Origin of the sequence: Bradyrhizobium monzae, from assembly GCF_021458635.1 — a bacterium.
Taxonomy (GTDB): domain Bacteria; phylum Pseudomonadota; class Alphaproteobacteria; order Rhizobiales; family Xanthobacteraceae; genus Bradyrhizobium.
Map to the genome: position 1 here is coordinate 1 of NZ_JAIRDQ010000008.1, position 55833 is coordinate 55833.

General features: G+C 64.1%; 56 protein-coding genes, 1 tRNA gene and 2 pseudogenes (1 of these 59 only partly in view). 35 read left to right on the plus strand and 24 right to left on the minus strand.

The annotated features are described in order from the left end of the window. Window positions 1-303 precede the first annotated feature (303 nt). From K3F49_RS26110 to K3F49_RS26120, 3 genes are read right to left on the minus strand one after another with little or no spacing between them, the layout of a single operon-like run. Window positions 304-561, minus strand: a complete 258-nt coding sequence (locus tag K3F49_RS26110) for a hypothetical protein (RefSeq protein ID WP_234683802.1) — start codon at window positions 559-561, stop codon at window positions 304-306. A 40-nt stretch (window positions 562-601) separates the two neighbouring features. After that, window positions 602-1987, minus strand: a complete 1386-nt coding sequence (chrA, locus tag K3F49_RS26115) for a chromate efflux transporter (protein ID WP_234683803.1) — start codon at window positions 1985-1987, stop codon at window positions 602-604. Next, complete coding sequence (locus K3F49_RS26120) at window positions 1987-2805, minus strand: chromate resistance protein ChrB domain-containing protein (protein ID WP_234683804.1); 819 nt, start codon at window positions 2803-2805, stop codon at window positions 1987-1989. Before K3F49_RS26120 ends, chrA begins: the two co-directional genes overlap by 1 nt. A 246-nt stretch (window positions 2806-3051) precedes the next feature. Here K3F49_RS26120 and K3F49_RS26125 point away from each other — a divergent pair, with 246 nt between their 5' ends. Together K3F49_RS26125 and K3F49_RS26130 are read left to right on the plus strand one after the other, a co-directional pair. Next, window positions 3052-3876 carry an N-acyl homoserine lactonase family protein gene (locus tag K3F49_RS26125; protein WP_234683805.1) on the plus strand — a complete coding sequence of 275 codons (825 nt, stop codon included), beginning with the start codon at window positions 3052-3054 and terminating at the stop codon, window positions 3874-3876. 2 nt (window positions 3877-3878) lie between these two features. Next, window positions 3879-4055 (plus strand): annotated as a pseudogene (locus tag K3F49_RS26130) (EamA family transporter); the annotation flags it as partial. On the opposite strand, the gene K3F49_RS26135 reads toward K3F49_RS26130, so the two are convergent. Next, entirely contained in the window at window positions 4052-4243 is a 192-nt protein-coding gene (locus K3F49_RS26135; protein ID WP_234683807.1) for a hypothetical protein, read from the minus strand. The pseudogene K3F49_RS26130 and the gene K3F49_RS26135 overlap by 4 nt on opposite strands. Window positions 4244-4274: 31 nt before the next feature. After that, window positions 4275-5432, minus strand: a complete 1158-nt coding sequence (locus tag K3F49_RS26140) for an MFS transporter (protein ID WP_234684093.1) — start codon at window positions 5430-5432, stop codon at window positions 4275-4277. Window positions 5433-5587: 155 nt separating this feature from the next. Between K3F49_RS26140 and K3F49_RS26145 the strand changes: the two genes are divergently transcribed. Then, entirely contained in the window at window positions 5588-6847 is a 1260-nt protein-coding gene (locus K3F49_RS26145) for an adenylate/guanylate cyclase domain-containing protein (protein WP_234683808.1), read from the plus strand. Here the strand turns inward: K3F49_RS26145 and K3F49_RS26150 are convergent. After that, a complete protein-coding gene (locus K3F49_RS26150) occupies window positions 6844-8088 on the minus strand; it encodes an MFS transporter (RefSeq protein ID WP_234683809.1) in 1245 nt (414 codons plus the stop codon). The two genes, K3F49_RS26145 and K3F49_RS26150, sit on opposite strands and share 4 nt — an antisense overlap. Before the next feature lie 171 nt (window positions 8089-8259). Here K3F49_RS26150 and K3F49_RS26155 point away from each other — a divergent pair, with 171 nt between their 5' ends. Next, the gene (locus tag K3F49_RS26155) at window positions 8260-9624 is read left to right on the plus strand and encodes an Nramp family divalent metal transporter (RefSeq protein ID WP_234683810.1); all 1365 of its coding nucleotides are present in this window, start codon (window positions 8260-8262) and stop codon (window positions 9622-9624) included. A 33-nt stretch (window positions 9625-9657) separates the two neighbouring features. Here K3F49_RS26155 and K3F49_RS26160 read toward each other — a convergent pair whose 3' ends face one another. The 5 genes from K3F49_RS26160 to hemB form a co-directional block, all read right to left on the minus strand. Then, window positions 9658-10056: a PIN domain-containing protein gene (locus K3F49_RS26160; RefSeq protein ID WP_234683811.1), complete on the minus strand. Its 399-nt coding sequence runs from the start codon at window positions 10054-10056 to the stop codon at window positions 9658-9660. Continuing rightward, window positions 10046-10276 carry an AbrB/MazE/SpoVT family DNA-binding domain-containing protein gene (locus tag K3F49_RS26165; RefSeq protein WP_234683812.1) on the minus strand — a complete coding sequence of 77 codons (231 nt, stop codon included), beginning with the start codon at window positions 10274-10276 and terminating at the stop codon, window positions 10046-10048. Before K3F49_RS26165 ends, K3F49_RS26160 begins: the two co-directional genes overlap by 11 nt. A gap of 139 nt (window positions 10277-10415) precedes the next feature. After that, window positions 10416-11192, minus strand: a complete 777-nt coding sequence (locus K3F49_RS26170; protein ID WP_234683813.1) for an arginyltransferase — start codon at window positions 11190-11192, stop codon at window positions 10416-10418. A 129-nt stretch (window positions 11193-11321) separates the two neighbouring features. Then, a complete protein-coding gene (locus K3F49_RS26175; RefSeq protein WP_148773813.1) occupies window positions 11322-11858 on the minus strand; it encodes an RDD family protein in 537 nt (178 codons plus the stop codon). Between the two features lie 197 nt (window positions 11859-12055). Beyond that, window positions 12056-13117: a porphobilinogen synthase gene (hemB, locus tag K3F49_RS26180; protein ID WP_234683814.1), complete on the minus strand. Its 1062-nt coding sequence runs from the start codon at window positions 13115-13117 to the stop codon at window positions 12056-12058. Between the two features lie 152 nt (window positions 13118-13269). Between hemB and K3F49_RS26185 the strand changes: the two genes are divergently transcribed. The 12 genes from K3F49_RS26185 (at window position 13270) to K3F49_RS26240 (ending at window position 23864) form a co-directional block, all read left to right on the plus strand. Then, complete coding sequence (locus K3F49_RS26185) at window positions 13270-13773, plus strand: DUF6163 family protein (protein ID WP_234683815.1); 504 nt, start codon at window positions 13270-13272, stop codon at window positions 13771-13773. Window positions 13774-14298: 525 nt separating this feature from the next. Next, window positions 14299-14817 carry a transcriptional regulator LdtR gene (gene ldtR, locus K3F49_RS26190; RefSeq protein ID WP_027529973.1) on the plus strand — a complete coding sequence of 173 codons (519 nt, stop codon included), beginning with the start codon at window positions 14299-14301 and terminating at the stop codon, window positions 14815-14817. A 197-nt stretch (window positions 14818-15014) separates the two neighbouring features. Continuing rightward, window positions 15015-15248, plus strand: coding sequence for a hypothetical protein (locus K3F49_RS26195; protein WP_234683816.1), 234 nt, complete (start codon window positions 15015-15017; stop codon window positions 15246-15248). Window positions 15249-15285: 37 nt separating this feature from the next. Beyond that, the gene (locus tag K3F49_RS26200) at window positions 15286-15507 is read left to right on the plus strand and encodes a hypothetical protein (RefSeq protein ID WP_234683817.1); all 222 of its coding nucleotides are present in this window, start codon (window positions 15286-15288) and stop codon (window positions 15505-15507) included. Window positions 15508-15768: 261 nt separating this feature from the next. Beyond that, a complete protein-coding gene (gene glyA, locus K3F49_RS26205; protein ID WP_234683818.1) occupies window positions 15769-17067 on the plus strand; it encodes a serine hydroxymethyltransferase in 1299 nt (432 codons plus the stop codon). 15 nt (window positions 17068-17082) lie between these two features. Further along, window positions 17083-17565, plus strand: a complete 483-nt coding sequence (gene nrdR, locus K3F49_RS26210; protein WP_027529969.1) for a transcriptional regulator NrdR — start codon at window positions 17083-17085, stop codon at window positions 17563-17565. Further along, a complete protein-coding gene (gene ribD / locus K3F49_RS26215) occupies window positions 17562-18710 on the plus strand; it encodes a bifunctional diaminohydroxyphosphoribosylaminopyrimidine deaminase/5-amino-6-(5-phosphoribosylamino)uracil reductase RibD (RefSeq protein ID WP_234683819.1) in 1149 nt (382 codons plus the stop codon). The genes nrdR and ribD overlap by 4 nt, the downstream gene beginning before the upstream one ends. 1 nt (window position 18711) lies before the next feature. Further along, the gene (locus tag K3F49_RS26220; protein WP_234683820.1) at window positions 18712-19323 is read left to right on the plus strand and encodes a riboflavin synthase; all 612 of its coding nucleotides are present in this window, start codon (window positions 18712-18714) and stop codon (window positions 19321-19323) included. Between the two features lie 75 nt (window positions 19324-19398). After that, complete coding sequence (ribH, locus tag K3F49_RS26225) at window positions 19399-19890, plus strand: 6,7-dimethyl-8-ribityllumazine synthase (protein ID WP_234683821.1); 492 nt, start codon at window positions 19399-19401, stop codon at window positions 19888-19890. A gap of 3 nt (window positions 19891-19893) precedes the next feature. Further along, entirely contained in the window at window positions 19894-20388 is a 495-nt protein-coding gene (gene nusB / locus K3F49_RS26230; protein ID WP_234683822.1) for a transcription antitermination factor NusB, read from the plus strand. Window positions 20389-20506: 118 nt separating this feature from the next. After that, complete coding sequence (thiL, locus tag K3F49_RS26235; protein ID WP_234683823.1) at window positions 20507-21505, plus strand: thiamine-phosphate kinase; 999 nt, start codon at window positions 20507-20509, stop codon at window positions 21503-21505. A 238-nt stretch (window positions 21506-21743) separates the two neighbouring features. Beyond that, a complete protein-coding gene (locus K3F49_RS26240; RefSeq protein ID WP_234683824.1) occupies window positions 21744-23864 on the plus strand; it encodes a sodium-translocating pyrophosphatase in 2121 nt (706 codons plus the stop codon). Window positions 23865-23948: 84 nt separating this feature from the next. On the opposite strand, the gene K3F49_RS26245 is transcribed toward K3F49_RS26240, so the two are convergent. Together K3F49_RS26245 and K3F49_RS26250 are read right to left on the minus strand one after the other, a co-directional pair. Continuing rightward, window positions 23949-24950 carry a Bug family tripartite tricarboxylate transporter substrate binding protein gene (locus K3F49_RS26245; RefSeq protein ID WP_234683825.1) on the minus strand — a complete coding sequence of 334 codons (1002 nt, stop codon included), beginning with the start codon at window positions 24948-24950 and terminating at the stop codon, window positions 23949-23951. A 133-nt stretch (window positions 24951-25083) separates the two neighbouring features. Then, entirely contained in the window at window positions 25084-25569 is a 486-nt protein-coding gene (locus K3F49_RS26250) for an outer membrane protein assembly factor BamE (protein WP_234683826.1), read from the minus strand. A 98-nt stretch (window positions 25570-25667) separates the two neighbouring features. Here K3F49_RS26250 and K3F49_RS26255 point away from each other — a divergent pair, with 98 nt between their 5' ends. From K3F49_RS26255 to K3F49_RS26295, 8 genes are all read left to right on the plus strand, one after another. After that, window positions 25668-26222 carry a ubiquinol-cytochrome C chaperone family protein gene (locus K3F49_RS26255; protein WP_234683827.1) on the plus strand — a complete coding sequence of 185 codons (555 nt, stop codon included), beginning with the start codon at window positions 25668-25670 and terminating at the stop codon, window positions 26220-26222. Beyond that, window positions 26219-26794 (plus strand): YceD family protein, encoded by a 576-nt coding sequence (locus K3F49_RS26260; RefSeq protein WP_234683828.1) that lies wholly within the window; start codon window positions 26219-26221, stop codon window positions 26792-26794. The genes K3F49_RS26255 and K3F49_RS26260 overlap by 4 nt, the downstream gene beginning before the upstream one ends. Window positions 26795-27085: 291 nt before the next feature. Further along, a complete protein-coding gene (gene plsX, locus K3F49_RS26265; RefSeq protein ID WP_234683829.1) occupies window positions 27086-28147 on the plus strand; it encodes a phosphate acyltransferase PlsX in 1062 nt (353 codons plus the stop codon). Then, window positions 28144-29124: a beta-ketoacyl-ACP synthase III gene (locus K3F49_RS26270; RefSeq protein ID WP_234683830.1), complete on the plus strand. Its 981-nt coding sequence runs from the start codon at window positions 28144-28146 to the stop codon at window positions 29122-29124. The genes plsX and K3F49_RS26270 overlap by 4 nt, the downstream gene beginning before the upstream one ends. Window positions 29125-29258: 134 nt before the next feature. Further along, window positions 29259-29600 (plus strand): integration host factor subunit alpha, encoded by a 342-nt coding sequence (locus K3F49_RS26275; protein ID WP_177243187.1) that lies wholly within the window; start codon window positions 29259-29261, stop codon window positions 29598-29600. 27 nt (window positions 29601-29627) lie between these two features. Further along, entirely contained in the window at window positions 29628-30200 is a 573-nt protein-coding gene (locus K3F49_RS26280) for a MerR family transcriptional regulator (RefSeq protein ID WP_234683831.1), read from the plus strand. A gap of 105 nt (window positions 30201-30305) precedes the next feature. Further along, a tRNA-Pro gene (locus K3F49_RS26285) sits at window positions 30306-30383 on the plus strand. Between the two features lie 1407 nt (window positions 30384-31790). Beyond that, on the plus strand, window positions 31791-32753 hold the full coding sequence (locus tag K3F49_RS26295) for an alpha/beta fold hydrolase (protein WP_234683832.1): 963 nt from the start codon (window positions 31791-31793) through the stop codon (window positions 32751-32753). A 148-nt stretch (window positions 32754-32901) separates the two neighbouring features. Here the strand turns inward: K3F49_RS26295 and K3F49_RS26300 are convergent, their stop codons facing one another. Next, window positions 32902-33483 (minus strand): TetR/AcrR family transcriptional regulator, encoded by a 582-nt coding sequence (locus tag K3F49_RS26300; RefSeq protein WP_234683833.1) that lies wholly within the window; start codon window positions 33481-33483, stop codon window positions 32902-32904. A gap of 163 nt (window positions 33484-33646) precedes the next feature. On the opposite strand from K3F49_RS26300, the gene K3F49_RS26305 reads away from it, so the two are divergent. Beyond that, window positions 33647-34615 (plus strand): alpha/beta fold hydrolase, encoded by a 969-nt coding sequence (locus tag K3F49_RS26305; protein WP_234683834.1) that lies wholly within the window; start codon window positions 33647-33649, stop codon window positions 34613-34615. A gap of 116 nt (window positions 34616-34731) precedes the next feature. Here the strand turns inward: K3F49_RS26305 and K3F49_RS26310 are convergent, their stop codons facing one another. Then, window positions 34732-34971 carry a hypothetical protein gene (locus K3F49_RS26310; RefSeq protein WP_027529950.1) on the minus strand — a complete coding sequence of 80 codons (240 nt, stop codon included), beginning with the start codon at window positions 34969-34971 and terminating at the stop codon, window positions 34732-34734. 299 nt (window positions 34972-35270) lie between these two features. Between K3F49_RS26310 and K3F49_RS39470 the strand changes: the two are divergent. The 3 genes and pseudogenes from K3F49_RS39470 to K3F49_RS26320 all read left to right on the plus strand — a co-directional run. Further along, window positions 35271-35455 (plus strand): annotated as a pseudogene (locus K3F49_RS39470) (dihydrodipicolinate synthase family protein); the annotation flags it as partial. Window positions 35456-35621: 166 nt separating this feature from the next. Beyond that, window positions 35622-36593: an SDR family NAD(P)-dependent oxidoreductase gene (locus K3F49_RS26315; RefSeq protein WP_234683835.1), complete on the plus strand. Its 972-nt coding sequence runs from the start codon at window positions 35622-35624 to the stop codon at window positions 36591-36593. A gap of 276 nt (window positions 36594-36869) precedes the next feature. Continuing rightward, window positions 36870-37985, plus strand: a complete 1116-nt coding sequence (locus tag K3F49_RS26320; protein ID WP_234683836.1) for an alpha/beta hydrolase family protein — start codon at window positions 36870-36872, stop codon at window positions 37983-37985. Between the two features lie 34 nt (window positions 37986-38019). On the opposite strand, the gene K3F49_RS26325 is transcribed toward K3F49_RS26320, so the two are convergent. Beyond that, window positions 38020-38526, minus strand: a complete 507-nt coding sequence (locus tag K3F49_RS26325; protein ID WP_234683837.1) for a MarR family winged helix-turn-helix transcriptional regulator — start codon at window positions 38524-38526, stop codon at window positions 38020-38022. 411 nt (window positions 38527-38937) lie between these two features. Here K3F49_RS26325 and K3F49_RS26330 point away from each other — a divergent pair, with 411 nt between their 5' ends. Further along, window positions 38938-40440: a porin gene (locus K3F49_RS26330; protein ID WP_234683838.1), complete on the plus strand. Its 1503-nt coding sequence runs from the start codon at window positions 38938-38940 to the stop codon at window positions 40438-40440. Window positions 40441-40724: 284 nt separating this feature from the next. Here the strand turns inward: K3F49_RS26330 and K3F49_RS26335 are convergent, their stop codons facing one another. The 3 genes from K3F49_RS26335 to K3F49_RS26345 all read right to left on the minus strand — a co-directional run bounded on the left by K3F49_RS26335 (window position 40725) and on the right by K3F49_RS26345 (window position 42625). Further along, window positions 40725-41213, minus strand: coding sequence for a GcrA family cell cycle regulator (locus K3F49_RS26335; protein ID WP_234683839.1), 489 nt, complete (start codon window positions 41211-41213; stop codon window positions 40725-40727). Between the two features lie 72 nt (window positions 41214-41285). After that, on the minus strand, window positions 41286-41483 hold the full coding sequence (locus tag K3F49_RS26340; RefSeq protein WP_007603456.1) for a hypothetical protein: 198 nt from the start codon (window positions 41481-41483) through the stop codon (window positions 41286-41288). A 200-nt stretch (window positions 41484-41683) separates the two neighbouring features. Next, window positions 41684-42625: an acetamidase/formamidase family protein gene (locus tag K3F49_RS26345; protein WP_234683840.1), complete on the minus strand. Its 942-nt coding sequence runs from the start codon at window positions 42623-42625 to the stop codon at window positions 41684-41686. A gap of 185 nt (window positions 42626-42810) precedes the next feature. Here K3F49_RS26345 and K3F49_RS26350 point away from each other — a divergent pair, with 185 nt between their 5' ends. From K3F49_RS26350 to K3F49_RS26365, 4 genes are read left to right on the plus strand one after another with little or no spacing between them, the layout of a single operon-like run. Continuing rightward, window positions 42811-43578 carry a YdcF family protein gene (locus tag K3F49_RS26350; RefSeq protein WP_234684094.1) on the plus strand — a complete coding sequence of 256 codons (768 nt, stop codon included), beginning with the start codon at window positions 42811-42813 and terminating at the stop codon, window positions 43576-43578. Window positions 43579-43634: 56 nt separating this feature from the next. Next, on the plus strand, window positions 43635-44417 hold the full coding sequence (locus K3F49_RS26355; protein ID WP_234683841.1) for a DUF169 domain-containing protein: 783 nt from the start codon (window positions 43635-43637) through the stop codon (window positions 44415-44417). 9 nt (window positions 44418-44426) lie between these two features. Continuing rightward, on the plus strand, window positions 44427-45605 hold the full coding sequence (locus tag K3F49_RS26360) for a saccharopine dehydrogenase family protein (protein WP_234683842.1): 1179 nt from the start codon (window positions 44427-44429) through the stop codon (window positions 45603-45605). A gap of 29 nt (window positions 45606-45634) precedes the next feature. Beyond that, window positions 45635-46810, plus strand: coding sequence for a saccharopine dehydrogenase family protein (locus K3F49_RS26365; protein ID WP_234683843.1), 1176 nt, complete (start codon window positions 45635-45637; stop codon window positions 46808-46810). Between the two features lie 110 nt (window positions 46811-46920). Here K3F49_RS26365 and K3F49_RS26370 read toward each other — a convergent pair whose 3' ends face one another. Further along, the gene (locus K3F49_RS26370; RefSeq protein WP_234683844.1) at window positions 46921-48117 is read right to left on the minus strand and encodes an FAD-dependent monooxygenase; all 1197 of its coding nucleotides are present in this window, start codon (window positions 48115-48117) and stop codon (window positions 46921-46923) included. A 148-nt stretch (window positions 48118-48265) separates the two neighbouring features. Here K3F49_RS26370 and K3F49_RS26375 point away from each other — a divergent pair, with 148 nt between their 5' ends. Further along, a complete protein-coding gene (locus K3F49_RS26375; RefSeq protein ID WP_234684095.1) occupies window positions 48266-48742 on the plus strand; it encodes a MarR family winged helix-turn-helix transcriptional regulator in 477 nt (158 codons plus the stop codon). On the opposite strand, the gene K3F49_RS26380 is transcribed toward K3F49_RS26375, so the two are convergent. The 3 genes from K3F49_RS26380 to K3F49_RS26390 all read right to left on the minus strand — a co-directional run bounded on the left by K3F49_RS26380 (window position 48711) and on the right by K3F49_RS26390 (window position 52840). After that, window positions 48711-49967, minus strand: coding sequence for an O-antigen ligase family protein (locus tag K3F49_RS26380; protein ID WP_234683845.1), 1257 nt, complete (start codon window positions 49965-49967; stop codon window positions 48711-48713). The two genes, K3F49_RS26375 and K3F49_RS26380, sit on opposite strands and share 32 nt — an antisense overlap. Before the next feature lie 72 nt (window positions 49968-50039). Next, the gene (locus K3F49_RS26385; RefSeq protein ID WP_234683846.1) at window positions 50040-51587 is read right to left on the minus strand and encodes an undecaprenyl-phosphate glucose phosphotransferase; all 1548 of its coding nucleotides are present in this window, start codon (window positions 51585-51587) and stop codon (window positions 50040-50042) included. 119 nt (window positions 51588-51706) lie between these two features. Next, window positions 51707-52840, minus strand: a complete 1134-nt coding sequence (locus K3F49_RS26390) for a glycosyltransferase family 4 protein (RefSeq protein WP_234683847.1) — start codon at window positions 52838-52840, stop codon at window positions 51707-51709. Window positions 52841-53042: 202 nt separating this feature from the next. On the opposite strand from K3F49_RS26390, the gene K3F49_RS26395 reads away from it, so the two are divergent. Continuing rightward, window positions 53043-55286, plus strand: coding sequence for a GumC family protein (locus tag K3F49_RS26395; protein WP_234683848.1), 2244 nt, complete (start codon window positions 53043-53045; stop codon window positions 55284-55286). A 21-nt stretch (window positions 55287-55307) separates the two neighbouring features. On the opposite strand, the gene K3F49_RS26400 is transcribed toward K3F49_RS26395, so the two are convergent. Beyond that, window positions 55308-55833: the final stretch of a GNAT family N-acetyltransferase gene (locus K3F49_RS26400; protein WP_234683849.1), read on the minus strand. The gene runs 656 nt beyond the window's last position; 526 of the gene's 1182 nt are visible here — the last part of the coding sequence; the start codon falls outside the window, past its right edge; the stop codon is at window positions 55308-55310.

Consider the following 55833-nt stretch of genomic DNA (forward strand, 5'->3'; position numbering starts at 1 on the left):
TCACTGTCGATGGGGAGGGATGATGAGAGTTCCAAGGTATTAGCGTCAGCTGTCGAGCAAAGCGTAAGGTTGTGGCAATTAATTCAAGCTATGGCTGCCTGTGGCATTTGCGATCGCAACGGTTGGCGCTAAGGATAGTGTCTAATGTACTTCCTCACTGCCTGTACGATCGTGGTAGCCTTGAGCGCCGCAATATCGCTTCGTCGATCCAGAAATCTATCACAGCCTCCGTGGGCTACCCAGGCCCAGCGGCTCGCAGCCCGGCGTCGGATATTTTGGCCGACAATCTGCGCGGGGATTTGTCTAATGGGGCTGCTTGGGTTTCAACATTTTCAACACGAACAGGAAACCACTGCGACGACCTATCTCATGATGCTTGCTGCTTCTTTCTTCGGCGGTTCGTTTCTTGGCGTCATTGGCGGGATGGATTGAGGTGGCGGCGATCACCGCAAGGCAGAAACGCGCTGGACTATGACAGCTGACAGCGGCCATGTCTTTGGCATCGCCCCCGTTGATGTTTGGATTTGGCCCAAGGTCAACAGGCAAACCCGTCGGTTTCAACGTCGTCTTCCGATAGCAAACCAGGAAGCCAGCAAGTGCCTCAGATCACGCCCACCAGCCGCAGCGCCACGCCGGCGACGCAACTGCCCGCCAGCACCGTCAGCATACCCAGCTTGAACCGGAAGATCGCGGTTGCGGCCGCGATCGACAGCACAAGCGCCGGCACGTCGACGCTCGTCAGCACCGGCCTGTCGAAATCAAGCGGGAAGGCGTGCATCGGCACGGTCTCGCGGAATAGCGTGTGCAGCGCGAACCAGATCGAGAGGTTGAGGATCACGCCGACGACGGCGGCGGTGATCGCACTCAGCGCGCCGGCGAGGCCCGTGTTGCCGCGCAGACGCTCGATGTAGGGCGCGCCGACGAAGATCCAGAGGAAGCAGGGCGTGAAGGTGACCCAGGTCGCCAGCAATCCACCGAGCGTCGCTGCCAGCATGGGCGACAGGCCGCTCGGGTCGCGATAGGCCGCCATGAAGCCCACGAACTGGAGCACCATGATCAGCGGTCCCGGCGTGGTCTCGGCCATGCCGAGGCCGTCGAGCATCTCCTGCGGCTTCAGCCAGTGATAATGTTCGACCGCCTGCTGGGCGACATAGGCCAGCACGGCGTAAGCGCCGCCGAAGGTGACCAGTGCCATCTTCGAGAAGAACAGCGCGATCTGGCTGAACACGCTTGCCTGGCCGAGGACCAACAGCAACACGACCACCGGCACGAGCCAGAGCGCCAGCCACAGCGCGGCGGTGCGGATCGCGCGCGCCGTGTTGGGACGGACATGCTCGGGCACGGCTTCGCCGAGCATGCTGTCGATCACGGCTGAACTACCGCCATGGCCGTGACCGGCAGGCGCGAACTCCGGCCGACCGGCGCGTGCGCCGGCATAGCCGATCAAACCAGCGGCGATGATGATGATCGGAAAGGGGACGGCGAAGAAAAAGATCGCAACGAAAGCGATCGCAGCCAGCGCGATCATGATGCGGTTCTTCAGCGCCCGCTTGCCGACGCGGAAGACGGCCTCGATGACGATGGCGAGCACGGCGGCCTTCAGGCCGAAGAACAGCGCCTCGACGAAACTGACATTGCCGTAGGCCGCATAGATGTAGCTCAGGCCCATGATGGCGATGATGCCGGGCAGGATGAACAGCCCGCCCGCCATCAGCCCGCCGGCGGTGCGATGCATCAGCCAGCCGACATAGGTCGCGAGCTGCTGTGCCTCCGGTCCCGGCAGCAGCATGCAGTAGTTCAGGGCATGCAAAAAGCGGCCCTCCGAGATCCAGTTCTTCTCCTCGACCAGGATGCGGTGCATGACCGCGATCTGGCCCGCGGGCCCGCCAAAGCTTAGGCACGCGACCCGCAGCCAGACGCGAAAAGCTTCACCGAAGCTGATGCCGTGACCGGCATCAGCTCCTGCTTGGGCGTTACGGATATCCATTACGCCTTCACCTTGTTGGTCGGCCAGTTGTGGGTTTCGCCGGTGGCATCGCGGCACCAGCGATAGAAGGCATCGTAGAGCAGCATGCCGGCCTCGAGCTGTGCGAGGTCGTCATCGTACATGCGCGACAGCCCGAGCGAGGCCGCGAGCAGGCCGGGCGCCTCCGGCGCGAGGTCGGGCCGCGCGGTGTCGGCGCCGCGGACCAGCGTCGCGAGCCGGAGCAGAGCCGGCGTGGCAATCCCGAATTCCTCGATCATCACATCGAAGGTGCAGAGCTCGCCGCGGTGGCTCCAGAACACGTTCTCGATGTCGAAGGGAGCTGCGTTGAAGCGCTCGCCGACGGCGACCACTTCGGATGGCGCGACAAACAGAAACACCGCGTTGGGATCGACGAAGCGGCGGATCAGCCAGGGGCAGGCGATGCGGTCGACCTTCGGCCGCGCGCGCGTCACCCAGACGGTGCGTCCCCTGGCGTCGCGTGGTGGCAGCTTGCGCGTGTCGACGAGCGGCAGCTTTGCTTCCTTCCACGCCTCAAAACCGCCATCGAGCGTCTCGGCCTCCACGCCGAGCTGGCGCAGCCAGGCTGCGGTGCCCTGCGCGAGCTTGCCGCCGCGCAGGCAGGAGACGATCGCGGAGCGGCCGGCAAAGCCGCCGCCCCATTCCGCGACGGTCTCGTGGTTGAGCCTGATGGAGCCGGGAATCAACCGCCGGTCGGCGGCAAAGTCTTCCTCGGTGCGTACGTCGATCAGAACAGGGGCGTTGGCCGTGCCGATCAGGCGCGCCAATTTGTCGGATGATATGGTCGTGAACGTTGACATGGTGTTGCGTCCTCGCAAAATCGGGGGACGCGATACTTGGGCATGTCGCCTCGTGGGGAGATCGCTCAAATCCCCATGGCGCCAATTACAGCGACCTGCGCCGGCCTGTCAATCGCCTGATACGCTGGCATCGCGCATTAGAAAGACGGGGCGCGGCGGCCTAAGGTGCGTGGAAGCGGAATTCTGCGGCGGGGGCGGGGTTGATCCTCGGTCGCAGCAAGAAAGGCGCTGCCAGGAGGACCAAGGATGACACGCAAGATCGCGCTCGCTCTCACCATCGCCGCACTGGCGCTGTCCGCCCAGGCTGCGCTCGCACAGAAGCCGGGTGTCGAACGGCTTTACATCATGAATTGCGGAGAGGGCGTCGCCGGCGACATCGGACGCTGGTCACCCGGGGTGAACGAAGGCCAGTCGATGGATTTCGTCGACACCTGCTATCTCATCAAGCACAGCCAGGGCTGGTTCCTGTGGGACACCGGTATCCCCGACGCGGTCGCCGCGATGCCGAACGGTCTTGCGCCGGCCGATCCGAAGGCCGTGACCTGGAAGCGGCCGAAGACGCTTGCAGCCCAGCTCGAGCAGATCGGCGTCAAGCCCGCCGACGTCAAGGCAATGGGCGTCTCGCATACGCATCCCGATCACATCGGCAATGTCGAGATGTTTCCCCAGGCGACGCTGTACGTGCAGAAGGCCGAATATGACTGGCCCGGTGCCAATAACGAACCGCGCTTCAAGCCCTCGCATCCAGCCGAGCTGCTCGCCGGCGACAAGGACGTGTTCGGCGACGGCAGCATCACCGTCCTCTCGACGCCCGGTCACACGCCGGGACATCAGTCGCTGCTGGTGAAATTGCCGAAGACCGGGGCGATCGTACTCTCCGGCGATGCCGCCCACTTCAAGAGCAATTGGGAGAACCGGCGCGTTCCCGTCAACAATGTCAGCAAGGACCAGTCGGTCGCTTCGATGCAGAAGATCGCCGACACGCTGACCAAGGAGAAAGCGCAGCTCTGGATCAACCACGACAAGGCCCAGCGCGACAGCCAGAAGATGTCGCCCGAGTTTTATGACTAGCTTCGCTGGCGCGTGCCACGCCGACCCTGGTCGCCAACACGATGACGGTCAATCCGATCGCGGCAACTTTGCTGGCAGCGCTGCTGATCGGCGAGCCGATCACGCCAAATCTCCTGATCGGGTTGGTTGCCGTGTTCGCCGGCATCTGGATCGCGACCAGCCAGCCGAAGCCGGCCTAGCTTTTCGGCGCGGTGACCGTCGGCGGGCTCGCGTCCGGCGTCTTCTTCGGCTTCAGCGTACCGGCATAGAACGAAAGCAGCCACACCAGCAGCACGGCGAGGAGATAGACGCCCCAGGCCTGCGGCGGCGTCATCGCCCAGCGCAGGAGGCCTTTGAACGTGCGGGGCGGGGTTTTGTCGTCGGTCATGCTGTGCTTGTGCGCGAAAGCGCAGGCACGGTCAATCCGGCCGCGGCGTTGCGCGGATCAGGACCAGCGCGGCCAGTGCCGACAGGCTGAGTGCGGACGAGACCATCAGCACCTTGGCGCCCATGACATCGATCAGCAGGCCGAAAGCCAGCGGCGCTATCGCCTGTGCCATCCGCGCCGGCGCGCCGATGACGCCAAGCCGGTAGCCGAAATCCTTCGGGCCGAAGATCGAGAGCGGCAGCGTTCCGCGCGCGATGGTCAAAATGCCGTTGCCGGAGCCGTGCAGCAGCGCAAAGGCGCTCGCGGCGGGTGCGCCGAAGATGGCGACGACGGCAGCTCCGATCGGATGGGTGAGGCAGGCGAGCCGGGTCGACCACAGCGGATGAAAGCGGGAGAGAACGCTCGCCTCGAGAATACGCGCGATCACCTGGGCCGGGCCGATCAGCGCGCCGGCTGCGATCGCCTCGACATGTGTCGCGCCGGTTGCCTCCAGGATGCGCGGAAAATGCACCGCCATGGCGCCGGTGACGGTCCAGACCGCGGCGAAGACGAAGGCGAGCAGGATCATGGTCCGGTCGAGCGGGACATGCGGCTTCTCCGCCGTTGCCGCGGCCTGCTTGGCGCCCTTGATCGAAGGCAGCATGAAGAAATTGAGGGGCAGGCCGATCAGGATGTTGGCGGCGGCCCAGGCGAAACACGTGTCGCGCCAGCCGAAATGGGACAGTCCCCAGGCGGTCAGGGGCCAGCCGACGGTCGAGGCAAAGCCCGCCATCAGCGTGATGCCGGTGATCGAGCCGCGCGCGTTGGTGCCGTAGATGCGGCCGAGCGCGGCGAAGGCAGCGTCATAGAGCCCCATCGCCATGCCGATGCCGAGCACGAGCCAGGCGAACGCCATCACCGCCACGGATTGCGAGAACCCAAGCAGCACGAGGCCGGCGGCAATGGTCAGGTTCGAGGCCGACAGCACCTGCCGGCCGCCGACGAGATCGATCTGCCGCCCGATGCGCGGCCCCAGCATCGCGGAGATCACCAGCGAGGCCGAGAACGCGCCAAAAATCCAGTTGGTGGAGATGCCGAGGTCGTGCGCCATCGGATCCGCAAGCAGGGCAGGCAAATAATAGCTGGAGGCCCAAGCCAGGGTCTGCGTCGTGCCGAGCGCCAGGATGATCGGAAGCTGCCGCTGGCTCATGTCGCCATATGTCTGGTCGTCGGTGTCATCCCCTGCATTTGCGGCCCGAGGCGCGAGCGCGTCAACAGCGTCCGCGACATATTCGACCTGCTGCTGGTGGGAGCCTTGGTTGTGCACGGCCTTTCGCTCGTCACGAATGCACGCCATAATGGCGCATGCAACTCACCTCCCGCCTTGCGCTGATGAACTGGCTGACCGGTCAGGGCCTCACCGGCCTTCCCGAAAACGCGCTGCTGCGCGGCTTTTGCGAGCGCTGCCGCGCCGAGGGGCTGGAACTCTCGCGCGGGCTTGTCGTCATCGACACGCTGCATCCGATCTACGAGGGCCGCGGCTTTCTCTGGAGCGACCGGGCCAGCAACGAGCGCGAAATGTTCGAATACGGCTCGACCGCCGAAGGCGACGCCGCCAAGCACTGGCGCCGCTCGGTGTTCTTCCACATGCTCGAGCACGGCCACGACGAGATGGTGATCGATCTGGCCGACGCGCCCTCGATGGATTTTTCGCAGATCGGCGAGCTCGCCGAGAAGGGCCACAAGCATTATCTCGCCTTCGTGCATCGCTTCGGCGAGAACGGCGCGCTCGGCCTGATGGATTGCCTCTATTCCTGCTGGACGACGCGGCGCGATGAAGGCTTTGACGAAGCCGAGCTGGAGGCCCTGCGCGATCTCGTGCCGGTGCTGGGGCTTGCGATCAAATCGGCGCAGCAGGTCGACATCGCCCGCACGCTGGGGCGCGTCTATCTCGGGCGCGGCGCTTCCGAGCAGGTGCTGGGCGGACGCATTTCGCGCGGCGTCACCGAACGGATCAACGCCGTGCTCTGGTATTCGGATTTGCGCGGCTCGACCGGGATCAGCGAGAGCATCGGGCCGGACGAGATCATTCCATTCCTCAACGACTACGCCCAGGCCGTGATCGACGCCATCCACGACGCCGGCGGCGACGTGCTGAAGCTGATCGGCGATGGCGTGCTGGCGATGTTCACCGGCGAGGACATGGCGCATGCCCGCCGCGCCGCGCTGCGCGCCGAGCACCTGTTCCGCCAGAACGTCGCGGCGCTCAACGCCCGCCGGGCGGCTGACGGCCGTCCGACCACCTCAGCCTATATCGGCCTGCATGTCGGCGAGGTCTTTTACGGCAATATCGGCAGCGAGGACCGGCTCGACTTCACGGTGGTGGGGCCGACCGTCAACGAGGTCAGCCGCATCGCCTCGATGAGCCGCTCGGTCGATCGTGAACTCTTGGCATCAGCAGAGTTCTACAAGGGCCTGGATGCCGCCGGCCGCCGCTACCTCGTCTCCACCGGCCGCTACGCGCTACGCGGCATCGGCCGCGCACAGGATCTCTACACGCTCGATCCCGAAGTCGACGCGAGCGAGCCGGTGACGGGAAGCTACGAGCGCTATCTGGCCAACTAGCAGCTTGCCACCGCTTCGTCCCCCACCATGGCCGGCTGCCGATCCAGCGCTACCGCAGGCGAGAGCCAAATGACGAGTGCCTGCACGCCGAACACGGCGGCCGCGAGATAGAGGCACGCTTCCGCGCTCCAGAAGCCGCCGACGATGGCGCCCAGCGCCGAGCCGAGCGGGCGGGCGCCGTAGCTCATGATGTTGATCGCGGAGACGCGTCCGAGCAGGCGCGGCGGCGTCACGGACTGGCGCAGCGTCGTGGTCGAGATCACCCACAGGATCGGCCCGACGCCGAGCAGGAAGAAGCTGAGACCCGCGAGCCACGGCGAGGGCACCAGCACCGTCAGCGCCATCACGACCGCGGCGACGAAGCCGGTCACCGGGCCGAGGCCGACCACGGTGCCGAACGCAATGCGCTTCATCACGCGCGTGGCGAACAGCGCGCCGATCACCATGCCGACGCCGTACATCGTCAGCACGGTGCCGACACCGGCGGCGGTCAGGCCGAGATGGCGTACGGCGTAGGGCACGAACACTGCAATCTGCAGGAACCAACCTGTGTTGAAAATGAACTGTGTGATGAACACCGGCCGCAGCAGCGGATGGTGAAACACGAAGGCCGCGCCTTCCCGGATGTCCTGGAACGGATGACGGCGCGGCACAGGCGTACGTGCCGGCTCGTAGATGCCGGAGAGCAGCACGACGGCGATCGCCGAGAGCGCCGCGGCAAAGCCGAACGCCGGGCTCGCGCCCCACCAGCCCACCAGCGCCCCGCCAAGGGCAGGGCCACTTGCAAAGGCGATGGTGCGCGCAAGTTCGATGCGGGCATTCGCAGCCGGCAACAGCTCCGCGCTGACCAGCGAAGGCACCAGGGCCGGCGCGGCCACGCTGTAGACGACGGTGCCGCAGACGGCGGCAAAGCCGAGCAGCGCCAGCAGCGGCAGGTTGAGTGCCCCGAGTGCGAGCAGCAGCACGATGGTTGCCAGCGCCACCGCGCGCAGGGCCTCGGCGCCTGCCATCAGTGAGCGGCGGGAGATGCGGTCGGCAAGCAGGCCGGCCGGAATGGCGAACAGGACGAACGGCAAAGTAAGGGCGGTCTGGAGCAGGCCGGTCTGGCCTTCGGCGACGCCCAGCGTCAGCACCGCGACGATGGGGGCCGCAGCCAAGGCGATCTGCTCGGCCGACTGCGCCGCGAGGTTGGACCAGGCGAGACGATTGAAGGTCTCGGGGAGGCGAGGGGCATTTAACATGGCTCATTTCCTGCAAAGTCGGATTGGCGCCAGTATCGGCCTTCGGCGAGGGCCAAACCCACCCGCTTCCCGATACGCCTGGGCAAAACGGGGGCCGCCGCAGGGAACCGATACGGCCAGATGCAGTTGCAAATGAGTTGCAATAAGATTCGACTCCGGTATTGTGCCAGTATGGATGCCCGATCGCCCGATTTGATCCAGGAACTGACCCGAGAGGCCACCGGTTGGCGCGCCGACGCGCCGACGACCAAGAGCCTGGCCGAGGTGAACGCCACGGTCGCCATCCCAGCAGCGGGGGCGTGGTGGCGGCGCCTGCTGGCCTTTGTCGGCCCCGGCTACATGGTCTCGGTCGGCTACATGGACCCCGGCAATTGGGCGACCGACCTCGCCGGCGGGTCGAGGTTCGGCTACACGCTGCTCTCGGTCATCCTGCTCTCGAACCTGATGGCGATCCTGCTCCAGGCGCTGGCAGCGCGGCTCGGCATCGTTACCGACCGCGATCTCGCGCAGGCCTGCCGTGCGACCTATTCGCCGGCCGTCAACCTCCTGCTCTGGTTGGCTTGCGAAGCAGCGATCATCGCCTGCGATCTCGCCGAGGTGATCGGCACTGCAATCGCGCTGAAATTGCTGTTCGGCATTCCCCTGATCGGCGGTGCGCTGATTGCCGCGCTCGATGCCTTCCTGCTGCTCGTCCTGATGAACCGCGGCTTCCGCTTCCTCGAAGCCTTCGTCATTGCGCTGCTCGTCGTGATCGCAGTTTGCTTCACGGTCCAGCTCGCCGCGGCAGCGCCGCCGGTTGCAGAGATGCTCAGGGGATTCGTGCCGACGACGGAGATATTCACCAATCCCGAGATGCTCTACATCGCGATCGGCATCATCGGCGCGACCGTGATGCCGCATAATCTCTATCTGCACTCCTCGATCGTGCAGACCCGCGCCTATGCGCGCGACGACGAGGGCCGTCGCGAGGCGATCAAATGGGCGACGACGGATTCCACCATCGCGCTGATGCTGGCGCTGTTCATCAACGCTGCGATCCTCGTCGTGGCTGCCGCGACGTTCCACAAGAGCGGCCATTCCGACGTCGCCGAGATCGGCCAGGCCTTTGAGCTGCTCTCGCCGCTGCTTGGCCTCGGCATCGCCTCGACGCTGTTCGCGGTGGCGCTGCTGGCGTCAGGCCTCAACTCGACGGTGACGGCGACGCTCGCTGGCCAGATCGTGATGGAAGGTTTTCTCGACCTGCGCCTGCCGAGCTGGGCGCGCCGCCTGCTGACGCGCGGCATCGCCATCATTCCGGTGATCGTCGTCACCGCGATCTATGGCGAGCGCGGCACCGCGGATCTGCTCGTGTTCAGCCAGGTCGTGCTGTCGATGCAGCTTCCCTTCGCCGTCATCCCGCTGGTCCGCTTCGTGTCGGACCGCCGCAAGATGGGGCAGTTCGCGATACCGGCGTCGGTCGCCGCCGTGGCGTGGATCGTCGCGGGCGTGATCGTGATTTTGAATCTCAAGCTGCTGGTCGATACGCTGTTCGGGTGAGCGATCGACGCATGATCGCCGACTGTTTGCTTCTCAAAGAAAAGGATTGCTGATGCGAAGTCCTTCCTTGAGCACCAAACCATGCTGAAAATCCTCCGACAACAACGTATCGCAACCGGCGTGGAGGGCTGAGGCCGCGATCATTGCGTCGTAGACTGGAATCCCGTAGCGCTCAGCGAGACGTAGGCCCGTGTCATGGACCTCGACAGTTATTGGATCGACGGTTAGCAAGCTGCGCAGCAGGCTCAGGAACGTATTCGTTTCCTTCCAGGACCACTGCATTTTTCGGCGCGACACATTGGCCACTTCGTTGAGCACCTGAACGCTGATGGTGCCACCTTGTGAAAGCGCTTGTTCAACGACATCTGCCTTCGCGGAATCTCCGGACAGGAGATACACGACGACATTGGTGTCGAAGAAGCTACCTTTCATTCGCCTCATTCCGGTCGAACTTGAAATCGGCGGGGAGGCGACCGCGGAAGGCCCGGAGACGCTTCAGCAATTCACTGCGATCGGGTTTGCGTGCGACGCTGAATTGCCTGGCACCAGCGACTTGAATTTCGATCTCGTCGCCTTCCTTCAGTTCGAGAGCGTCGACTACGGCCGCAGGAAGGCGCACGGCGAGGCTATTTCCCCATTTGGCGACCTGCATGCTGCTTCTCCTGTGGATATACATCGTATGATATGTATATCTGGCGAGGCGTCAACAAGCGGCTTCCCTGCGTGTGAATGATCTTGCAGATTGCAAGCACAAGCCACCGCTCGCTGCGCGATGTCGAACCACCGTTTTCTTAATCCTGGGGCTCGGACGCCGCGTCTCCCTGCGCATCGATGCGCAGCCAGCCTGACGGGGCGAGGCGCTGCTGCGGCAGGAAGCGGGCCTTGTAGTCCATCTTCTTGGACCCTTCGATCCAGTAGCCGAGATAGACGTAGGGCAGGCCTTGCCGGCGGGCGCGCGCGATATGGTCGAGGATCATGAAGGTGCCCATCGAGCGGCTGACCTGGCTCGGCTCGAAGAACGAATAGACCATCGACAGACCGTCGCTGAGCACGTCGGTCAACGCGACCGCGATCAACTCCTCGCCACGGCCGGTAATGCCGCTGTCGGGACCGCGCTTGCGATACTCGATGATCCGGGTCTCGACATGGCTGTCCTCGACCATCATCGCGTAGTCGAGCACGGTCATGTCGGCCATGCCGCCATGGCGGTGACGGGCGTCGAGATAGGCGCGGAACACCGAATATTGCTCGGAGGTCGGGACCGCGCTGCGCTGCTCGCCGACGATGTCGGAATTGCGCGCCATCACCTTGCGGAAGTTGCGGGAGGGGCGGAACTCGTTGGCGACCACGCGGACCGAGACGCAGGCCCGGCACTGGTCGCAGGCCGGCCGATAGGCGATCGACTGGCTGCGGCGGAACCCGCCATGGGTCAGGAGGTCGTTGAGGTCGCCGGCGCGCTCACCCACGAGGTGTGTGAACACCTTGCGCTCATGCCGTCCCGGCAGATACGGGCAGGGGGACGGCGCCGTGAGGTAAAATTGTGGGGTATCGCGCGAGTGCTGGGTCAAGGGACGTCGTGGGCCTCCGAAGTCGGTATCAGCATCGCGCTACGAAAGCTCCCGGTCAATCGGTCTGCTTGGCAGATCAGATCAGTCAGTCTAGCGGATCCTGGTTAGCAGGTCCTTGACCACCCGTTCTCAATAGGTCCTTGCCGTCTGGGGCACGGGCGCCCGAACGGAATTGTTGATCACGACCGTTCCCAGCACGAAGTCCTGGAGCAGGCGCCGGCGGCCGTTGAACAGGCCGACCAGCACGACGAACGGCGACAGGAACGAGACCGTCACCCAGAACAACACGGCATGGGTCGCGCCGAGGACAAAGTAGCCGGGCGCGCCGTACCAGGTGCGCAACTCAAGATCCATGACCCGCATCCCGATCGTCGCGGACGAGGGGCCGCCGATGCAGGCGCCATAATAGACGATGGCCCAGACCACGGAGGCGGGCCAGGCCAGCCAGAACAGCGCCCAGCCGATGCCGAGCGTCACCACGCCGAACACGGCGATGAAGATGTAGCCGAGGATGACGGGAACGGAGATCACGACCATGTCGATCAGGAACGCGAACACCCGCCGCGTCGCGACACCGCGGAACAGCTCCGGATGCAGATAGGGATCGTAGGCGTGAGCCGCGCCATCACTGCGCCAGGCGCCTGAACTACCCGAGTCATAAGACATCGTCCGTCCTCCAGGGAAAACTCCCGTGGCAGGACATGGGAACACGCTATTCCCCTGCCAAGGGTGCGCAGGGGTTAACAAGCCGAAATATTCCGGCGATTCGGGGGCGGGGGGTTGGGGCTTGGCGACGCAGCCGTAAGGCGGGCGCCGTCGCTCTCCGAGCTACGGCGGACAAGTCGCTTTGCCCACCCGAGAGCTTATCCTTGGGCGCGCAGCTTCTCCGCTGCCTTCGGCGCAAAATAGCTGAGCACGCCATCGGCGCCGGCGCGCTTGAAGGCGAGCAGGCTCTCCATCATGGCGCGGTCGCCGTCGAGCCAGCCGTTGTTGGCGGCGGCGGCGATCATCGCGTATTCGCCGGAGACCTGGTAGGCGAAGGTCGGCATCGCGAACGTGTCCTTCACGCGGCGGACCACGTCGAGATAGGGCATGCCGGGCTTCACCATTACCATGTCGGCGCCTTCGGAGATGTCGAGCTCGACCTCGCGCAGTGCCTCGTCGGTGTTGGCGCTGTCCATCTGGTAGGTGCGCTTGTCGCCGGTCAATGTCTTGGCCGAGCCAATGGCGTCGCGGAACGGGCCGTAGAAGGCGGAGGCGTATTTGGCCGCATAGGCCATGATCTGCACGTCGAGCAGCCCTGAGTGGTCCAGCCCCTCGCGGATCGCGGCGACGCGGCCGTCCATCATGTCGGAGGGCGCGATGATGTCGCAGCCGGCCTCAGCCTGCACCAGCGCCTGGCGCACCAGCACCGCGACCGTCTCGTCGTTCAAGATCTTGCCGTCGACGATCAGGCCGTCATGGCCGTGGCTGGTGAAGGGATCGAGCGCGACGTCGCAGAGGATGCCGATGTCCGGAAACTCCTTCTTGATCGCGCGCACCGCCTGGCAGACCAGATTATTCGGGTTGGTCGCTTCCGAGCCTTCCTCGTCGCGCAAGGAGGGGTCGGTGTAGGGAAACAGCGCAAGGCAGGGAATCGTGAGCTTCATCGCGCGCTCGGCCTCGCGCACGGCCTGATCGACGCTGAGACGCTCGACGCCCGGCATCGAGGCGATCTGCTCGCGCTTGTTGTTGCCATCGATCAGGAACAGCGGCCAGATCAGGTCGTCGGTGGTGAGCACGTTCTCGCGCACCATCCGGCGGGCCCATTCGGCCTTGCGGTTGCGACGTGGGCGGACGGTCAGATCGAGGGCGTGGGGCACCGCTGCACCAGTCCCGCGCGCGACCTCGCGCAGTTCGATCGGACGTCCGTATTTGATCGCCATCACAACTCCTCCGGCTGGAATTATTCTTATACCAGCTCGCATGGTTCCCGCCACCGCGGCTTGACCTGCCGCAAGGCAGAATTGAACCGGCTTGATTGAACCGGCTTGCGCTGCCGATTGATTTTGGGGGGCGAAACAGCCAGAAGGGGGCCATGTCCGAGATCTCCACCCGCGATGCGGCCCGCGACGGCGCCAATGCCAGGGACGCCGTCAGAGACAGCGCCCGCGACAATGCGATGTCGGTGGCGGCGATCTCGTCGGAGCGCCCCGAGTCCGACGACAATGCCTGGACGCGCCGGCTGGTGCTGTTCCTGCGTGTGATGGCGCTACTGTCGATCCTCAAAGGTCTCTATCACTGGGCGCAGGTGACGGGCTTCGTCGGCGGCGAGGACGAGGCATTCGAGAACCAGTCGATGGCCTGGCAGGCCTCGACCATCTACTTCGCCGTGATCGAGCTCGTCGCCGCCGTCGGCCTCTGGCTCGCCACGCCCTGGGGCGCGGTGGTGTGGCTCACAACCGTGGTCTCAATGGCGGTGATCGAGCTGATGTTCCCCGGGATCTATGGCGGCAGCCTGGTCGTGGTCGGCGTCGAAGCCTTCATGCTTGCCGCCTATCTCGCGCTCGCCTGGATGGCCGCGCGCGAACGGCCGCCATAGTCGAAGTCGTCGCGGGCAAAAATGGTCTCGTGCCCCGGACGCAATGCAGCGTGCCGCGCTCGCGGCATGGTGCGTTACAGAGCCGGGGCCCATCTTTCCGCGATCTCGCTTTTGGCTTTCCGGGTCCCGGATCTGCGCTTCGCTTGTCCGGGACACGAGAGCGGAGTTGGCGAAGTTGCGCGCGCTTGGTTGACCGTTGGTTGCGTAAAATTCGAGGTAACTTTTCATTGACCTAGCGATATCCGCCACAGCTCTTACGCGTGCGTTTCGAAACGGGGCGGGGCTGTTCTGGAATGCGACAGTCGGTGCGGACGGAGGGTGAACAGGACCTTGCGACGGTCAACAGAGGGTTGCGAAAAGCCCTTGTGGCACAGGCTTAATCCGCAATTCACTGTCTTAAATTCATGATCTCTTTATTCTCTTATTTAAGCCGATCTTCAAACGCCCCCCTTAAGTTGCACCTATCAGACGGGACACAAGTTTCGTCGAATAAGTGTCGATAAAAACGACAACAGGGGAAGTGTCATGATGAAAGCCGTCGCAACTGCGGCAGATACCGCAGAGCGCGTTTCGGGCCCGCAGGGTTCGGTGCAGTCGCTCTATCTGGAAGCATTGACTCTGGTGGAGCGGCTGCATCGCCGTCTCCTCGACGTGATCAAGGACGAGTTCGATCGTCGTGGCCGCGCCGACATCAATTCCGTGCAGGCGCTCCTGCTCTATAACATCGGCGACAAGGAGTTGACCGCGGGCGAGCTGCGCACGCGCGGTTACTATCTCGGCTCCAACGTCTCCTACAATCTGAAGAAGCTCGTCGAGCTCGGCTTCCTCGATCATCAGCGCTCGCGCGTTGACCGCCGCTCGGTGCGCATTCGCCTGACGCCGCAGGGCCAGGAAGTCCGCCGCATCGTCGACTCCCTGTACCAGAAGCACGTCAAGACCGTCGAACAGGTCGGCGGCATCTCGGGCGAGGAGTTCTCGACCCTCAACAAGTCGCTGCACCGGCTCGAGCGGTTCTGGACCGACCAGATCCTGTATCGGCTCTGAGTTTTCGAAGGGATTGGCCAAGCCGGCCCATAACAAGACCGGCAAGCCTTCCCAATCGTGCCTGCTTCCCCAAGCGCGCCGGCCCGGCTTTTCCCCGGACCGGTGCGTTTTGTCGTCTTTTCGCGGTTGCGAAAAATGTGCCGGCAAGCGGAACCAGTTCGCCGCACCGCAGTTGTCTCTCCGGATCGGAGGATGCGATGCTGGTCGAACGCGGGTTGCAGGCTATGAACGTCGAGCTCGTGAGCGACTCCTACGCGATCGCCGCGAATTACCTCCGCCGCTCCGGCGCTATCCCCGACACGCTCGTCACCAATGAGCGCCTGCTCGAGATCATCATCAAGCTGCTGCAGCGCGGCGAATTCAACAAGATCAGACTGGCCAACAAGGCCATCGCCAGGTTCGAGGCGTGGTCCGGTGCCCGGGCCGCCTGATCAAGACTCCCAAAATCACAGAGAAACAGAGGGTGCTATGGAAGCCGCCATCGACCGCATCATGCAGACCTATGACCTGCTCGCCAACCGCAGCGCGGCGGCGAGCGAGGAGGCGCGCCTGAAGGTCACGAACTATCTCAATACCTTGATGGAGGCGGGCGAGAAAGACACTCACAGGTTGACGGTCTGCGGCCTGACCTATCTGCGCCAGCTCGACGGCAGCGTGGACCCGGTGAAGGCGGGGTATACCGGACTGTAGGGGAATTCGACCGGCCTACGGGCCGTCAATTTGGGTCCGAAGCGGGCTCTTCTGGGCCGATCGGATCGGGGCGGTTCCAGAGAGCCGTCCACACCCGAAAATGCTTCGATCCCCACCATATCTTGCATAAATATCAGGCCCGACCCGCAACCACTTGGCCGGATGCGGGCGATGTGGTAGATCGCGCTCGCCGCTTCCGATCACCACACCAGACCCGCCCGTAGCCCGCCAAAAGGCTGCGGCGGTGGAGATATTCGCAAGATGACCTTCGCCAAAACCGCCTCAGCGCCCGATTCGTTTTTCACCGCCTCGCTCGAGCAGGCCGACCCGGAAATCGCAGCCGCCATCAAGGGCGAGCTCGGCCGGCAGCGCCATGAGGTCGAGCTGATCGCCTCCGAGAACATCGTCAGCCGGGCCGTGCTGGAAGCGCAGGGTTCGGTGATGACCAACAAATACGCAGAGGGTTATCCGGGCGCGCGGTACTACGGCGGTTGTGAGTGGGTCGACGTCGCCGAGAACCTCGCGATCGACCGCGCCAAGAGGCTGTTCGGCGCCAACTTCGCCAACGTGCAGCCGAACTCCGGCAGCCAGATGAACCAGGCGGTGTTTTTGGCGCTGCTCCAGCCCGGCGACACCTTCATGGGTCTCGATCTCGCGGCCGGCGGCCATCTCACCCACGGCTCGCCCGTCAACATGAGCGGCAAGTGGTTCAAGGCCGCGCACTACACCGTGCGCCGCGAGGACCAGATCATCGACATGGACGCGGTCGCCAAGCAGGCCGAAGAGGTCAAGCCGAAGCTGATCGTCGCCGGCGGCTCGGCCTATTCGCGCGCCTGGGACTTCAAGCGTTTTCGCGAGATCGCGGACTCCGTGGGTGCTTACCTGCTGGTCGACATGGCGCACTTCGCAGGCCTCGTTGCCGGCGGCGTGCATGCCTCGCCGGTGCCGCACGCCCACGTCACCACCACCACGACGCACAAATCGCTGCGCGGTCCGCGCGGCGGCCTGATCCTCAGCAATGACGAGGTGCTTGCCAAGAAGCTCAACTCGGCGATCTTCCCCGGCCTGCAGGGCGGCCCGCTGATGCACGTGATCGCGGCGAAAGCCGTGGCCTTCGGCGAGGCGCTGCGTCCGGACTTCAAGGTCTACGCGAAGAACGTCGTCGAGAACGCCAAGGCGCTGGCCGAGACGCTGAAGAGCCATGGCTTCGATATTGTCTCCGGCGGGACCGATAACCATCTGATGCTGGTTGACCTGCGGCCGAAGGGCCTGAAGGGCAACGTCTCGGAGAAGGCGCTGGTCCGCGCCGCCATCACCTGCAACAAGAACGGGATTCCGTTCGACCCCGAAAAGCCGTTCGTCACCTCGGGCCTGCGTCTCGGCACGCCCGCAGCGACGACCCGCGGCTTCGGCGTCGCTGAATTCCAGCAGGTCGGCGGCATGATCGCCGAGGTCCTCAACGCGATCGCGCAGTCCGACGACGGCAAGGCGCCGCTGGTCGAGGCCGCGATCAAGGAACGGGTCAAGGCGCTTACCGACCGGTTCCCGATCTATCAGTAAGGTCTGGATACACGGATGCGCTGCCCGAACTGCAACAGTCTCGATACGCAGGTGAAGGACTCGCGTCCGACCGAGGATTCCTCCGTCATTCGCAGGCGGCGCGTGTGCGTCGCCTGCGAATTCCGCTTCACCACCTTCGAGCGCGTGCAGCTGCGCGAGCTCACGGTGATCAAGCGCAACGGCCGCCGCGTGCCGTTCGACCGCGACAAGCTGATGCGTTCCGTGTCGATCAGTCTGCGCAAGCGGCCGGTCGAGCCGGAGCGGGTGGAGAAGATGGTCTCGACCATCGTGCGCGAGCTCGAGACCGGTGGTGAGGCCGAGATCTCCTCCGAGGTGATCGGCGAGACCGTGATGGAGCATCTGCGCACGCTCGACGACGTCGCCTATGTGCGCTTCGCCTCGGTCTACCGCAATTTCCGCGAGGCCAAGGATTTCGCCGACGTGCTCGGCGAGCTCTCCGGTGAGGAGGAAGCGCGGCTCGCCGCGATCCGCAAATGATCTTCCGCATCCTGGAGGATCAGTTCGCCCAGAAAATCCGCGAGACGAAGGATTCCGATCGGCGCTTCATGCAGCTTGCGCTGTCGCTCGGGCGGCGCGGGCAGGGGCGGACCTGGCCCAATCCGGCCGTCGGTGCCGTCATCGTCAAGGATGGAATCATCGTCGGCCGCGGCTGGACGCAACCGGGCGGACGGCCGCATGCCGAGCCCGAAGCGTTGCGCCGGGCCGGTGAAGCGGCGCGCGGCGCAACGCTCTACGTCACGCTCGAGCCATGTTCGCATTTCGGCAAGTCGCCACCTTGTGCAGACGCGGTGATCGCCGCCGGCATCAAGCGGGTGGTGGCGGCGGTCGAGGATCCCAATCCGGACGTCGCGGGGCAGGGCCATGCGCGCCTGCGCGCGGCCGGTATCACGGTGGATGTGGGCCCGTGCGCGGCGGAGGCGGTGTTCGACCATGCCGGGCATTTCCGCCGTATCCGCGATCGCCGTCCGCATGTGATCCTGAAGCTCGCGGTTTCGCCCGACGGCAAGATCGGCGCAGCAGGCGCAAAGCCGCTCGCGATCACGGGCGAAGCCGTGCGCAACCGCGTGCATCTGCTGCGCGCACAGTGCGATGCCGTCCTGGTCGGCATCGGCACGGTGCTGGCGGACGATCCGCAGCTCAATTGTCGTCTGCCGGGCATGGACGCGCGCTCACCGGTACGTGTGGTGCTCGATCAGAACCTGAGAATTCCGGCCTCGAGCCAGCTCCTGCGCTCCGCGCGGGAGACGCCGGTCTGGGTGATCGCTTCAGAGCTTGCCGAGGCTGCGGCCGCGACCCGCCTTGGCGCTGCCGGTGCGCAAATCATGCGCATGCCACCGGGAAGTGCATCCGGGCTGGATCTTCCGGCCGTGCTGCATGCGCTCGCCGAAAAGGGCATCACGCGCCTGATGGTCGAGGGCGGCAGCCGTGTTGCGGCATCGTTCGTATCCGCCGACCTTGTCGACGAGATCTGGCTGTTCCGCGGAACGGAAGAGGTCGGCGCCGGCGGGGTCGATGCGCTCGATGCATTGCCCCTGTCGAAAATCACGCAGTCGCAGGCCTACAAGGTTCATGCTAGCGAGACCTTCGACAAAGATACTCTCACCATCTACGAGCGCGCCTAACATGTTCACCGGCATTGTCACCGATATCGGCGAGATCGTCAGCTTCAAGCCTGTGGCGCAGGGGCAGCTGCACCGGCTGCGCATCGCTTGCGGCTATGATCAGACCACCATCGCCGACGGTGCCTCGATCGCCAACAACGGCGTTTGCCTCACCGTGGTCGCCTCCGGCGTCGCAGATGGCAAGACCTGGTTCGACGTCGATGCCGCCGCCGAGACGCTGGCGCTGACGACGGCGAAGCACTGGAAGTTGGGTACGAGGCTTAATCTCGAGCGTGCTCTCAAGATCGGCGACGAGCTCGGCGGCCACATCGTCGCCGGCCATGCCGACGGCATCGCCACCATCGTCAGCCGCGAGGATCTGCCCGATATGGCACGGTTCGAGCTCTCAACCACACGGGAGCTGGCGCGCTTCATCGCCACCAAAGGCTCGATCACGCTCGACGGCGTCTCACTGACGGTCAATACGGTGAAGGATGTGACCTTTTCGGTGCTGATCATCCCGCATACGCTTGATGTCACGACGATCGGCGGCTGGAAGGCGGGGACTGAGGTCAATATCGAGGTCGATCTGATGGCCCGCTATGCGGCGCGACTGACGGAAATGACGGTTTAAAACTTGGCTTACTGGCCAGCGGCGACTACATAACGCGCCGACCCAAGAGGCGACTTCACGGAACGGATTGAGACGATGGCAGACGCGCGGCGCGCACCCCTGAAGGACCAGACCGACATTTCCGGCGCGCGTGCGCTGATTGTCGAGGCGCGGTTCTATGACGATCTCCAGGACGCGCTTCTGGACGGCGCGGTCACCGAGCTGAAGGCGGCCGGCCTCACGCATGACGTCATCACGGTTCCCGGCGCGCTGGAGATCCCGGCGGCGGTTGCGATCGCGGTCGACGCGGCTGCGGCGAACGGCAAGCCCTATGACGCGGTGATCGCGCTCGGCTGCGTCATCCGCGGCGATACCATCCATTTCGAGATCGTCTCGCAGGAATCTTCGCGCGCGCTGATGGATCTTGCGGTGGTGCGAAAGCTGCCGCTCGGCAACGGCATCCTCACCGTCAACAATGAGGACCAGGCCTGGGCGCGAGCGCGCGCCAGCGAGCTCAACAAGGGCGGCGACGCCGCGCGCGCAGCACTTGCGATGCTGCGCATCAAACGCCGCATGGCGCGGGCCTGAGCGATGGCTGACTTCAAGAAACCGGCGGGGCCCGCGGAGAAGAAAGCGAACCGGCGCGGTGCGGCACGGCTCGCCGCCGTCCAGGCGCTGTACCAGATGGACATCGCCGGCGCCGGCATCAACGACATCTTTGCTGAGTTCGAGAGCCATTGGCTTGGCAACGAGGTGGAGGGCGACACTTATCTGCCGGCGGAAGCTGCTTTCTTCCGCGACGTCGTCTCCGGCGTCGTGCGCGACCAGAAGAAGCTCGACCCTCTGATCGACGAGGCGTTGTCGAAGGGTTGGCCCTTGAAGCGGATCGAAGCGATCCTGCGCGCGGTGTTGCGGGCAGGGGCCTATGAGCTCCAGCACCGCAAGGACGTGCCGGGCCGCGTCGTTGTTTCAGAGTATGTCGATGTTGCGAATGCGTTCGTCGACCGCGAGGAGACCGGCATGGTCAACGCGGTGCTCGACCAGATCGGCCGCCAGTTTCGCGGCGACGAGTTCGGCCGGGGGTAGTTATGGGGCCGTCATTGCGAGGAGCGTAGCGACGAAGCAATCCAGACTGCTTCTGCAGAGGCAGTCTGGATTGCTTCGCTTCGCTCGCAATGACGGCGGGAGATGACGGATCGAGCTGATGGCAAACCCGCACAATCCCTCTGCCGAAGACTCCCTCATCGCGCGCTATTTCAAGCCGTTGGCGACTGATCCCGGCGCGTTCGGGTTGGTCGATGACGCCGCGATCCTGTCCTCGTCCGGCGACGACATCGTCGTCACCACCGATGCCGTGGTCGAGGGCGTGCACTATCTTGCCACTGATCCCCCCGACACCATCGCGCGCAAGGCACTGCGGGTGAACCTGTCCGATCTCGCCGCCAAGGGGGCTGTGCCCGCCGGGTTCGTGCTGACGCTGGCGCTGCGCAGCAAGGAGGATGCCTGGCTCAGGCCGTTTGCCGATGCGCTCGGCGAGGACGCCAAAAACTTCGCCTGCCCGCTGCTCGGCGGCGACACGGTGTCGACGCCCGGACTGCAGATGATCTCGATCACGGCCTTCGGCCGCGTGCCGAAGGGGCGGATGGTCGGCCGCACCGGCGCGCGGCCGGGCGACGTTATCCTGGTGACGGGGACGATCGGCGATGCCGCGCTCGGCCTCGACGTGCTCACCGGCGGTGCGGCGGCCTCGGCGCTGACGTCCGATCCAGCGGCAAGAGAAGCGCTGATCTCGCGCTATCGGATCCCGCAGCCGCGCAACGTGCTGGCGCGGGCCGTGCGCGACCGCGCGACAGCTTCGATGGACGTGTCCGACGGGCTCGCCGGCGACCTGACGAAACTCTGCGCGGCGTCCGGCGTCTCGGCCACGGTCAACGTGGCGCGCGTGCCCCTGTCACCTGCGGCGGGAGGCCTGGTCGCGCGCAACGCCATTTGCGTTGAGACGCTGCTTGCCGGGGGCGACGACTACGAGGTGCTGTGCACGGTACCGCCGGCGCAGAGCGATGCGCTGATGGAAGCGGGGCGGGCAGTCGGTCTGGCCGTCACGGCAATCGGCGCCATCGTCGCGGGCCATGAGCGGCCGCGCTTCCTGGATGGGCAGGGCCAGGAGTTGGCTTTGAAGCGGCTGTCCTACAGCCACTTCTAGGAATTGCGCCGAGCCGGCGGTCCGCCGCTCGGGATTAGGTCTAAATACTTGCCGAGATCGGCTTTTTCGGCCTCATCCGGCGTTGCACCCTCAATTTGATTTTGGCAAGCTTGTGACCGACTAGGGCCACCCCTTCGTGCAAGGGGCGGCCCTGTTCAACATAAGGGCGCCGCACCGCTTGACGGAAAAACAAAAGGCGCCGGGGGTACGTACATCAAGGATCTGAGGCAAAAATCACATGACAGCATTATGGTTGATTGTGCTCTGCGGAGTGCTTTCCGTCGTCTACGCGATTTGGGCGACGTCTTCGGTGTTGAGTGCAGATGCGGGGTCACCGCGCATGCAGGAGATCGCGGGAGCTGTGCGTGAAGGCGCACAAGCGTATCTCCGGCGCCAGTACACCACGATCGGCATCGTCGGCATCGTCATCTTCGTGCTGCTTGCCTATTTCCTTGGGCTTTATGTCGCGATCGGCTTCTTGATCGGCGCCATCCTGTCGGGGGCGGCCGGCTTCATCGGCATGAACGTGTCGGTCCGTGCCAACGTGCGCACCGCCCAGGCCGCGACGACGTCGCTCGCCGGCGGCCTCGAACTCGCCTTCAAGGCGGGGGCGATCACCGGCATGCTGGTGGCGGGTCTCGCGCTGCTCGGCGTGACCCTCTATTTCGGCTTCCTGGTCCACTCGCTGAAGCTCGCGCCCGACAGCCGCACCGTCATCGACGCCATGGTGGCGCTCGGCTTCGGCGCTTCGCTGATCTCGATCTTCGCCCGTCTCGGCGGCGGCATCTTCACCAAGGGTGCGGATGTCGGCGGCGATCTCGTCGGCAAGGTCGAGGCGGGCATTCCGGAGGACGATCCGCGCAACCCGGCCACCATCGCCGACAACGTCGGTGACAACGTGGGTGACTGCGCCGGCATGGCCGCCGACTTGTTCGAGACCTATGCGGTGACCGCGGTCGCGACCATGGTGCTGGCGGCGATCTTCTTCGCCAAGACGCCGATCCTCTCCAACATGATGACGCTGCCGCTCGCCATCGGCGGCATCTGCATCATCACCTCGATCATCGGCACCTTCTTCGTGAAGCTTGGGCCGAGCCAGTCGATCATGGGCGCGCTCTACAAGGGCCTGATCGCAACCGGCGTCCTGTCGCTGATCGGCATCGCCGGCGTGATCTACTACCTGATCGGCTTCGGCAAGCTCGACGGCGTCGACTTCACCGGCATGGCGCTGTTCGAGTGCGGCGTGGTCGGCCTCATCGTCACCGCGCTGATCATCTGGATCACCGAGTACTACACCGGCACGGACTATCGCCCGGTGAAGTCGATCGCCCAGGCCTCGGTGACCGGTCACGGCACCAACGTGATCCAGGGCCTCGCCGTCTCGATGGAGGCGACCGCGCTGCCTGCGATCGTCATCATCGCCGGCATTCTGGTCACCTACAGCCTGGCCGGCTTGTTCGGCATCGCGATCGCGACCGCCACCATGCTGGCGCTGGCCGGCATGGTCGTGGCCCTCGATGCCTTCGGCCCGGTGACGGACAACGCCGGCGGCATCGCCGAAATGGCGGGCCTGCCGAAGGAAGTGCGCAAGTCGACCGACGCGCTCGACGCGGTCGGCAACACCACCAAGGCGGTGACCAAGGGCTACGCGATCGGCTCCGCCGGTCTCGGCGCGCTGGTGCTGTTCGCGGCCTACAACCAGGACCTCAAGTTCTTCGTTGCGGACTCCGCGCACCACACCTACTTCGCCGGCGTCAATCCGGACTTCTCGCTGAACAACCCTTACGTCGTGGTGGGCCTGCTGTTTGGCGGTCTGCTGCCGTATTTGTTCGGTGCGATGGGCATGACGGCGGTCGGCCGTGCGGCCAGCGCGATCGTCGAGGAGGTGCGCCGGCAGTTCCGCGAGAAGCCGGGCATCATGCAGGGCACCGACAAGCCCGATTACGGCAAGGCGGTCGACCTGCTCACCAAGGCGGCAATCAAGGAGATGATCATCCCCTCGCTGCTGCCGGTGCTGTCGCCGATCGTCGTCTACTTCCTGATCTACGCCATCGCGGGCGGCGGCGCCGCCGGCAAGTCGGCGGCGTTCTCGGCGGTCGGCGCGATGCTGCTCGGCGTGATCGTGACGGGCCTGTTCGTCGCGATCTCGATGACCTCGGGCGGCGGCGCATGGGACAACGCCAAGAAGTACATCGAGGACGGTCATTTCGGCGGCAAGGGCTCCGATGCCCACAAGGCCGCCGTGACCGGCGATACCGTCGGCGATCCCTACAAGGACACGGCGGGTCCAGCGGTGAACCCGATGATCAAGATCACGAACATCGTGGCGCTCTTGCTGCTGGCGGTTCTGGCGCACTGAGCGGCGCTAACGACACAAGACAAAACCCCGCGGCGACAGCCGCGGGGTTTTTGCTTTCCGCCCTACGGCGTCGCGGCGCGATGCCTACTGCACGTCCATCTGCAGGCCTTCCTTCTGGATGATGCCGGCGAACTTCTTCGTCTCGGCGTCCACGAAGTCCGCGAATTGCTGCGGCGTGCCGTAGTCGGCGCGGGCGCCCATGGCGGTGATCTGCTTTTTCATGTCGTCGCGCTCCAGCATCGCCTTGACCTGGAGATTGAGCGCTTCGAGCACGGGGGCAGGGACGCCCTTCGGCAGAAACACCGAGAACCATGACGACACATCGAAGTTCGCAAGCTCCGGCGCGCTCTCGCGCATGGTCGGCAGGTTCGGTGCGAGATCACTCGGCTCGGTCGTGGTGACGCAGAGACCGTTGAGCGTGCCGTTCTGAACCTGCGGCAGGCTGGGATAGAGATTGTCGAACAGGATCTGGATGTCGCCGGCAAGCGCGGCCTGAAGCGCAGGCCCGGCGCCACGGAACGGGATATGCGTCATCTTCAGCCCGGTGAGCTGGAGGAACCAGGCGCCGGTGAGGTGAGGGCTCTGGCCGACGCCGGAGGAGGCGTAGCTGAGCTTATCCGGATTGGCCTTGAGAAAGGCGATCAGCTCGGCGACCGACTTGATGCCGGTCTTCGGATGCGCCGACACGATGTTCGGGATCCGGATCATGTTGGACACCGGTTGGAGCTGATCCGGCTTGTAGCTGAGGTTCTTGAAGATGCTGTAGGCGATCGCGTTCGGCCCGGGATTGCCGATCAGGATGGTGTGGCCGTCGGCCTTGGAGCGAACGACTTCGGCCGTCCCGATCGTGCCGCCGCCGCCCGATCGATTTTCCACGACCGCGGTCTGGCCCCAGGCGGATTGGAGATGGGCTGCGAGCAACCGTCCCATGACGTCGGTCGAGCCGCCGGCCGCGGCCGGCACGATGATTCGGATGTTCTCGGTCGGCTTCCAGTCGGCAAGGCTCGACCGCGGCAGGATGGCGGCGGCCGACAGACCGGCGGCACCAGCGAGCACGCGACGACGTGACAGAACTTTGTTGGGCACGAATCCACTCCCTGCTTCTTGTTTTGCAGAGAGCGTATGGAACCCGGCGCGCAACGGCAAGTCGCGCGCGCCGGCAAGTGCCGCGGGGAGAGCGGCACGACGCCGCAGGCCGAAATGTCAGATCATCAAGATCTCAGTTGAAGCTGAGCAGCTTGAACAGCGGCGCGAGGTAGCTCATCTCCTGGCCCGAGGTCGGTGTGGTCCGGCTGATCGAGTCGAAGATCTTGCCGTCCTGGAGGCCGTAATTGGCAAGCCGGCGCACGCGCCGGTTCTTGTCGAAATAGACGGCGATCACGCGCTGATCGACTACCTTCTGGTTCATGAAGGCGACCATGCGCTCCGAGCGCTGCGAGATGTAGTAAAACACTTCACCGTCGAGCGTCGCGACCGTAGAGGGCGTGCCCATCACGATCAGCACCTGGTCCTGGCTTGCGCCGAGCGGAATCTGCTCGAGCGCGCCGGGCGGCAGGATATAGCCCTTCTGGAATTGCTCGCCGGTGCATCCCGCAAGGGCGCCACCGACCAGAGCCACGACCGCGAGCATGCGCAAGCCGCGCCAGCGTGCATAAAGGCCGCGCCGCTTGGCTGCGCGCAGGCTGGTCTGGTTCGTTATCGTCATAGCGGAACTGATTCCGTCCCCTTGCGTCGCGCGAGGCGCTGAAGTACCGGGCGGAGGCTCTGAATGCAACTCGCGCGCGCCCGCTTGCGGAAACCACAATGCTTTGGCCGTTCAATCACTTCAGGAAACCCCGGCTAGCCCCGGCCGGCACCATTGAGGCCATCTATGGCATGATCGTGACGCAGGCGCGAGAACCCATATTTTACCGGGACTTGGGCGTGCCCGATACGGTTAATGGTCGTTTCGACCTGTTGCTGCTGCACCTCTGGTTGTTGCTGCGGCGGCTGCGGTCCGTCGCTCAGGGCGGGGCGGAGCTGTCACAGACCCTGTTCGACCGCTTCTGCGAGGACATGGACGACAATCTGCGCGAGATGGGCATAGGCGACCAGACCGTCCCGAAGCGGATGCGGGCCTTCGGCGAGGCGTTTTACGGCCGTGTCCAGGCCTATGACCAGGGGATCGACAGCAGTGCCGAGGCGCTGGCGCAGGCGATCTGCAAGAATATCTTGAATGGTACCGGGATGGATCGCGCACGGCGGCTGGCCGCTTACGCGGAGGCTACGAATGCGGGTCTCGGCCAGATCGACGATTCCGCACTGTTGCTCGGATCCTTTAGGTTTCCCGCACCGCTCGCCGAGGATGAGACGTCATGACCCGACCGACGACCGGACCCGACCCTTGGCGCGTGCCCGTGATGGTGGCGCATATTCCCGATACCGGCCTGCACCGTGAGCTCGAAGCCTCGGCTGCGGAGCGACAGGCCATGGCCGAGCTCGCGGGCGTGCGTGAGGTCCTGTCGGCCCATGCCGACCTCGAAATCGTGCCGAAGAGCGGCGGCCGGCTCCAGGTCACGGGCCATGTGCGGGCCTGGGTCGGCCAGACCTGTGTGGTCACGCTCGATCCGATCGAGAGCGAGATCGACGAAGATATCGACCTGACCTTTGCCCCCGAGGCCGAGGTGCGGCGGCTGGCCGACCTGATCGAGGAAGGCGAGGACAACGAGACCCCCCCGGAGGTCGCCGATCCGCCGGAGGCCATCGTCAACGGGATCATCGATCTCGGCCGGATCGCGACCGACGCGCTGTTCCTGGCGATCGACCCTTACCCCCGCAAACCGGGGGTCGTGTTCGAGGCGGAGGTCACCGCACTTGATCCCGAGGACCATCCGTTCGCGGCGCTGAAGGCGCTTCAGGACAACAAGCAGGGCAAGAAGAAAGGCAAATAGCTGGGCATTACCCGTAACACCCCTGTGCTACGGGGTGTGAGGTGTTTGCGGGGCTGGTTTGAAAAGGCGGCTCAACCATCTGATTTATCACTAATTGTTGTGGATTCGAACATCCGCCGGCGGATCGCCCTTAATCCAAAAGGCTGGGGGCAAGAGGTTGTTTCGGGATAACAAAACGCTATTGTCCGGCCGGTTCGGGCGTGGCGCTCGGCCGGTCGCCATGTCCATGGCGAACCCATTTCGCGGTCCCGCAAGCGGACGACCGCGCTAGACCAGGTTTCCGGGATTTTGATGCCAAGCAAGGTTCGTATCGCGCTTGACGCCATGGGGGGCGACGTCGGCGCCCCTGTCGTCATTCCTGGCGCGGCCATCTCGCTTGGCAAGCATCCCGAGGCCGAGTTCCTGCTGGTCGGGGATCGCGCCAGGATCGAGCCCGAGCTCGACCGCCACCCCCGGCTCAAGACGGCCTCCCGGATCATCCATACCGAAATTGCCGTTAGTGGCGAGGACAAGCCGAGCCAGGCGCTGCGCCGTGGCCGCAAGACCTCCTCGATGTGGCTTGCCATCGATGCGGTGAAGAAGGGCGAGGCGGATGTCGCCATTTCCGCCGGCAACACCGGCGCGCTGATGGCGATGGCGCGCTTTCATTTGCGCACGCTGCCTGGCATCGATCGGCCGGCGATTGCCGGGATTTGGCCGACCAAGCCCGGCGAGTCCGTCGTGCTCGATCTCGGCGCCACGATCGGCGGCGACGCGCGCCATCTGGTGGCGCTGGCGGTGATGGGCGCGGCCATGGCGAGCGTGGTGTTCGGCAAAAAGCGCCCGACGCTCGGCCTGCTCAACATCGGGACCGAGGAGATCAAGGGGCACGAGGAGATTCGCGAGGCCGGCGAAACCCTGCGCGCGATGAATCTGCCGGAACTCGATTATATCGGCTTCGTCGAGGGCGACGGCATTGGCAAGGGCATGGCCGATGTGATCGTGACCGAGGGCTATAGCGGCAATATTGCGCTCAAGGCTGCCGAAGGAACCGCGCGCCAGATGGCGGATTTACTCCGCAACGAAATTCAGCGGAGCTGGCTGTCCAGGCTCGGCTATCTCTTTGCCCGCGATGCCTTCCAGGCCTTGCGTGACAAGATGGACCCGAACAAGTCGAACGGCGGTGTGCTGCTCGGGCTGAACGGGCTGGTGGTCAAGAGCCATGGCGGAATCAATGCCGAAGGCTTTGCCTATGCGATCGATGTTGGTTATGAGATGGCCAAATTCGATCTTCTGAACAAGATCAATCAGATGCTCAACCGTGATGGGGGTGCGCTCGGTTCCGCGCCAATCGCGCCGGAGGATGTTTCGTGACCAAGATTCGTTCGGTCGTGCTGGGCTGCGGCTCCTACCTGCCGGAGCAGGTGGTGACCAATGCCCAATTGGCGGCGCGCATCGACACGTCCGATGAGTGGATCGTGCAGCGGACCGGCATTCGCGAGCGGCATATCGCCGCCGAGGGCGAATTCACCTCGCATCTTGCGATCAAGGCGGCGCAGGCCGCGCTCGCGGACGCCGGCGTGGACGCCCAGTCGATCGAGCTGATCGTGCTCGCGACCTCGACGCCGGATAACACCTTCCCTGCGACTGCGGTCGCCGTGCAGCACGCGCTCGGCATCAATCACGGCGCGGCTTTTGACCTGCAGGCCGTGTGCTCGGGCTTCGTGTTCGCGCTTGCGACCGCCGACAATTTCCTGCGCACCGGCGCCTACAAGCGCGCTCTGGTGATCGGTGCCGAGACCTTCTCGCGCATCCTCGATTGGAACGATCGCGGCACCTGCGTGCTGTTCGGCGACGGCGCCGGCGCGGTCGTGCTCGAGGCGCAGGAGCAGCCGGGCCAGGCTGCAACCGACCGTGGCGTGGTGACCACCCATCTGCGCTCCGACGGCCGCCACAAGGCCAAGCTGTTCGTCGACGGCGGGCCGTCCTCGACCCAGACGGTCGGCCATCTGCGCATGGAAGGCCGCGAGGTCTTCAAGCATGCAGTGGGCATGATCACTGACGTCATCGTCGACGCCTTCGAGGCGACCGGGCTCAACGCCGACGGCATCGACTGGTTCGTGCCGCACCAGGCCAACAAGCGAATCATCGACGCATCCGCCCACAAGCTCCATATCGCGCCGGAGAAGGTGGTGCTGACGGTGGACCGTCACGGCAACACCTCCGCCGCATCGATCCCGCTGGCGCTGTCGGTGGCGCGCAGGGACGGCCGCATCAAGCGCGGCGACATGGTTCTGCTGGAGGCCATGGGCGGCGGCTTCACCTGGGGCTCCGCGCTGGTGCGCTGGTAAAGCCACATTCGATAAAATTTTGCCGGAATTGGCGCCGATTATCGATGCGTCTGCATTGATGAGCGGTGTTGACCGCCGTAACGTAAGCTCATAATTTCAGACAACAATTGTTCGCCGTGATGTGGGGCAGGGCGATGACCGATACAAGTAAAACCGTAACGCGTGTTGATCTCTGTGAGGCCGTCTACCAGAAGGTGGGGCTGTCGCGCACGGAATCGTCCGCCTTTGTGGAACTCGTGCTGAAGGAGATCACCGATTGCCTTGAAAAAGGCGAGACGGTGAAACTGTCTTCGTTCGGGTCCTTCATGGTCCGCAAGAAGGGACAGCGCATCGGCCGCAATCCGAAGACCGGCACCGAGGTGCCGATCTCGCCACGCCGGGTGATGGTGTTCAAGCCATCGGCGATCCTGAAGCAACGGATCAACGCCCAGCACCGTACCAATGGCGATGCCAGCAAGGCTCAACCCGAGGCGTAAGTCGCGCCCGCGCGAAGGATTTGGCATTTGGACAAGGCGCCGGATGCGTTCCGAACCATCAGCGAAGTAGCGCAGGAACTCGACATTCCGCAGCACGTGCTGCGGTTCTGGGAGACCCGATTCTCCCAAATCAAGCCGATGAAGCGCAGCGGCGGTCGCCGCTATTACCGTCCCGACGACGTCGACCTGCTCAAGGGCATCCGCCGTCTGCTCTACGGCGAGGGCTACACCATCCGCGGTGTGCAGCGGATCCTGAAAGAGCACGGCGTCAAGTCGGTGCAGGGGCTGGCCGACGGCTCGGCCGCGGTCTCGTTCGGGGCGATCGAGGACGCCATCGGGGCGAGCCTGATGGAGCCGGACGACGAGCCGCCCATCAAGGGCATCACCGATGCCGACGATGACGATTACCAGGGCAACGAAGAGGAGGGCATCGACTTCCGTTTCACGGAGGTCGACGACGAGGAGATCCTCACCACCTTCCGCAAGGGCGGCACCCCCGCAGCGCCCGCCAGCGCCATCGACCGCGAGCGTCTCGGTCGGGTCCTCGCCGACCTCGTCGCCTGCCGGGAAATGCTGGATCAGGCACTGAAGGACGGGTGAGGCGCCTTGCGGGGGGCGGCCAATTCCGGGCACTTGAAGCGAAGACACCAAAATGGTCCGGCTCGCCTTGCGCAAAGCGGCGATCCTAGCTAATGGAACGACGTTCGGAGCGTGGCGCAGCCCGGTTAGCGCACTAGTCTGGGAGACTAGGGGTCGGAGGTTCAAATCCTCTCGCTCCGACCAATTTACCCAAGAGAAACAATAGCTTGCGGAAGTGGCCTTTGTGCCATCGGCGGCACCGGGACGCGGGTCAGCTTCCTGCCTTTGCTCTGCCTGACTTCGATCGTCGTGCCATCGTAGGCGGTCCGGCGAGCTCCCTGATGTCCTTCTGGCGCTGCCCGAGGGGTACATCGCCGTGACCATGGCGGGCCTTGCCACGGTCAGGAAGGTGCCCACCAAATCATCGAACCATACCCTCTCAGCGCGGTCGCTCTTGTAGAGCCGCTTGAAGGTCGGGATAGGGTGGAATTTGATGCGGCGCTTCTCCTTCGCGAAGGCCCTCACCAAACAAACAAAGGGCGCGGATCAGACCGCGCCCTTTGGGCTGACCTTACGGGCAGCGGTCCCAGAAACCCTGCCGTTGGGTCCAGTCGGTATAATACCAGCATAGCCCGGGTGCCGGAGGCGCTCCGGCCCAAGCTGCAGCGCCTGCTGCGAGGAAGCCGAGCGCGGCACCCGCAGCGATCGCGCCACCTGGACGCCAAGTGTAGCGGGACGGACGAACCCACGGACGGCCCCTATGGACGGGCGGGCGAGGACGGTGGGCGGCGTGTGGACGAGGACGGTGCCCGGGTGGACGTGCGGCGGGTGGGCGAGGGCGACTGCTCGGTGGTCGGGCACCCGGCCCCGGTCGCCCGCGTCGCTGCTGAGCGCTGAAGTCGGTCGCGCGCACCCCATCTGCCGCCGATGAAAGCGTCACGATATCTAAGGGCCACGCCAACGCAATTGCGGTCAGTATAACAGCACCTACGGGTCTAGGCATCTTTCCTCCCATTTTGGATTATTGGGAAAACCTTTCCTAATTCCGGTGGTGGGCGCTGAGTTCCGTAGGCTCGCTTGCATCGTGACATTTTCACCGGGGCGACCGAGGGGCTGAGCGCCGCGGCACAGCCGCAATCCGCAAATATTTTGCGCGAGGGCGAATGTTTTCGCTTCAACATGCTCGTTAAGACTATTCAAGGACGCGCACTCATTACTCCGGGACCGTCCGCTTCCAGCGGGAAGGCAGACATGACCCTAGCTGTTTCTCACGTCTGCAAATGACCCTGGCTGTGTGAAAATGCGAACGATCGAAACCCGGCCAGAATTCCATTCCTCAATTCGTTCTCTAAGTTGAATGCACTTGCGAGTTTGCCGCTAAGACGGTCTTGAACGAATAATTTGTTCGCTCGCCGCCAAGCGTCCTGGCGTTTTCACACAGCCAAGACCCGAAGCCGACTTGCGCCGATGCTGCCGGGGGCGCGGTGTGGGCTCGAAAATAAATTCGTAGAGCATGTCGTTTTAGCGGTCCGCCGTTCGACTGGGTGTCGGCGCCGCCACTTCGGTTGTGGCTGGAGCTCACAATGTGACTGGATCTTGCGGAGGTTGGTAATGACGATCTCGCATCGGTTTATCGAGACAAATGGCATTCGAATGCACCTGGCCGAAGCAGGGAGCGGCCCCACCGTGCTTCTCTGCCAGGGCTTTCCGGAGTGCTGGTATTCGTGGCGGCACCAGTTGGAAGCGCTCGCTGCCGCCGGATATCGCGCCATCGCGCCCGACATGCGTGGTTACGGGCAGACGGACAGACCTGATGCGATCGATCAATACACTCTATTGCATTTGACCGGAGACATGGTCGGATTGCTCGACGCGATCGGCACGGATCAAGCAGTCGTTGTAGGACATGATTGGGGAGCGCCGGTCGCTTGGCGCTGCGCTCTGTTCAGACCGGATCGATTTAGGGCCGTCGTTGGCTTGAGCGTGCCGTTTCAGGTGCGTGGTCCCAACCGACCAAGCACCGTCATGCCGAGGACCGAAAAGCAGCGCTTCTATCAACTGTATTTTCAGACGCCGGGCGTTGCCGAGGCAGAACTCGAAAAAGACGTCCACAACGCAATCAAGACGACATTGTTCGCCCTATCTGGCGATGCGCCGGTTGAAGATCCTGCGTCGCTCACGATGCTTCCTAGTGAGGGGGGGTGGCTTGATGGGAAGCCTACAACCCGATCATTGCCGACGTGGCTCACGGACAGCGACATCGAATTTTACGTTGGAGAGTTCAAGCGCACCGGCTTTGGAGGAGGTTTGAATTGGTATCGCAACATTGATCGCAATTGGGAGTTGCTCGCGCCATGGTCCGGCGCAAAGGTTCAGGTCCCGGCACTCTATGTCGTTGGCGATCGAGACGGGGTTTACAGATCGCCGAGTTGGAGCCATCTCGTCCCTAGCCTGAAACAGTTCGTGCCCTTGCTTCGCGAGACAGTGGTCTTGAAAGGTTGCGGTCATTGGACTCAGCAAGAGCGCGCCAAAGACGTAAGCAATGCGCTCCTGGAATTCCTGAACCAGTTATAGATCGCGAACGGGGACTTGCGTTGACGCGGCAAGCAACGCAATGTCGCGTTTTGGCCCATCCGCGACCTCCGCCGATGTCCGATTTTGTTAGAGCGTCAATTTCTCACCCTATCGGGTGACGAGTTTCGTGAGTGTTGGCGATCGCGCGCTACCTCAGGAACCCCACCACCATCCTCGTCGTCTCATCCACCAGCGTCCGTACCATCTTCTCCGACAGCATCTCGGCCTGGTTCAGCACCATGTTGTGCGCGACCGCTTCGATCGCGCTGACGCAGATGAAGGCTGCGACATCGAGGTCGATCTTGCGCATTTCCTTGCGGTGGCTCTCGAAATAGGCGCGGACGAGGCTGTGGACCTCGCGGTTGAAGGCTTCGACGTCGAGCTTTCCGGCGCGTGGGATCTGCTCGGCGAGGACGCGATGCAGTTCGGGGTTGATACGATGCGCCTCGATCGCGACGGTGACGAGGCGGCGCACGGCTTTCTCGATCGGCATGTCCGTGACTTCCGTGAGCGTCGTGCGGACGATGCCCATGATCTCCTCGTTGTGACGCTCGATCACGGCGGCGACGAGAGCCTCCTTGCTCGGAAAATACTGATAGAGCGAGCCGACGCTGACGCCGGCGATTTCGGCGATCCGGTTGGTGCTCGTCTTCTCGAAACCTTCGCGAACCAGAATGCGAGCAGTTGCCTCGACCAGCGCGTCGACGGTGGCGCGGGATCGCTCCTGCAAGGCATTTTTCCGGGGTTTTGTCGGCGGCTTACGCGCCATGATCCTGCGTTCCGAATGCGAGTAGAAAAAGCGAGTGAATGCTCGCATTATAGGCAGGGTCGGCAGCCGATGGATAGAGGCAAGTTGGTGCCGGCCGCCGGACGCAGCAAATGAGGGCAGGAGCATGAGCGTTGCGAAGATGCTGTCGATCGGGCTGTGCGAATGCCCTTTCACGTGGGCCAGGCCGTCACACGATCCCGCGCCGAGCTTGCAGAGCCGCGTCTTCAACTTGCTGCTCGGGCGGCTTCCGTACAAGCAGCAGCTGGCCTCAGCCGAGGCCGTGCAGCCGCACGCACGGAAGCTCGCATTGGCGCCGGCCTCGCATGAACCTACGGGGCTTGGCCGCGGCGTCGAGGCGACGCTGACGAAGATGGGCGGCTGGCCGGTCTATTACACGGCGCCGTCATCGGGGCACGAAGGCTGCAACCACGTGATGTTCCTGCATGGCGGCGGCTACATCAATGAGATCGTGCCGGCGCATTGGCGTTTCGTCGGCCAGATGACGCGCAAGGCGGGCGTGGTCTGCGTCGTACCGATCTATCCGCTTGCGCCGCGCGCGACCGCGAAGGATGTCGTGCCCAAGACGGCCGAGCTGTTGCGGATGCTGCTGGAGGACGCGGGGTCCGCAAAGGTCACGGTGGTCGGCAATTCAGCCGGGGCGGGGCTGGCGCTCGCCGCATGCCAGTGGCTGCGCGACCGTGGCCATCGGCAGCCGAACCGGCTGGTGCTGATCTCGCCCGCGGCCGATGCATCGATCAGCCGTCCCGAGCAGATGGCGATTGCGGCGCGCGATCCGATTCAGGACATCCCGGGAATCATTGAAGTCGGTCGGCTCTATGCCGGCGAGCTCGATGTCGGCCATCCCTTCGTCAGCCCGCTCAACGGTGCCTTTCGTTCGCTCGCGCCGATGACGATCTTTTCGGGCACGCGCGATCTGCTCTATCCCGACAGCGTCGATCTTGCCGCGCGGGCGAGGGCGGCCGGCGTGGCGGTCGAGCTGCATCTGCTCCGTGACCAGCCGCACAATTATGCGCTGATGCCGACGCCGGAAGGGCGGCAGGCGCGTGCGAACATTTTGCGTGCGGTGGCTTGAGGGGAAGACGTGATCGTTGTCACGCAGGCGCCGCCGCAATGGGTCGGGTGCTGCAAGCTCACGCGGGGGAAAGGCGGCCCCGGGCGCTTCCTCGATATCAGTAGTTTTGCGGGGCCTTAGGCGTGGCCCTTGATCTCGTAATGACCCGGGACGCACTTGTAGCGGTCGAGGCGCCAGTTGGCGTGATAGATCGGGTGCTCGCCCATCCACTTCGCAAGCGGTGCCTGCGCACCGACTGCACACGCCATCATCGACATATCGGGCGTCATGTTGCTGTCGGTCACGATTTCCTCGACGCAACTGCCCGAGGCAGCAGCGCCGAGCCGGCAGAGCACGGCAACGACGGTTATGAACATTCCAATCACCTCATCGGTAGTTTCGACCACGAGGAGGATGCAAGCCGAGTGCCACAGCCTGTGTCGGAAACGACACGCCGGCTGGGCCTGCTCGCCCCAGCGTTCCCCATTCGATGATTCGGATTGTAAAAAAAATGCCCCTAAGCCGAAGCCGGACAACTACGGGGAACCCCAACAAATGTGCGCAGGAATGAGCGATTGTGGGGGCAGTGCCGCGCGATCCGCCCTTCCCAAGGCCGGCGCAGCCGATACGCTTCGATGCGTGCGTATACTCGTCAAAGAGCGGGGCCGCGACAGGGGCGTATTTGTCGCCGGCGTTGCTGACGCGGATCATGACCGAGGTGCCGCTTGTCATCGGCGTCAAGCAGAGCGCGGGCGACCTCAAGCTGTTCGCTGACCTCTGGGCGCCCATGGCTCGATCGCCGCGATCCTGACCGCGGCGCCGCACGCCTCCGTCGCGTTGTGGGATGCGGCGAAGGCAGGAGGTCGAGGCGGCCGAATAGCCCGCACCCCGAAATAACGGATGTCGAACAGCAGCGCCGATCCGCTTTTACCTGCGGGTGCGGCGCTGCTACATTTTGCGCGTGTCGCATGCACGGCGCGCCAACGACGAAGAAACATGCCGATCAAAAGGGAGGGGCCGAAGTCCCATGAAGGAATTTGCTGGAAAGATCGCCGTCATCACCGGTGGTGGTACGGGCATGGGGCGCGAGCTCGCCAGGCAGCTCGTTGCCGAGGGCTGCAACGTTGCGATGTGCGACATCTCGGAAGCCGCGATGGCCGAGACCAAGCGGCTCTGCGAGGTTGAGAAGCTGCCGCAGGGCCTGCGTGTCACGACCCACGTTGCCGACGTCTCGATCGAGGATCATCTCAAGCGTTTTCGCGATGAGCTCGCCGAGCAGCAGAAGACCGACAAGATCCATCTGCTGTTCAACAACGCCGGTATCGGCGGTGGCGGCAGCCTGTTCACCAACACGCGCGAGCAGTGGGAGCGCACCTTCAACATCTGCTGGGGCGGCGTCTATCTCGGCGTCCGCACCTTCCTGCCGATGCTGGTCAAGGCCGACGAGGCCCACATCGTCAACACCGCCAGCGTCAACGGCTTCTGGGCCTCGATCGGCATGGGCCAGGCCCACACCGCCTACAGCTCGGCGAAGTTCGCGGTGAAGGGATTCAGCGAAGCGCTGATCAACGACCTGCGCTTGCACGCGCCGCACGTCAAATGCTCGGTGGTGATGCCCGGCCATATCGGCACCTCGATCGTCTCCAACTCACGCAAGGTGCAGAGCGGCGACGGATCGGAGCGCCTCAACGCCGAGGAGGTCGTGCTGACCCGCAAACGCATGGTTGCGGCCGGCGTGCCAGATGCTGACAAAAAGTCGGACGAGGAGATCCAGGCGGCGTTCGCCGAACGCGCCCGCACCTTCCTCGAGGATGCGCCGACGACGGCGGCGCAGGCCGCCAGGATCATCCTCGATGGCGTGAAGGCGGAGCGCTGGCGCATCCTGGTCGGCGAGGATGCCAGGCTGCTCGACGAACGCGTGCGCGCGGCGCCCGAGCAGGCCTATGACCGCACATTCTACGAAAGCTTCACCCAGGAAGTCGGTTGGCGGCTTGGCTGACTCTGTTCGGCTGACACCGTTCAACGAGCGCGCGCTTATGTGGGTATGATGGGCATCATCGCAAGAGGTGTGCGGGTGGTTTTACTCAGGTAATTTCGCTTACCTCCGGCGCGCGTTCGTCCTCTTATGAAGATACGGAATGTCACGCATGCGACATGTGACATTCGTTCAAGCGATGGTGATCTCGAACGGGTCTCATTCGGCGCACGGCTGCTTGGTTGGCAGACTGAAATAGTTTAGTGAATCAGGGTAGCGCCACGACAAAGCGTAGCTCCGATGATACCCGCATGCCTCTCCGACGACTTCATCCTCTGCCCGGAGAGAGAGGATATCTCCGCTGAGTTCACGCGGCTGCTTACGGCGGCGCAAGAGGGCGGCGCCACCATTGCCGAATGCCTGATGATCGCGCGGCAGCTCAAGCGCGACGACGAGCAGTCCTGGCATCGCGAGTGGAAGAAGCTGGCGCAGGCCAACCGGCATCGTGCCGAGGCAGCGTTCGCGGAAGGCCATATGGCGACGGCGCAGCGCAATTGGCTGCGCGCGATGAACTACTACGGTGCCGCCGCGATGCCGCTCGATCCCGCCGATGAGCGCCGCTGGGTCGCGGTGCTCGCGATGCAGGAATGCGCTCGCCGTTTCCTCACGGCGCGCGGGCCGGCCGGCGAAGTCGTGACAATCCCCTGGGTCGAAGGACACTCGTTGCAGGGCTACTTCCTGCCTGCGCCTGCGGCGAACGGTCGCGCTCCGACGGTGATCTGCATCGGCGAGCCCGGCCACCGCAAAGAAGAGTTCCTGTTCAAGCTCGCGCCCCATGCGCGCGAGCGCGGGTTGTCGATGCTCGCACTGGACCTGCTCGGCGGCCAGCGTGACGATTACGCCGACATGCTCATGCAGCGCCGGGATCTCGAAAGCTCGGTTGGCAGCGCGATGGATTATCTGGAGCGGCGCCCGGACGTGGATTTCGATCGCGTTGCGATCGTGGCGGACGGGTGGGGCTCTTCGTTCGTGACGCGTGCGGTGTTGCAGGAGCCGCGTCTCGCCGCGGCCGTCTGCGACGGCGGCTTGTGGGACCTGCACGAGCGGTCGTTCTTTGCCAGCCGTTTTGCGGTGAGCGAACTCAGCATTGTCCCGGTGCCGCATGCGCCGCTGATGGCCTCGGGCGCCGAATGTCCGGTGTTGATCACGCTCGGCGAGGACGGCTGGCTCAAGGCTGATCGGGCGCGTCAGATCCTGCAAAAATCCCAGCTCGGCAGCTCGGATATCGTGTTGAAAGTGTTCACTGCGGCCGAGACCGGCGCTGCACAGGCGCACGCCGACAATCCGAGCCTTGCCAACGAATACATCTTCGACTGGCTCGAATCGCAATTCGGTGCCGTCGGCAAGCGGATCTGAGCGCAGCCCTTGCGCTTAGACACGGCTGCGCGCCTCAGAAATCGAGGGAGATCCTGACGCAGGCCTTTTCGAGCCGGGTCTTCAGCGTCGCGAGCTTGGTCGTGAATTCCGTTAGCTCGTTCTCGTCGAACTCCTGGAAGACGAATTCGCGAATCGTCTTGTACTGCTCGTTGAGGCTGGCGATGTGCTTCTGCGTTTTCTCGACCAGCGACAGCCGCACCACGCGCGCATCGGTGGGGGAGGGGCGGCGGCGCAGCAGCCCCTTCTTCTCCAGCAGTTTGGACTGGGTGGTGACGAAGGACGGGTCGACATGGAGCAGCTTGGAGACCACGTTGATGGGCACGCCGTCGTCCTTGTCGAGGTCCGAAATCGCCATCAGGATCAGCCATTGCGGTCCGCTGATGCCGAGCGTCCTGGCCCAGAACTGACGCAACTCCTCCAGATACATGTTGATCGACGATATTTCCCAGGTGAATCTTCTGATGATATCGAGATTGCCGGCGGAGCGGAGGCGCGCCCCTTCTTTCCTCGTCGCTGACACAGCGTCACTCCCGCAGGCTGGATTCTCTCTGGCTGGTGTTCGCGGTGGCGATAGTCCACGCAAGTCTGCCCTGACGCAAGTGCAGGGCAGGGTAATTGTGTCACAGAAATTACAAATATGATCCGGTCAGTCTTTTTAGCTCACGCGTCCGGTGTTGCGCCACGGACACAGGGTTAGTGAAACCATAAAGCTGAGCTGATAAACTATTTTGATTAAGGGAACAGCGCAGGCATATTGATCCGTGACGGTGGGGGGTTCTCGATCGTCCCGTTGCAGGTGGTTCGCTCACGTCCCTCGCGTCGAATGCGGGTGTGTCCGAAAGCGCTAAGCGGCCGAGCGGATTTGAAGAGACGGGGATCTGGGGGGCCTCACGGTCCGGTCTCCGCAAAATGAGCAACTTGGAGGTTTTATATGAAAGTGGTGAAGAGCCTTTTGCTCGGCACTGCGGCGACCCTGATCGCCGTCGGTGGAGCTCAAGCGGCTGATCTTCCGGTCAAGGCCAAGGCGGTCGAATACGTGAAGATCTGCTCGCTGTACGGTGCGGGTTTCTACTACATGCCCGGCACCGACACCTGCATCAAGCTGGGTGGTTATGTGCGCGCCGACGCGATTCTCGGCGGCGCTGGCGACTACGGTTTCAACAACAGCACCGCCGCGGTGAACGGTGGCTCAAACAACCGTCTGACCAACTACTACTACAGCCGCGCTCGTATGGACCTCAACGTCGATACCCGCACGGCGACCGAATACGGCGTTGTCCGCACCTACGCTGATATGGTCTTCACTTACGACACGTCCAACGTCACCGGCAGCAGCCCTTCGGCGATCTCGCCCAGTGCACCTTCGCTCGGTCTCTTCCATGCGTTCATCCAGTTCGCTGGGTTCACCATGGGCCGCACGGTCTCGATCTTCGATGCCCCGTGGCAGAGCTATCCGGCTGGCGGTCCCGATTCCATTCCGGGCGGCTCCAACCACGTCAACGGTATCAACCAGTTCGCCTATACCGCTGACTTCGGCCAGGGCATCACTGGTTCGATCGCGTTGGAAGAGGAGACGACAGCGTCGAACGGCCAGTCGAACCTGTGGAACGCCTCCGGCTTCGCTTCACCGGTCGCTGCTGCCACTGCGTTGATTACGGGTGGTTCTTACGGCTCCAGCGATTGGGGTGGAACGCGCTCCCCCGATATCACCGGCGCGGTCCGTGTTGACCAGGCTTGGGGTCTTGCCCAGCTCTCGGTTGCTGCACATAATCTTCATGCGGCCTACTACGGCACGACGGAACCCACGGGTCACCCGTCGGACAAGTGGGGTTGGGCTGTCCAGGGTTCGTTGTCGATCAAGAACATCCCGACTGGTGCTGGCGACGTTATCAACTTGCAGGCCGTCTACACGGACGGTGCATCGCGATATAACTTCCAGAGCCTGTTTCCGCAGACCTTCTTGATGTTCAGCGGTAGCAGCACGGCGTATCAGAGCGTCGGTTTGGCTGGCGTTGCTGACGGCGTCTTCGGCGCTGGCGGCAGCATCGATACCGTGAAGACCTGGGGTCTCCGCGGTGGCTTCACCCACAACTGGACCCCGAACTGGGCGAGCGCCGTCTACGGCGGTTATGCCCAGCTGAAGTACGGTTCCACGGGCAAGGGCTTGATCTGCGCCAACCTCGCTGCGATCGCAGTGGCAGGCTCGACCTGTAACCCGGACTTCAACTTCGGCGTCGTCGGCGTCAACACCGTCTGGACTCCGGTCAAGAACCTGGCGTTCACGGCCGACCTGAGCTGGTCGCGCCTGGACCAGAAGCACTCTGGCGCCGTCACTGCCCCGGCCATTTCGACTGCCGCCAAGCCGGCCGCCGTGTACGAGCTGAAGGACCAGAACTCGGTGACCATGATGCTGCGCGCTCAGCGCAACTTCTAAGGTCGATCGCGTAAATCGATCAGAGAACCCCGGCGGGCAACCGCCGGGGCTTTTTTCTGGCGCGATGGGGATTTCGAAAAACCGAACTCTCCTGCGCGGGCGGCGAAGACGAGCTATGCGAATCGATTGCCGCCAAACTTATTTACTTACCTGAGCTGCTCAGCTATATAGTTGTCAGCCGGTTTCAAAAAATCACGGCTCTTAGCTTCACGCTAAGCCTCCAGAAACCTCCGGTAGTGCCCTGCCGGAGGTTTTTCGTTGTGGGGTTTGAGCGACGGCGGGCTTCAGCCACGCATGACACGCGCGCGCGAGTTCGGCTTGTAGGCGAGGCGGCTGTGGCCGGCGCAATAGGGCTGGCCGTCGTGCGCGGCGTTGCCGCAGAAGCAGAAATCCTCTGCGCCGGGCGTCGAGATCGGCCAGCGGCAACGGTTTTCGCCGAGCTCCATCAGCGAGCAGCGATTGGCCTCGTCGATCGGCCCGGTCGCGACAGGCGCGTCCGCTTCGCCGTAGATCGTGGCGAGCATCTCGAATTGTAGCCGGGGCACCGCTTTTGGCGCGCGGGGCGCGGAATTCCTGTCCTGATTCCTGTTTTGGAGCCCGCGCTCGTCGACTGCGCGGCCGCGCGTGAGATTCAGGCGCGACAGCTTGCCGATCACGGCGTTGCGGCTGACGCCGATGTCGGCGGCGATCTCGCGGCAGGATAGACCAGCCTCGAAATGTTGCCTCAGAAGTTCAATTCGTTCGTTGGTCCAGGTTGGTGAGAGAACAGGCATTGTAACGGTCCCAGGTTGCGACAATCGACCAACCGCAGCTCGAGATCCGTCCGCTCCCCGTTCGGCGCGCGCTCACGTCCTGCCATTGTCGCGAATCGACAAAAGCCCGTCCTTGATGGCGAGACGGATGCCTTCCTCGATCAAGGTACGTGCGACGCCGGGAACGCTGGTGCCGTGGGTGCCCTGTCTCACCAACTTCTCCAGATAGGTGATGGTCGAGAGCGCCAAGGTTACGGGAATGCGGTCAGTCTCGGCTTTTTCGGTGGCCATAGCCGAACGCTAGCCTCTTACTCGGGTACATAAAAGTAACGATTAAGACTCTATTTAGGTTCGGGGGCAGAAGTCAAATGCAGCTTAGGCTGGTTGCTCAGCTCGTTGGAATCGTGAAGGAAATCAGGCGTGGCTCAGCGCGCCGCCCGGAATGACCGGGCGGTGAGGAAGCGTGGAGTGGCCAGGAGGTGCCGGCGAGATCAGCCGTGCACGATCGCCTTTTCGATCATGCAATGGATGCCCTTGGAGCCGTTGACGGTCTGGGTCACCCGCAGATCGGCGGCAAGACTGCACAGTGTATAGGCGTCCTCGCGCGACAGGTTTCGCGTCTCGCCCAGCAGGACGATCATGTCGCGCAGCGCCCGCACCGCGCATTGGTCGAGGTCGGGGTCCATCGCCATGGTCATGTAGTGGGTCGGCGTCTCCGCGCGCGGATAGTCGAATCGCAAATCCTTGCGCAGCGTCAACCGGAAGCGGCCCTGCAACGCCGTCTCGATGGCGGTGACGCAGACCTCGCCGTCACCCTGCACGCCATGACCGTCGCCGCAGGAGAACATCGCGCCCGGAACGAACACCGGCAGATACAACGTTGCGCCGGCGCCGAGCTCCTTGTTGTCGAGATTGCCGCCCATGGCGCGCGGAACGAGCGAGGAGATGCGGCCCCAGGCCGGGGGCGGCGACACGCCCATCACGCCGAAAAACGGTTTTAGCGGCAGGTCGAGGCCCCACGGCATCCGGCCGACCATCCGCGACCGGTCCAGCGGAATGTTGAGGATCCGGGTCTCGTGGAAATCGTCGGGCAGGGTGCCGGACAGCGGCTTGATCATGTTCCAGCCCCAGTCCTGGCGGAGCTGGACGTCGAGGATATCGACTGCGAGCACGTCGCCAGGCTCGGCGCCTTCGACCGCGATCGGGCCGGTCAGGATGTGGCCGGGGAGCATGCGCTCGTTCCTGGCGTGAACCTCGAAGATCTCCGGCGGAATGTGAAACTTGCTGCGGTCGGGCAGCATGTCCGGGCCGCCGCTGATGGTGTCGACGGTCACCTCGTCGCCGCTGGCGATGGTGAGGACGGGCTTGAGCGCGGCTTCAAAGAAGCCCCAGTGGCAGGTTTCGGGACTTGAATGCAGGTGATGGTGGGTCATTTGCCGCGTCCAATCGGTTTCATCAGAACTTGTCATGAGATCTTGTCATGCCCGGGCTTGACCAAGCAATCGATCCTCTTCCAAGAAGATTTCTGAATATGGGCGGGCGGGCCAAGCCTGCGCACCACGATCGTTTCAGCGAGGCTTCCCTGTATTTCCTTCTTTCCAAGACGCTCGGTGCCGCAGTGGTGCCGATCAATCTTCTGGTCGAACTCGGGATCATCTCGGTCGTGCTGATGGCAACGCGTTTTGCCGGGCTCGGCCGGAAGCTGGCCGCGACCACGCTGATCCTGCTCGCGCTCGCCGCTTTTTCGCCGCTCGGCAATCTGCTGCTCTATCCGTTGGAGGCACGCTTTCCCGCGTGGGATCCGTCGCGTGGCGCGCCTGACGGCATCGTCGTGCTGGGCGGCTCGGTTGATACCGATCTGTCGGCAGCACATCACACGCCGGTGGTCTTGCACGCGGCCGATCGTTTTTTTGCGCCGGCCGAGCTTGCGCGTCGCTATCCGAACGCGCGCATCGTCTTCACCGGCGGCACTTCGAACCTGATCTCGACAGATGCCAAGGAAGCCGACTATTCCGCGCCGATCTTGGAGACCCTCGGCATATCAAAGGAGCGGTTGATCCTTGAACGCGATTCCCGCAACACTTGGGAGAATGCGATCTTCACGAAGAAGCTGGTTGCGCCAAAACCGGGCGAGCGGTGGCTCCTGATCACTTCCGCCTTCCACATGCCGCGCGCGATGGGAATCTTCCGCAAGGCCGGCTTCGACGTCGAGGCGTATCCCGTCGACTGGCGGACCGGCGGGCCCGACGATGTTCTCTCCTTCACGAACAATGGCGCAGACGGGCTCGACAGGACCAACGTGGCCGTGCGCGAATGGATCGGCCTCTTGGCCTACCGCCTCATAGGCAGGACCAGCGAGTTGCTTCCCGGGCCGGCCAAGGACTAGAACAGGCCTCAGAAGCCCAACAATACGCGTCGGAAACGTCGCGCCGGGAGGATGCCATGCAGCAGCCAGCCGCTGATACGATCGATCTCGTCGGCCTCGTGGCCGATCTCAACAGCCTGTTGCGGCTGAAGACCACGGTGATCGGCATGAAGCTGTTCGCGCGTGTCGCGGACATGGAGGCGATCCCGAAAATCCGGCGGCCGAATGCGGTCCACACCACCGACCAGATCGTCAGCATGGCCTCGCGCCTGGGGTGGACCGTCGGCATCACCGGCGACGATCTCGTCGGTGCGCAGTGCCGCGCGGTAATCGGGCTCAGCCCGCAGGACGAGAAATGGCTCGCCGGCGAAAATTACGTCGGCGTCTGGCACGGCACCGCGGAGGATGCGCGCAAGCGCCAGGAGGCGCTGGACGTGGTTCCGTTCGGTCAATATCAGGCGCTCGCGGTCAGTCCGCTGGCGAGCGGGCGGCTCGATCCGCCCGACATCTGCCTCGTCTATGCGACGCCCGGACAGATGATCATCCTGATCAACGGGCTGCAGTATGTCGGCTACAAGAAGTTCGAATGGGGCGTGGTCGGCGAGACCGCTTGCGCGGATTCCTGGGGGCGGGCGCTCAAGAGCGGCGAGCCCAGCCTGTCCTTGCCATGCTATGCCGAACGGCGCTATGGCGGCGTGCCAGACGAGGAGATGCTGATGGCCTTGAAGCCTGCGCATCTCGCCAAGGCGATAGAGGGCATGAAGGCTCTGGCCAAGAACGGCCTGCGCTATCCGATTCCGCCCTATGGGATTCAAAGCGACGTCCGTGCCGGCATGGGCGTGAGTTACGCCAAGAAGTAAAGGCCAATCATGAGCTCTGCGAAATTCGACATCGTCGTCTACGGTGCGACCGGTTTCACCGGTCAGCTCGTCGCTGAATATCTGACGCGGCATTATAAGAGCGACAAGACACTCAAATGGGCGATGGCGGGCCGCAGTCTCGGCAAGCTGAAATCGGTGCGCGATGCGATCGGCGCGCCCGGGAACACGCCGTTGCTCGTGGCGGATGCATCGGACGCCGCCTCGCTGAAGGCGATGGCAGAGCAGACGATGTCGGTGATCACGACGGTCGGTCCGTATCAGCTCTACGGCGAGGAACTGTTAGCTGCCTGCGTCGCCACCGGCACGGATTATTTCGATCTCTGCGGCGAGCCGATTTGGATGCGGCAGATGATCGACAAATACGAGACGGCTGCGAAGGAAAGCGGCGCGCGCATCGTATTCTCCTGCGGCTTTGATTCCGTGCCGTTCGAGCTCGGAACGTTCTTCGTGCAGGAAGAGGCCAAGCGCGTGTTCGGCGCACCTGCGGCGCGCGTGAAGGGCCGTGTGCGCGACATGCGCGGCACGCTGTCGGGCGGTACCGCGGCGAGCGCCAAGGCGACCTTCGATGCCGTTGCCAAGGACATCAGCCTCGTCGCGATCCTGAACGATCCGTTCGCGCTGACGCCGGGCTTCACCGGACCGAAGCAGCCGAAGGGCAACAGGTCGCTGCTCGAGGAGGATCTGCAATCCTGGGCCGCGCCGTTCATGATGGCGCTGATCAACACCCGCAACGTCCATCGCTCCAACATGCTGATGGGCTTTCCCTACGGCCAGGACTTCGTCTATGACGAGATGGTTTTGACCGGTCCCGGCGAGAAGGGCGAGGCCAACGCCAAGCGCGTGATGGCGGCCAATGCCGAGAAGACCGGCCCGAGTGCGCCGAAGCCGGGTGAGGGACCATCGAAGGAAGAGCGCGAGAACGGGCTTTTCAATCTGCTTTATGTCGCGATCGCGCCCGACGGAAGTGCGGTCCGCGCCGGCGTCACCGGCGACCGCGATCCCGGCTACGGCTCGACCTCGAAGATGATCTCCGAATGCGCGATCTGCATGCTGCGCGACGTCACCGATGTCGCCGCAGGCTTCTGGACACCGGGCGCAGCGATGCAACACAAGCTGATCAAGCGGCTGCGAGACAATGCGGGGCTGACGTTCGCCGTGGAAGCATGAGGTCTGCGACGTCCAGGGAAACGTGATCCATGTCCGCGAAGTTCGACATCGTCGTCTATGGCGCAACGGGATATACCGGCCAGCTCGTCGCCGAGTACCTCGCCGCGCATTACGTCGGTGACGGCGCGCCGATTTGGGCGATGGCCGGGCGCAGCAGAGACAAGCTCGCGTCCGTCCGCGACGCGATCGCCGCACCTGCGGACACGCCGCTCATCGTTGCGGATGCAGCCGATCCTCCATCGCTGCGCGCGATGGTCGATCAGGCGAAGCTGGTCGTCACCACCGTCGGTCCGTACCAGCTTTACGGGTCCGATCTGCTCGCCGCCTGCGTCGCGTCAGGCACCGACTACATCGATCTCTGCGGCGAGCCGATCTGGCTGAAGCAGATGATCGACAGGCATGAAGCGGCCGCCAGGACGAGTGGCGCGCGCATCATGTTCTCCTGCGGCTTCGATTCGATCCCATTCGAGCTCGGCGTATTCTTCGTGCAGGAGGAAGCCAGGCGCGTGTTCGGAGCGCCGGCGCCGCGCGTGAAGGGGCGGGTCCGCGACCTCAGCTGGAAGTTCTCCGGCGGCACCTCGGCGAGCGCGAGGGTCACCTTCGAGGCGGTTGCACAGGACCTCAGCCTGGTGTCGATCCTCAAGGACCCATTTGCATTCACGCCGGGCTTCGAAGGGCCCAGGCAGCCGCGCGGCAACAAGCCAGTTTTCGAGGAGGATTTGCAATCCTGGTCCGCCCCTTTCGCGATGGCGATACTCAACACGCGCAATGTCCATCGCTCCAACATGCTGATGGGATTCCCCTATGGCAGGGATTTCATCTACGACGAGATGGTGCTGACGGGAGCGGGGGACGAAGGGCAGGCCAATGCCAAGCTTGTCATGGCCGCCAACAGCGAAAAGACCGGTCCCGAAGCGCTCAAGCCCGGTGAGGGACCGTCGAAGGAAGAACGCGACAACGGCCATTACGACCTGCTCTATGTCGCGATTGCGCCTGATGGCCGTCAGGTGCGTGCGGCGGTGAAGGGCGATCTCGATCCCGGCTATGCGTCAACGGCGAAGATGATCTCCGAATGCGCGCTCTGCCTGCTCCGCGACACGCCTGATGTTCCGGCCGGACTCTGGACGCCGGGCGCGGCGATGCAGCACAAGCTGATCAAGCGGTTGCGGGAGCGTGCCGGGCTGACGTTCGCGGTGGAGAGCTAGTTCAGTATCGTAGGGTGGGCAAAGCGGAGCGTGCCCACCATTGTCGCGATTGGAGAGAGGTGGTGGGCACGGCGCTTTGCGCCTTTGCTCACCCTACGGCACTGTTTTTGCTAAACCGCCCGCGCATCATACGCGTACATGAAATCCATGCTCTTCGATCCCAGCGGCAACAGCCATTTCATCATCTGATTTCTCATCCAGGCGCCGGTGGCGCTGAATTCGCGCTTGCTGTTGCCATTGCGGCGGGCGATGGCGACGATCTTTTCCGCGCGGGGCCGCCGCTCGGCCTCAAAGGCCTGGAAGGTCGCGGTCAGCTCCTGGCCCTCCTGCATCAGACGGGCAAGCCGCATCGCATCTTCCAGCGCCAGCGAGGCGCCCTGGCCCGCATGGGGGCTGGTTGCATGCGCGGCATCGCCGATCAAAAGCGAGCGCTTGCGCGACCAGGTCGGCAAGGTCGCGACGTCCAGCGTGTCGGTGATCACGATGTTCTCGGCCGCCTCGATAATGGCCGGGATCGGATCGTGCCAGCCGTGATGGAAGCCGCGCAGATGCTGCTTCAGCGTCCGCTGGTCGAGCGCGCGGAACATCGCGGCATCCATGCCGTGGGCCGGTTGCGTGCTCCACCACATCACGCCGTCCTTCGGATCCGGGCTGCAATAGCCATAGCCGAAGAAACCGCTCTGTCCGAACGTGGTCTCGACATGCCGGCTGATCGCCCGGCCGTCGAGAACGGCATGCGGCACGAAGCCGCCGAAGCCGATCAGGCCTGTATTGAAGGGCATTGGCCCGTCCGGCACCACCTGGCGCCGTGCGATCGAATGCACGCCGTCGGCGCCGATCAGGAAGTCGCCCTCGGCGGTGGTGCCGTCGGCGAAATAGGCGATGATCGGCTGGTCGCCGCGATCTTCGATCTTGATCAGGCGCTTGTCGAAATAGAGCGAGACGCAGGCGCACCAGGCCTTGTCGATCAGCATCTCGTTCAGCGTGGCGCGGCAGACATTGACCGCGGGCTGGCCGAAGCGGCGCGCCATGTCGCGGTTGATCGAGCCCAGCCGTCGGCCCTCCTGCGAATAGAAGTCGAAGGACTCCGCGATCGAACCGCGGCTGATCAGCTCGTTCGCAAGTCCGATCTCGTCCATCACATGCATGCCGTTCGGCGCGATCTGGAGGCCGCCGCCGATACCTTTGGAGTAGGGCCAGGCTTCGTAGATCGCGGATTCGATGCCGGCGCGGCGCAGCAGGATTGCGGCAACGGGCCCGGCGATGCCGGCGCCGATGATCAGGGCTTTGCGCGGACGATGAGGCATTGGCTTGCTCCCGAGGTTTCCGTGGTGCTAGGAGGAATTACGGTCGCTAAATCTCTTAGTGACTAAGATATATACTGACTAAGATATGAGGTGAGCCTTGTCAAGGACGAAGGCACGCGCGGCGTTGCTCGGAGAATTGGAAGAGGCGATGCGGCGGTCGTCCGCACAGGGCGTGCTGTATGGGCAAGCCGTTGCAAACGTGGCCGGAATTGCCAATTCCGACCTCGAATGCATGGACATCCTCTATCTCGAGGGACGTGTGACCGCGGGCCGGCTCGCCGAGGTGACGGGGCTGACGACCGGCGCCATCACCGGCGTGGTCGATCGGCTCGAGAAGGCAGGCCTGGTGCGTCGCGAGCGGGACGAGGCCGATCGGCGCAAGGTCTTCATCGCCGTCGTGCCGGAGACCGCCATGAAGATCGGCGAGCTCTATGTGCCGATGCAGCAGGCGATGGAGAAGGTCTGGAGCGCCTATTCCGACGAGGAGCTGCGCCTACTGCTGCGTTTTGCCAATGAGGGCTACAAGGGCGTGCTCGCGGCGACCGCTGCACTGAAAGGTCTGCTCGATACGCCGCCAGAGAAGCGGCCTGCGCTCAAGCTGAAGAAGCATCCTCGCCAGGCTTGATCTTGTAGGCCTGCGCGGCCGCGATCATGCCCCACATCGCGCCCAGCATCATCCAGAAGTGCCGCCAGTGGTCGGTGTCGATCACGAAACTTTCGCCGACGGTGCCGACGAAGGCCGAGAACACCGCGAGATAAGCGCGTTGCCAGGGCACGCGGACGAAGATGTGGCGGAAGCCTGTGATGACGGTGGTGAAGACCAGCGCGGGATAGCACACACCGGAGAGCCATCCGCCGGACATGAAGGCATTCAGATAGGAATTGTGGGTGTCTTCGGGGAAGAAGCGGTGGAATTGCAAGGGGCCGATGCCGAACGGCAAGTCGAGTGCCATCTCCGCACCGAGGATGTGCCGGCCGAACCGGCCGAAGCGGCCTTCGTCATAGCTCTGGTCGAAGCTCGCGCGCTGCTTGAACATCTCGGCGATGGAGTCGAATGACAGCAGCACCGCGATCAGCGCGAGGCCCAGCACCACCGCGACGATGGCCATGATGATGATGCGCGAGCGCTGCGCATTGGTGCGGCTGGTCAGCACCATCAACGCCAGCATGAAGGCGGAGGTCAGCACCAGCCCGCCCCAGGCGGCGCGGGAGAAGGCGAGCAGTATGGCGAGCGACATGACGCCGAAGGCAATGACGTTGCGGAATGCCTTGGCGAACTTGTCCGACACGACACTCTGGAGCGCGAACAGCGCCGGCAGGATCAGGAAGGCGCCGAGCACGTTCGGGTCCTTGAACGTGCCGCGTGCACGCTCGTAGAGCGTCAGGAGATCGTGGCCGCCGGGAACGAGGTTGAAATAGCCGGCGATCGCCGAGAGCGATGCGATCATCGCGCCGACCACGAGGCCGCGGCGCAGCATGTCGAGCCGCGCCGCCGTGTCCTCGGAGGTTACCATGGCGAAGAACACCACGGTCACCGCCATGTACCAGGAGGTCGCGATCCAGCTTGCGACCTCGGACTGGTCGAGCAGCGGGATCGCGCTGACGGTGTAGCCGACATTGAGCAGGACCAGGGCCAGCACCAGCGGCATCAGCACGAGCTTGAGCCGCAGGCCGGTGGCGAAGAACGCGACGGTGGCGAGCAGCGTCGCGATCTCGTAGGGGCTCGGCTCGACGAAGACGATCGCGCCGGACGCGCCGACCAGCCACACCAGCGCGCGCTGGAGGGCCAGCACGCCGGACGCAGCCGGTGCGGCCACGTTCATTCCACCGGCTGTTGCCGCATACGCCATCACGCGCTCACGCTATTGGTACGCCACAAAACTCGTTGTCAGCGCCCGGCTCGACCGGGGAATGACGGAAACTCAATACGCGTTCGCGTTCTTGGTCAGCAGCGCGAGCGGCGTCTTCAGGAGAATGACGAGGTCGAACAGCACCGACCAGTTCTCGATGTAGTAGAGGTCGAACTCGACGCGCTTCTGGATCTTCTCTTCGTTGTCGATCTCGCCGCGCCAGCCGTTGATCTGGGCCCAGCCGGTGATACCGGGCTTGACGCGGTGGCGGGCGAAATAGCCGTCGACGGCTTCGTCGAACAGGCGGCTTTGGAGCTTGCCCTGCACCGCATGGGGGCGCGGGCCGACCAGGGAGAGATTGCCGGAGAACACCACGTTGAACAGCTGCGGCAGTTCGTCGAGGCTGGTCTTGCGGATGAGGCGGCCGATGCGGGTGACGCGCGGATCGTTCTTGGTCACGACCTTCGACGCGGTCGGGTCAGCCTGGTGGTGATACATCGAGCGGAATTTGTAGACGTCGATGCGCTCGTTGTTGAAGCCGAACCGCTTCTGGCGGAACAGGACCGGGCCGGGGCTGTCGAGCCTCACAGCCAGCGCCACCAGCGCCATCACCGGGAGTGCGGCGAGCAGCGCGAGGCTACCGACGACGCGGTCGAACAGCCATTTCATCACCAGATCCCAGTCGGTGATCGGCGCTTCGAACACGTCGAGCGTCGGAACCTCGCCGAGATAGGAATAGGAGCGGGGGCGGAAGCGCAGCTTGTTGGTGTGCGCGGAGAGGCGGATATCGACCGGCAGCACCCAGAGCTTCTTCAGCATCTCCAGGATGCGTGTCTCTGCCGAGATCGGCAGCGCGAACAGCACCAGATCGACTCGGGTGCGGCGGGCGAATTCGACGATGTCGTCGACCTTACCGAGCTTGCGCGCGCCGGCGCAAGTGTCGAGCGCGCGGCTGTCGTTGCGGTCGTCGAACACGCCGAGCACGTGGATGTCGGAATCCTCCTGCGCCTTCAGCGCCTCCACCAGTTGCTCGCCGTTGCTGTCGGAGCCGACGATGATGGTGCGGCGATCGAGTCGGCCCTGGCGTGCCCAGCTGCGCACCAGCGAGCGCAGGACGAGGCGCTCGGCGACCAGCGCGGCGAGGCCGAGGAAGTAGAAGGCGGCAAGCCACAGCCGCGACATTTCGCTGCCGAACTTGGCGAAAAACGAGATGCCGATGAACATCAGGAAGACGAACGACCAGGACGAGATCATTCGCGTCATCTGCCGGAGCTGCCCACGGAACAGTTGCACCTGATAGATGTCGGCGGCCTGGAAGCAGACCACGGCGGCAACCGCGACGGCGATGACCTCTGCAGGATAGAGCCAGCTGAAGCCGACGTGCGGCATGACGTAGCCGACATATACGGCGATGCCGACCACGCTCAGCAATACGAAATCGATGGCGCGCGCAAAGCCGGTAATCACGATCGGAGAATAGGCGCGGGCGACCTTCTGATTGACGACTTCGAGGGCGGCCGGCGTCAGGCGGCGGCGTCGCTCGACAAAAGGTTGGTCAGCCGGCTTGGCCGCGGCGCTGGTCGCGGCATCGAGCATCGAGCGTGCGTTGAGCGGTTCCACGAGCGTCCACGTCCATTCCAAAGATCCGCGGGCGCGGCTTTGCGTCCCCGGGCAAGCATCCCCTGGCCCTTCGATTATCGGACAAATCGGAAGATTCTCTAAAGCGGCCTTAAGGATGGTTAATGATTTGCAAATGCATCGCGGTAACCCGCGAGCACGCCATCGACCATCGCTTGCTGGGAGAAGTGCGCCGAGATCCGCTCGCGGAGCGACACCGCCCGCTCCGCGGTCGCCGGCGCGTTGTCGAGCGCGGCCGCGATCGCGTCAGCCATGGCTTCGGCGTTGCTGGCCGCGAACAGCGCCGGGCTCTCGGGTCCAAAGATTTCGGGGATGCCGCCAACGCGCGCCGCGATCATGGGGATGCCGGCCGCGCCCGCCTCGATCACGACATAGGGCATGGAATCGCCGCGCGAGGGAACGACCAGCAGCCGTCCCTTGGAAAAGCCGTAGCGCGCCTTGACGTGACCGATGAAGCGGATCGCGTCCGTTAGGCCGAGCCGTTCGACCTGCGCCTTCAGCGCCGCGGTTTCCTCGCCGTCGCCGCCGAGCGTCAGCGTGACCTTCTTGCCGTTCTCATGCAGTCGGGCCACTGCGTCGACCAGGAGGTCGGCGCCCTTGATATGCCGGAACTCGCCGACATAGGCGAGGTCAGTGGCATCGTCGGCGACGACGACGGGCTCGAACTCCTCCGGCGTCACGCCGTTGAAGACGCAATGCACGACGCCCTGGGGCGTGCCGACGATACGCTGATAGGTATCGCGGGCAAAGGCGCTCTCGAACAGGAACAGATCCGTCGCATCCATCAGCGTGCGCTCGAGCCGCGCGTAAAACTCGCCCTTCAGAGTGTTGAGCGGGTAATGTAGCGAGCCGCCGTGGGGGGTGTAGATGCGGATGGTGTCGTCCGCGCGGCGCCGCATGCGCACGAAGGCGCCGGCCTTGGCACCGTGGCCATGCATGACGTCGGGCTTGAGCGTGGCGATCAGGCGGCGCATGCGCAGCCAAACCAGAAAATCCTCCGGCGAGGGTTCGCGGCGGATCGCGAGCCGATGCACGCCGAGTTTCAGCCGCGGCGCAAGCTCGGCCAGCGCCTTGTCGGCACGCTCGCCGCCGGTGAGGCCGTCGGCGAGAATCCCGACATGGTGACCGCGATCGACCTGGCCGTTGGCGAGATCGACGATGTGCCGGAAAATGCCGCCGACGGGCGCGCGTACGGCGTGCAGGATACGAAGCGGCTGGTTGGCAGAGGGGGGCATGATCAAAACCAGCGCTCGACGGCGGATGCCGAACAATGTTCCCGAAATATCGAGATGGATTAAGGGGGCTCGTGGTTAACAAACGGTGACGGGCGCGCGTGTGCTGCCCCCGAGACGTCGCGATTAACCCAGCGGCAACCTTAATGGAGTGTAATCGGGCCCATCGAGGTACACGAGTGGCGTTGCCCTGCGGGAGTGTTCGATGCGTTTAGCGTTCTGGCGTGCCGGCAAGGACAAGGCCGTCATCGAGCGAGCCGTCTCGAAGGCCAGGCACGAAGCCAGGCCTGAGACCAAGCCCAGAGTGGAAGCCAGGCCCGCGCCGGCTGTTGCGCAGCCCGCGCCGGCCGAATCCGGTGACATCGACCTGCATGCGCTCGGCGGCGCGCTCGCGCGGAAGCGCGGCTGGATCATCGTGCCGACGGTGCTTGCGCTCGTCGCATCCGTTGCCATCGTCAATCTCATCACGCCGCGCTACAAATCCGAGTCGCGTATCCTGATCGACGGCCGCGAGAACGTCTTCCTGCGGCCAAGCAGCGACCGCAGCACCGAAGAGCGGCAGGCGCTCGACCCCGAGGCCGTCACCAGCCAGGTGCAGCTCGTGCTGTCGCGCGATCTCGCGCGCGAGATCATCAAGAAGGACAAGCTGGCCGAGCGCCCCGAGTTCGATCCGGTGCTGCAAGGCGTGTCGCCGCTGAAATCGCTTGCGGCGATGGTCGGCATCGGCCGCGATCCGTTCTCGATGACGCCGGAAGAGCGCGTGCTCGATGCTTATTACGATCGCCTCCAGGCCTACGCCGTCGACAAGTCGCGCGTGATCGTGGTCGAATTCCAGTCGCAGGATCCCGAACTAGCGGTGCGCGTCGCCAATTCGATCGCCGACGGCTATCTCGTGCTCCAGCAGAATGCGCGGCAGGAACAAGCCCGCAACGCCAGCCAGTGGCTTTCGGGCGAGATCGAGAACCTGCGCAAGAAGGTTTCCGACGCCGAAGCCAAGGTCGAGGACTTCCGCTCCAAATCGTCGCTGTTCGTCGGGACCAACAACACTACGCTGTCGAACCAGCAGATGGGCGAGGTCAACACCCAGCTCAACAACGCGCGCTCGATGAAGGCGGATGCGGAATCCAGGGCGCGGCTGATCAAGGAGATGCTGCAGAGCGGCAAGCCGATCGAGGCATCAGAGGTCGTGAACTCCGAGCTGATGCGGCGATTGTCCGAGCAGCGGGTGACCCTGCGGGCGCAGCTCGCGGAGCAGTCGTCCACCCTGCTCGGCAATCATCCGCGCATCAAGGAATTGAAGGCGCAGCTCGGTGATCTCGACAATCAGATCCGCGACGAGGCGGCCAAGATCTCGCGCTCGCTCGAAAGCGACGCGCGGATCGCCGGCGGCCGGGTCGACGGCCTGACCGCCAGCCTGGAGCAGCTCAAGAAGCAGGCGACCTCGACCAACGGTCAGGACGTGCAGCTGCGCGCGCTCGAGCGCGAGGCCAAGGCGCAGCGCGACCTGCTCGAGACGTATCTCGGGAAGTACCGCGAGGCCAGCACCCGCGAGAGCATCGATTCCGCCCCGGCGGAAGGCCGCATCATCTCGCGCGCCATTGTTTCCAACACGCCGGCCTATCCGAAGAAGCTGCCGATCGTGCTGATCGCGACGCTGGCGACATTGCTGCTCTCGTCCGGCCTCGTCGTCACCGGCGAGCTCCTGCGCCAGACCGCGCCGCGCGCCATTGCCTCACTGGCGCCAGCGGCGCTGACGACTCGCCGTGAGCCGGTCGTCGATCCCGTGGTGGAGGAGGTGCCTGCGCCTCTGCAGCCGGACATGATGTCCGGCGCCGATGTCAACGAGTTCGTCGAGATCGGACAATTGGCCGAAAGCTTGCGCGCCGCCGGTGCGGCCGCGAAGAAGGTCACCGTGCTCGGCACCGCCTCGGGCGACGCCATCACGCTGTCGACGCTGACGCTCGCCCGCCATCTCGCGCGCGATGCGCGCGTCGTCGTGGTCGATCTCGCCGCGTCCTCGCCGACGATCGCGGCGGTTGCCGTCGATCCGACGGCGCCCGGTCTTGCCGAATTGATGCAGGGGCAGGCCTCGTTTGCGCAGATCATCACGCGCGACAAGCTCTCGCGGTTGCACCTGGTCATGGCCGGCCGTCCCGGCTTCGACCGCAGCCTGCTGCAGTCGCCGCGGGTGACGCTCGCGATCGACGCCTTGCTGCGCGCTTACGATCACGTGCTTGTGGACGCCGGCAGCGCCGAAGACCTGCCTGCAGAGCTGCTGACGGCGAATGCCCGCGCCGTCGTGGTGCCGGATGCCTCGATGGAGGCGGATGCACGCGTGCTGATGTGTGAGCAGCTCAAGGCCGTCGGCTTCAGCGAGGTGACGATGCTGAGCCGGCCGGTGCAGCCGTCGGATGCCGGCGAGACGCCGCCACGCGTGGTGGCGGCTTAGGGAAGGGAAGCGTTTCGGCGCCTAGCCGAACGCTTGCCGTAGCCGTCGCGCCAGGTCGAACAGCATCTGGTTCTGTTTCACCAGGCGTTTGCCGCGGTTGAGTGAGGACATCGCCATCGCTGCGAGCTTGCCGCGCGAGGTCAAGGGCACGAAGCTGTCGAAGATGTCCTCGTCGTCCTTGCAGAACATGCGCTTGTACTCGTCCGTACCGATGCCGAGGTCGAGCGAGCGATAGCCGCGCTCCGCGTAGCGGTCGATAATGTAGCGCATCAGGATCAGGCCCGGGCTGTAGCGGGCGTGCTCCGACATCGTATAGGTGTTGAACATCGTCGAGAAGCGCTGGCCGTCGGCGACGCCGGCGAAGATCGCGATCACCTCGTCGTCGCATTCGAGCGCATGAATGTCGATGACGCGGCCTTCACCGCGCGGCGCGAGGCAGGCGTTGCGAACGAATTGCTCGACACCCGGTTCGGCAAAGACGTTCGGGAGCTTCTGCTCCGCCATCCGGACCGGCTTGACGCGAAAGAACCAGTCGAGCAGGCGGGTG

Bases quoted from the DNA above. Each gene is read 5' to 3' on its own strand.
- hemB (WP_234683814.1), bottom strand. From the start codon at position 13,117: ATGGCGATCAAATACGGACGTCCGATCGAACTGCGCGAGGTCGCGCGC.
- K3F49_RS26255 (WP_234683827.1), top strand. From the start codon at position 25,668: ATGCTTTGGCCGTTCAATCACTTCAGGAAACCCCGGCTAGCCCCGGCC.
- K3F49_RS26380 (WP_234683845.1), bottom strand. From the start codon at position 49,967: ATGGCGTATGCGGCAACAGCCGGTGGAATGAACGTGGCCGCACCGGCT.
- K3F49_RS26160 (WP_234683811.1), bottom strand. From the start codon at position 10,056: ATGAAAGGTAGCTTCTTCGACACCAATGTCGTCGTGTATCTCCTGTCC.
- K3F49_RS26390 (WP_234683847.1), bottom strand. From the start codon at position 52,840: ATGCCCCCCTCTGCCAACCAGCCGCTTCGTATCCTGCACGCCGTACGC.
- ldtR (WP_027529973.1), top strand. From the start codon at position 14,299: ATGATGAAAGCCGTCGCAACTGCGGCAGATACCGCAGAGCGCGTTTCG.
- thiL (WP_234683823.1), top strand. From the start codon at position 20,507: ATGGCAAACCCGCACAATCCCTCTGCCGAAGACTCCCTCATCGCGCGC.
- K3F49_RS26140 (WP_234684093.1), bottom strand. From the start codon at position 5,432: ATGAGCCAGCGGCAGCTTCCGATCATCCTGGCGCTCGGCACGACGCAG.
- glyA (WP_234683818.1), top strand. From the start codon at position 15,769: ATGACCTTCGCCAAAACCGCCTCAGCGCCCGATTCGTTTTTCACCGCC.
- K3F49_RS26355 (WP_234683841.1), top strand. From the start codon at position 43,635: ATGCAGCAGCCAGCCGCTGATACGATCGATCTCGTCGGCCTCGTGGCC.
- K3F49_RS26340 (WP_007603456.1), bottom strand. From the start codon at position 41,483: ATGGCCACCGAAAAAGCCGAGACTGACCGCATTCCCGTAACCTTGGCG.
- K3F49_RS26260 (WP_234683828.1), top strand. From the start codon at position 26,219: ATGACCCGACCGACGACCGGACCCGACCCTTGGCGCGTGCCCGTGATG.
- K3F49_RS26275 (WP_177243187.1), top strand. From the start codon at position 29,259: ATGACCGATACAAGTAAAACCGTAACGCGTGTTGATCTCTGTGAGGCC.
- K3F49_RS26200 (WP_234683817.1), top strand. From the start codon at position 15,286: ATGGAAGCCGCCATCGACCGCATCATGCAGACCTATGACCTGCTCGCC.
- K3F49_RS26305 (WP_234683834.1), top strand. From the start codon at position 33,647: ATGAGCGTTGCGAAGATGCTGTCGATCGGGCTGTGCGAATGCCCTTTC.
- K3F49_RS26365 (WP_234683843.1), top strand. From the start codon at position 45,635: ATGTCCGCGAAGTTCGACATCGTCGTCTATGGCGCAACGGGATATACC.
- ribD (WP_234683819.1), top strand. From the start codon at position 17,562: ATGATCTTCCGCATCCTGGAGGATCAGTTCGCCCAGAAAATCCGCGAG.
- ribH (WP_234683821.1), top strand. From the start codon at position 19,399: ATGGCAGACGCGCGGCGCGCACCCCTGAAGGACCAGACCGACATTTCC.
- K3F49_RS26360 (WP_234683842.1), top strand. From the start codon at position 44,427: ATGAGCTCTGCGAAATTCGACATCGTCGTCTACGGTGCGACCGGTTTC.
- K3F49_RS26220 (WP_234683820.1), top strand. From the start codon at position 18,712: ATGTTCACCGGCATTGTCACCGATATCGGCGAGATCGTCAGCTTCAAG.
- K3F49_RS26125 (WP_234683805.1), top strand. From the start codon at position 3,052: ATGACACGCAAGATCGCGCTCGCTCTCACCATCGCCGCACTGGCGCTG.
- K3F49_RS26370 (WP_234683844.1), bottom strand. From the start codon at position 48,117: ATGCCTCATCGTCCGCGCAAAGCCCTGATCATCGGCGCCGGCATCGCC.
- nusB (WP_234683822.1), top strand. From the start codon at position 19,894: ATGGCTGACTTCAAGAAACCGGCGGGGCCCGCGGAGAAGAAAGCGAAC.
- K3F49_RS26335 (WP_234683839.1), bottom strand. From the start codon at position 41,213: ATGCCTGTTCTCTCACCAACCTGGACCAACGAACGAATTGAACTTCTG.
- K3F49_RS26195 (WP_234683816.1), top strand. From the start codon at position 15,015: ATGCTGGTCGAACGCGGGTTGCAGGCTATGAACGTCGAGCTCGTGAGC.
- K3F49_RS26175 (WP_148773813.1), bottom strand. From the start codon at position 11,858: ATGTCTTATGACTCGGGTAGTTCAGGCGCCTGGCGCAGTGATGGCGCG.
- K3F49_RS26135 (WP_234683807.1), bottom strand. From the start codon at position 4,243: ATGACCGACGACAAAACCCCGCCCCGCACGTTCAAAGGCCTCCTGCGC.
- K3F49_RS26250 (WP_234683826.1), bottom strand. From the start codon at position 25,569: ATGACGATAACGAACCAGACCAGCCTGCGCGCAGCCAAGCGGCGCGGC.
- K3F49_RS26295 (WP_234683832.1), top strand. From the start codon at position 31,791: ATGACGATCTCGCATCGGTTTATCGAGACAAATGGCATTCGAATGCAC.
- K3F49_RS26310 (WP_027529950.1), bottom strand. From the start codon at position 34,971: ATGTTCATAACCGTCGTTGCCGTGCTCTGCCGGCTCGGCGCTGCTGCC.
- chrA (WP_234683803.1), bottom strand. From the start codon at position 1,987: ATGGATATCCGTAACGCCCAAGCAGGAGCTGATGCCGGTCACGGCATC.
- K3F49_RS26120 (WP_234683804.1), bottom strand. From the start codon at position 2,805: ATGTCAACGTTCACGACCATATCATCCGACAAATTGGCGCGCCTGATC.
- K3F49_RS26395 (WP_234683848.1), top strand. From the start codon at position 53,043: ATGCGTTTAGCGTTCTGGCGTGCCGGCAAGGACAAGGCCGTCATCGAG.
- K3F49_RS26185 (WP_234683815.1), top strand. From the start codon at position 13,270: ATGTCCGAGATCTCCACCCGCGATGCGGCCCGCGACGGCGCCAATGCC.
- K3F49_RS26345 (WP_234683840.1), bottom strand. From the start codon at position 42,625: ATGACCCACCATCACCTGCATTCAAGTCCCGAAACCTGCCACTGGGGC.
- K3F49_RS26165 (WP_234683812.1), bottom strand. From the start codon at position 10,276: ATGCAGGTCGCCAAATGGGGAAATAGCCTCGCCGTGCGCCTTCCTGCG.
- K3F49_RS26240 (WP_234683824.1), top strand. From the start codon at position 21,744: ATGACAGCATTATGGTTGATTGTGCTCTGCGGAGTGCTTTCCGTCGTC.
- K3F49_RS26155 (WP_234683810.1), top strand. From the start codon at position 8,260: ATGGATGCCCGATCGCCCGATTTGATCCAGGAACTGACCCGAGAGGCC.
- K3F49_RS26315 (WP_234683835.1), top strand. From the start codon at position 35,622: ATGAAGGAATTTGCTGGAAAGATCGCCGTCATCACCGGTGGTGGTACG.
- K3F49_RS26330 (WP_234683838.1), top strand. From the start codon at position 38,938: ATGAAAGTGGTGAAGAGCCTTTTGCTCGGCACTGCGGCGACCCTGATC.
- plsX (WP_234683829.1), top strand. From the start codon at position 27,086: ATGCCAAGCAAGGTTCGTATCGCGCTTGACGCCATGGGGGGCGACGTC.
- K3F49_RS26150 (WP_234683809.1), bottom strand. From the start codon at position 8,088: ATGTTAAATGCCCCTCGCCTCCCCGAGACCTTCAATCGTCTCGCCTGG.
- nrdR (WP_027529969.1), top strand. From the start codon at position 17,083: ATGCGCTGCCCGAACTGCAACAGTCTCGATACGCAGGTGAAGGACTCG.
- K3F49_RS26145 (WP_234683808.1), top strand. From the start codon at position 5,588: ATGCAACTCACCTCCCGCCTTGCGCTGATGAACTGGCTGACCGGTCAG.
- K3F49_RS26375 (WP_234684095.1), top strand. From the start codon at position 48,266: ATGCGGCGGTCGTCCGCACAGGGCGTGCTGTATGGGCAAGCCGTTGCA.
- K3F49_RS26320 (WP_234683836.1), top strand. From the start codon at position 36,870: ATGATACCCGCATGCCTCTCCGACGACTTCATCCTCTGCCCGGAGAGA.